Below are 57671 nucleotides of genomic sequence, written 5' to 3'. Positions count from 1 at the left end.
ATGCTACCTTCCTGAAAGGAAACCTTATGTTCCATATGGTAGAACACCATCATCTCCTGCGTTCCCTGTTCCTTCTCTTCCTGTTTTACATCCAGTCTCCCTTGTCCCGTTCGATGGATGAGCGCCTCCTGTAACACATGCCGATTCACAACTGGCTTTTCATTAAACAGGAACTCCACCATGTACACGGGGTGAAATCCTGATGACATTTCATCGCTTTCCCGCTTCCCTTGATCTGTCCCTTTCGAATCTTTCTCCATACAACTTCCCTCATTCCTTACTCTCTCACTTGGCCTTCATTTCCCTGAAAAGGTCCAAGTTCTTTTTCCACATAAGTGCTTACCTGGCCGGAGAACTGTTCAAGCACATCCGGCAAGGCTGCACTAAGTGGATTTAACACGGTTCGCTGCCAGCTGTAATAATCTTGCACAAGCGGTTTACGCAACGTAACGAGTTGACGCAAAACCCCGTATGTTGATTCATCAAATACGTTCTCTTCATAATTAATCTGAATAATATCATCGTAACTGCTTGCATCTCTCATAATGAAACCATCAATGAGATAACTGCCCACATCAGTCACAATCTCAACGGCAAGATGCAAACATCGTTCTTGCACCATCCCCAATACCAGACCACCATCCCAAGCCTGTACAACCTGCCGAAGCCCTTCAGCAACTTCCGGTATCGCGTCAAGCCGGCGAGCGATCTGCTCCCTATTCACATAATACATTCATTCACTTCCCGTTCAGTGAGTTATCGGTTTCGTTTCCCTCTGCGCTTAAGCCAGAAGATCATAACAGGGCAAGCGATCAGAAACACAACAAAAATATATAGAAATTCCATAACGTCTCTTAAATCGCTCATGCAGATTCCCCTTCAAATCCAGAATAGAATGTGTAAAACCTTAGATCACATAGTCAACAGCAATGGATTGTTCTCTCACTTCGTTCATGTACTTGATGACGTCCTGATGGAGTGGGTGAACCTGATACGCCTGAAGATCTTCCAGCGAAGCAAACTCCGCTGTCAGTGAAATGTCGAATGATCTGTCCGAACGCAGTACATCGATACCCACCTCAAGGGACATGAGAACATCGATTTTGCCTTCCAGATTACGCAGAACCTGGGCAGCCGCCTCAACGCTTTCTGCAGAGCGATCTTTCATTTTGAACAGGACAATATGCTTAATCATCTTGGTAAACACCTCGTTTGGATTAATAACTAGAACTATTAGCTATGTTTCGTGTATCCAAAATATATCATATCACCGTCTATTACGAAAGGATGCTTTGTATGCGTTTCCCGAACAACAATAATATTCCCCCAGGCTAATCCTTCGTTGAATCCAACTGCCGATCAGAAGACACTCCCCCATTCTCAACCCTTTTCTCCTGACCTTGAACAGTTTGAACATCTTCTTTTGATTGAACCTCTTCTTTTACTGGGGAAGGGATAGCGGAATTGGGCTTAGGCATGTTCCATTCCCGGTCAGGCAGACTGCTCTGTTCCTCCTGTTTCTTAAGTACCGCGATAGCCTGTCTGAGCTTGGCAGGCAAAGGCAATCCAATTTTGGCATAATTCTCTGTGATTGAGATCAATTCATTGACCAAGTAAAAATAAATTGCTCCTCCCTTAATAATATCGGTCCCCATAATCAGATCAATACGGTGAGCAAGCAGAACAACGGTCAGCATTAGCCCTTTTCGTGCAAGTCCCCAGAAGCCAATATTACTGTTCAATCCCGTTCCCGTTCTCACAGCTGCCGCCAGACCTGTAACATAATCAATAGCCATAGCGATCGCAAGCAGACTAAGTAGCTGATCCCACCCGCCAAAAGCGAACGTCACAACCGCTCCCGAAATAGCAGTAACCGAACTCACCGCTGGGCTCACGTTCCTCACCTCTCCCTTGTTCTTTCTTGTTTGAACACCCTACAATATATGTGAGAATGAGAGATTGTGACCGTTCATCTGTCTTGCTGAACAGCGGATTTATCATTTCAGATTTGTGCACTTTTTTTGGTTTGAACACCAAAAGTAGATTTACAAATGTAGTAGGAGTTCAGGGGAAAAACAGCATGAAATCAACAAAAATAACACAAAAGTTCTAAAGACCTATGAGTGGGTAAATGGAACTAATTAATTTGTAATCTCGTACAATTCATTCCATCTTTTTTAGTGAATCATTGTAATCTAGGAATATACTAGGATGTGTTTCGCAAGAGGTCTAGTTCGTAGTTCCCTCTTTCATGTAGAATGACGCACAAGCGGTTTTCAAACCAGTAATTGCGGCACTTGAAAGTACCCCTTTATTTATTGTAGTATTTGGTTAAAAAAATCGGAGGAAATATGCCTAATCAACCAGAACAACATTCCATCCAGGCGTGGTCTCTGATCAACCGTAAATATTTGGGAAAAGGTGTCCGTGTTAAACGGTTCCGCAAACCGACACGCTGTCAAATCCGCAATCGTGTTCTTCTTGCCGTGCTGATGGCCAACGATATTAAATTGTCTCAGCTCGCTGAAGACCTCTCGATCTCCTCACGCAGTGTAAGCGCGTGGGTGTATGAAGGGCGAATACCCGGCAGTACCAATCTGGACAAAACTTGTCAGTTGCTTGGCTACCCGCGACATATTCTTTTTAATGAAGAGGTCGTGCGCAACAGTCCTGTCATCTGTCAACCCGAGCCTTCCCGCTTTATGAAGCGGACGGTAACCCGCTCTCCAGTGAGTAACCGTATATTGACAGGCCTGTGTATGGTCCATGATTTGTCGGTGACAGATGTCAGCCACTGGATCGGGGTTCATCCCGGCACTTTCCGCAAATGGCTGCATCAGGGAACGCTGCCTTCTGCCGCGTTTCAGGAACAAGCGGAACAATTTTTCCGCATCCCGAAAACTATTCTGTTCGCAGATGTCATTCTTAAGGATCGTCGTAATCAATAAAACAGCGAACAGCCAAAAGGCTCTGCGCCCTCTCCCGAGGGCCAGAGCCTATTTTAGTTGGATACGCCAAGACGATGAACGATGCATAATTTACCTGAAAAGACCACAAAATGAAACTGTGAAAGCGAGCGGATTATTGCATTACAAAAATGGACCACTCCATACTCTATTTTAGAAGCAGGTGAATACAATGAAGTCATTCAAACATCTGGGGGTCGCCTTGGGTTTTCTCGCTGGAACCACCTTTGGTAGTGGAATTGCGTTTTTGTTTCGTTTCTCGCCCGTTCAATTAATGCTCAGTGTTGCTCTATTCGGTATAGCTGGTATCCTTTCAGGATTGCTGACCAGTAAAATTTGGTATAACCAGATTCAGGAGCATTAAGGAAAAAGCAAACGAAAAAAGGTTTGTACATTGCCCAATCGGGCAACATACAAACCTTTTTGTTATGCGGTCGAGAGGACTCGAACCTCCACGGGGGGTTAGCCCACACGGACCTGAACCGTGCGCGTCTGCCAATTCCGCCACGACCGCATATTATGTATCTCTTCATCATCGATGAAAAGTATATCCGGTGAAACAATTCCTTGTTTTACCGTAATTCAGAGTATACATGTTACATTTTTATATTGCAACAACTTTTTTAATCCCTTAGAGGGACATATGTCCTTTTCTCACTAATTCAAACCACATATGTTTATCAATAGTAATCTTATAATGACATAAAGCACATATACCAATGAAGGGGACTTTCATTTGCTGAATTCAAAACTTTGTTTTATCGGAGCCGGATTCCATGCCTCCACGAATATTTACCCTGCAGCGATCGAAGCGGGTGCAACCATTCAGGCTGTGGCTACAAGGAATCTTGAACGATCTAGGGCGGCCCTGCTTCGCTTTGGCAGTTCAGGTCAAGCCTATGATCATGCCGGCCAGATGCTGGAGCAGGAAACCTGTGACGGAGTCGTCGTCGTTGCTCAGCCAGTGGATCAAACCAAACTTGTGCTGGAATGCATTGAGGCAGGTAAACATGTCTATGTGGACAAACCACTTGGCTGGACTGCAGAAGAAGCCGCTAAGGTGGCCCAAGCAGCAGATCAGGGTGATGTTGTGGTCATGGTCGGTTTTATGAAACGTTATGCCCCCATCTATCAGAAACTCAAGGCACTCATTGATGAGAGAACGCTCGGTAAAGTGCGCTCGTTCCAGATGAAATTTGCCGTAGATAGCACGCCTTTTTGTGAAAATGAAGAACAGTTTATGAAACTGGCTGCCATACATATGGTGGATCTCATGCGTTATTTGTTTGGCGAAGCTACGCAAGTAACAGGAACGACTGTAAGAGATGGAAAACATATTAACCAGAGTATTTCCTTGATTTTTGATGAAGGTGTCACGGGCAGTGCCTATTTTACAGGGATGAGTGCATGGTCACGTGAAAGCGAAAGTGTGCTGGTTACTTTTGAGCATGGATTCGCTCTAGCCGATGAGATCACCAAACTTACAATACATGAATCTCATAAAGGGGATCTTCTTCCATGGAAGTCTCTTGAAGAACACGATTCGTTATATACTCCTTCCGGCACCCCAATGTCCGGAGCTTATAGGGATCTTTATCTGCGTGGCTTTGTAGGTGAAATGAGACACTTTATGTCCTGTTGCCAGACGGGGGCCGTTCCACTCTCAAGCGCTCGCGATAATATTAGTACAATGGCTTTATGTGACCGAATCCTGTCATCTTTCATATAGAAACAAACAGAAACAGACCCTGTTCGTAAGGGTCTGTTCGCATTCTTCCGTTTCTCTGTTCTTCTGTGCTATTATTTTGCTTTTTCCACCGTCTGAATGATGACGGTTCGATTGCGTCCCTCTTCTTTGGCCAGATAGAGCGCATTATCTGCCAGATGAAACAATTCTGTTTCCGAGCGGGAATGCATCGGGAACTCAGCAATGCCTGCAGATATCGTAACGGTACGGTCAACAGCAAGTACGCTTTCTTCAACTGAAATCCGAATGCGCTCTGCTATCTCATAAGCCTTCTTGGAATCGTAATCCCTTAACAGTACAACAAACTCTTCACCGCCAAACCGAAAACAAACATCCTCAGGCCTTACAGACATTTGAATCAACTTCGCGATTTGTTTTAGAACCTCATCTCCAGTCGAATGACCATAGGTATCATTAATTAACTTAAAGCGGTCTATATCGAGAACAATGATTGCAAATGGATTCTCATCATGAGTCCATGCCTGAATCACTTCCTCAAAGGTTCTGCGATTATTCAAACCAGTTAATACGTCTGTTCTTGCATCATACACCAACTGATCCGTCTTATTTCTGAAACTTGTCATCGCTCCAAGCACCGCTCGAGTAAGCAGGTCGGCTTCCCTGTTCCAATGCGGCTTCACGACAGGTAACTCCACCTGCCCTTTGTCCACTTGCTGCACGAGATCAGCCAAGAATACAAACGGATGTACCAGCTTCCGGGCAACTCTTAACACAATTAGAGTCAACAATATAAAGGGTACCGCTATGTATAGCAACAACAGTCCGATCTGACGGTTTAACTGATCATATACGATTTGAGTTGGAGATACGACAACCACTCCCCAGTTGGTTGCTGGAACTTTGTAATATCCGGCAAGCGTATTAACCCCATCCAAATTCGTATATTGCTCTTGTCCCGTCTGATTTTTGATCAGTTTCTGCACCACTGTATTGGCTCTAATATCTCTGCCAATTCGGCTGACGTTGGGATGAAAAAGCAACGTTCCCTTATGGTCAACTATAAAAAAGTATGTTCCATTGTCGGTTTTAAGTTGACTCCCAAACGACAAATCGAGTATATTATTTTCCTGCAAATAGATACTCCCACTAATCATGCCTTTGTATTTTCCCATTGGATCAACAATTGGTTCACTGAGAAAAACAATTCTACGATTCGTTCGCGGTGTCACGTAAGCATCTGATATGTATGAGGCTTTGGATTTGATCGCCGCTTTGGCCGCCTCGGAGCTCACATGTGTACCAATACTGGCCTGAGAATACGGTGACCTCGACAGCACAAGGCCCATCTGGTCTGCCAAGACTACAGCGTTAAAATAATCACTGCTATTATGGATGAGATCCAGCGTAGTGTTCAGTTTCTCCTTATCATTGAAATCGACATTTTTAAAATGTGCGGCTCCATACTTTAAGCTTTTTCTCATGGATTCAAATAAGGAGTTTAACGTTTGACTCATCTGTACAGCACTCGCATAGTTAACAGAAAGAGTATTGTTAATAAGAGACTGTTTCTGCGTGGTATACGAGGTAATCACCATAATGGTTAGCGTCATCAATACGGAGATTGTAACGAATCCACCAAGTAATGCGGTCAGACTGACTTTTTTGAACTTCTTTACTTTTCTGCGTAATCTGGATTTTTTTTTATTTGCAATCATTTTGCTTCCCCCGGATTTTCATAAAAAAGCATACCTACATCATCATATAATAAAGTTGTTAAGAAACAATGAAGAAATGACGTATATTAACTTTGAATTTATAGGATTGACGAATTTATGACAAAATAACGCATCCGGGGAATAAGCGAATCCTCTTCATCTATTTACCCTTCAATGACATAACCCTCTTCCAGGTTTTGCTCCACAAAGCCCGCCATATACCGCATCTGAACATCAATTGGGCGAAGACTCCCCATCAATATGCGATTCTGAACGTCAATGGGCTCAGCCGGAAGTGCAAAGGCACGTACATAAGGGAATTCTATTCCAAGCGTTGTGTAGATTGCGTTGACAAGCTGATCGTTACCACAACGTCCAAACACATTAAGCAGCACAGCACCACCTGCATACAGTTTGTCTTTTGCCATGTTAAAAAAAGAACGGTTCGTAAACTGCTCTGGTGTGCCCGTTGCCGTAAATGCGTCTATAACGATATAATCATACGTCCCAGCCTGTTCCCGTTCCAGCAGTTCCCGACCATCCCCCACCAGGACAGGGGACCCTTTGTATCCAAAAAAGTGCTGACTGATTTCCACAACCTCCGCATCCAACTCCGCTACCTTAACTTGTCGATCAGACAAATAAGAAGGGATTGTGCCAATACCCTGCCCCACGACGAATACGCGATTGTAATGCGGGTTATTTCGCTCCATCAGATGTAGCATAGCCCTCGGGTACTCTAGAACAATCCTGGAAGGTTGCTCTACATCGATCGCCCCCTGCACGGCATCATTAGAGAACTGCAATACACGAAAATGTCCTTTTTCCCCGTAAAGCCTTTTCGTCTCGTACACCGTCAGTTCATGTTGCTCACTTTTATTCCGGTATAATACTCTCAACTTCCTGCTCCCTTCAGATGAACCTTTGAACCTATAAAATCCATATTACAAAGACCCTGTGACTCAATCTTGCAAACCAATTGCTTCGTGTAATGCCTGCACATAAGCCACGCCAAGATTGGAAAGTGACGTGCTTTTATGAGAAATCCATCCAACATTTATGGACTCTTCACATTCGAGGGGAACCGGAATGATCTCGTTGCCGTTCAGATCGGCGCTAAGCACTCCAGTCGAGATCGTATACCCATTTAGACCGATAAGCAGATTAAATAAAGTCGCCCGGTCGTTGACCTGAATGCTTTTGGGATGAGATAACGTACTCAGAATTTCTTCGGAAAAATGAAAAGAATTATACTCCCCCTGGTCAAAGGACAGGTAAGGATAATCCTGAAGCTGTTCAATGGCCACAGACTCTTGCTTCGCAAGCGGATTGTTCACACTGATGAAAATATGCGGTTTCGCTGTAAACAGGCTTGTAAACACAAGTCCTGCATCTTTCAACAATTTATTGATAACTTTGGCGTTGAATTCGTTCAGATAAAGGATGCCAATCTCACTCCGAAGACTTTTTACATCCTGAATGATCTCATACGTTTTAGTCTCGCGCAGTGCGAGTTCATACTCATCATGACCGTGCTGCTGAACAAGCTTTACAAATGCATTCACCGCAAAAGCGTAGTGCTGGGTGGATACCGAAAAGTGTTGCGGAGACGGCTTCGCATTCAGATAACGATTCTCCAGCAGTTCGGCCTGTTCGACGACCTGACGAGCATAACTTAGAAACTCCACCCCTTCTTTGGAAAGAGTAATGCCTTTATTGGTCCGTTCAAAAATGGTAATACGAAGCTCCTGTTCCAGATCGCGAATCGCGTTTGATAAGCTCGGCTGGGAGATAAACAACCGTTTGGCTGCTTCGTTCATCGATCCGTGTGTGGCAACCTCGATTACATATTTAAGTTGTTGTAATGTCATGACTTGACTCCTTTTCCGATATCCCTCGTATATCTTATATTCCATCAAGAGAAAGTTTTCTTTTTGGCGATCCCTGTCACTAGATTCTCTGCTTCCAGCGAACAACGTTCAGGAAACATACTACGTTGCTCCAGCTTATCCTGAATAAAATCAACGACCTGTTGCAGCGAGGCGATCTGATCTTCTACTTTTTTCTGATAATTGACCAGCATCTCCCGTTCCTCCGGAAAATCGTTCAAATCCGACTCCAGCGACATCTGCAGAAATGGCTTCATATCCTCAAGCGACATGCCTGTTTTCTTCAGACAAGTAATTAGACTCATCGTCTGGATGTCCTGTTCCGAATAGACCCTGTGGCTACTTGCTTTACGCTCCGCACGGGGGAGCAGACCAATCTTCTCATAATAACGAATGGTATCTTTGGATAACCCCGACCGCTCTGATGTTTCATGAATGGAGAACGTACTTTGCTCACTCATCATTAGCCCTCCCATACCCATACTTCTCTCTATCATATAACTTGGAGCTAGCTCCAAGTCAAGCCTCAAACCTACTCTTGACTTGGAGTCAGCTCCAAATTGTAGAATGACTCGAATACATGAGGAGGTCATTTTAATGAACCCAGTAAATCCGCTTCGCACAGCCGTAATAACCGGCTCATCTTCAGGAATTGGCCTGGAACTAACAAGACAGCTTCTAAAGGATCAGTGGAAGATTATCGCTCTTAACCGCTCCGCGTTCCCGGCAGATGATCGTGTAATTCAGTCCGCATTAAGCTCAGGTCAATTACGATCCATTCAAGCCAAGTTCACGAATTATGCCAGCCTTCGCTCAGCGCTGGACCAGATTCGATCACAGACGGATTCCATTGACGTCCTGTTCAACAATGCAGGCGGAAGCACCTCTACCCTCCAATACTCCGACCAAGGGCGTGAGTTGCATTTTGAGCTTCAGACGGTGGTTCCTTATATCATTTATCGGGAGCTGTATGAGTTGCTACGCCAAGGGAAGATGAAAACCGTAGTAAACACCTCCTCAACTGCTTTTCGCATGATGAAGGCGTTCGACCTTGATACACTGGAGCGGCCAGCCTCGTTCAAAAAGCTGTTTGGTCCTTACGCTGCGTCCAAGCTCGCACTCTCATTGTGGACAGCCGAGGCTGCATCCAAAGCTATGGCGGATGGCATTCGACTTCTTAGTGTTGATCCGGGTGGAAACAACACGCTAAGAAGCAACAAAACATCCGGTTTGCCCTTCTATATCAAACCTCTAATGAAGTTATTCTTCTCTCATCCAAGTCGAGGGGCATCCCTGCTTCATGACGCTGTACTCGGGAGCGTGAAGCATGATTCTGGTGCGTTTCTGGTTAATAATAAGGCAGCACGCCTTCGTTTTCATGAGCAAGGATCTACCATACTTCAACGTGTGCATGAAATCTATGAGCAAAATTATCTGAATACCTAATTCATGCTTGAAATTTACCGCTCTCGCCCTGAAGAAGTCTGATTCCAGACTTGACCGAATAAGGTCAGGTCTTTTTATCTTTGTCCTTCATATTTTCCAAGCCTTCGTTCATAGGTGTAAGCATGGTGAGTAAACCACATGACGCGGTTTGCAGCGGATATCGGAAGGAGACATCAGAATGAGTAAAGAAAAACAACCCAGTGCTCAGCCGTATATTATCCCCCAACCTATTCGAAGCGACGGTGCAGGCGGCCCGGATTATGGACCAAGAGATGTGTTAAGAGACAAGCAAAATCCCGATATGCTTGTCCCCCCTAAGACAGATAATGGCTTGTTACCTAACCTCAGGATGTCCTTCTCCGACACCCATATGCAGCTCAATCACGGCGGCTGGTCACGTGAAATTACGGTACGTGACCTGCCTGTTGCCACTACGCTCGCCGGCGTTAATATGAGCCTGACTCCAGGCGGCGTCCGCGAACTGCACTGGCATCAACAATCTGAATGGGCTTATATGATCTGGGGTACAGCCCGGATCACTTCTGTGGATCAGAACGGGCGAAACTTTATTGCTGATGTGGGTCCCGGTGATCTTTGGTTTTTCCCAAAAGGACTTCCTCATTCGATTCAAGGGTTGGAGAACGGGTGTGAATTTTTATTGGTATTCGATGATGGCAGCTTCTCTGATCTGAATACATTGTCCATCTCAGACTGGTTTGCCCATACGCCACCAGAGGTACTATCCTTGAATTTTGGCGTTCCTGAATCAGCCTTCCAATCGATGCCCAAGGAACAGGTTTATATTTTTCAAGATGATGTACCTGGTTCACTTGAAAGCCAGCGCGTTCAATCCCCCTACGGAACCGTTCCTCTTCAGTTTACCTATCGTTTGCTTGCACAGGAACCTTTGATCACACCTGGAGGAAGTGTGCGCATCGTTGATTCCACCAACTTTCCGATCTCCACTACAGTCGCTGCGGCACTAGTCGAGATCAAACCTGGAGCGATGCGTGAGCTACACTGGCACCCTAATGCCGATGAATGGCAGTACTATTTGACGGGTGAAGGCAGAATGACCGTCTTTGGTGGCAATGGGATCGCACGCACCTTTGATTACCGGGCCGGAGATGTAGGGTATGTTCCCGTTGCCATGGGGCACTATATACAAAATACCGGAAAAGACACATTATGGTTTTTGGAAATATTCCGAAGTGACCGTTTTGAGGATGTCTCTCTCAATCAATGGATGGCTCTAACACCGCGTGATCTGGTTCGAGACAACCTGAATGCTCCTCCAGAACTGCTGGATGCATTACGGAAAGTGAAGTGGCCTGTCGTATAAAATAGTATAAACCTATATCATATGCACGAAAATGGGGTAAAAGGAAGAGAACCCCACATAGACCAAGGAGGAATATGAAGATGAAAGCCGTTACGTTTCAGGGCATCAAGGACATTCAAGTGAAACAGGTCGAAGATCCGGCACTGCAACAGCAGGATGACATTATCGTTCGTATTACTTCAACGGCGATCTGTGGATCGGATTTGCATATCTATCAAGGCGCGCTACCTGCTGCAAAAGACTATGTGATCGGTCATGAACCGATGGGCATTGTGGAAGAGGTCGGACCTGAGGTTACGCGAGTCAAAAAAGGGGATCGAGTCGTCCTGCCTTTTAACATCGCTTGCGGTCAATGCTTCTACTGTAACCACGATATGGAGAGTCAATGTGACAAATCCAATGGAAATCCTGATATTCATACCGGGGGGTACTTCGGGTTCACCGAGCGATATGGTGGTCATCCGGGCGGTCAGGCTGAACTGCTACGAGTGCCTTACGGCAACTTCACTCCATTTGTCATTCCCGAATCCTGTGAGCTGGAAGACGAGGCATTATTGTTCCTTTCCGACGTGTTGCCGACGGCATACTGGAGTGTTGAAAATGCTGGCGTCAAGCCTGGGGATACCGTCACTGTACTCGGCAGTGGCCCTATTGGGCTAATGACGCAAAAGTTTGCCTGGATGAAAGGAGCCAAACGGGTTATTGCCGTGGATCGTCTGCCTTATCGACTAGATAAGGCTAAACGTATGAATGACGTAGAGGTTTTTAATTTTGAAGAGCATGATGATATGGGTGAGCATATCCGCGAGATCACTCAGGGTGGAACAGATGTTGTTATTGACTGTGTTGGCATGGATGGCAAAAAGTCCATGCTGGAAGAGATCGGTCAGAAGCTAAAACTCCATGGTGGGGCGCTGAGTGCCATCGAAATCGGCATGAAAGCCGTGCGCAAGTTTGGAACACTACAGCTTACAGGCGTATATGGCTCCTCCTATAATATGTTTCCTTTGGGAAACCTGTTTGAGCGTAACATCAACATTAAAATGGGACAAGCTCCTGTTATTCATTATATGCCCGAACTATTCCGTAAAATTACAGCCGGTGAATTTGATCCAACTGAGATTATCTCACACCGTGTATCACTGGATAACGCGAGCGAGGCTTACCGGATATTTAATGACCACGAAGATGAATGCACCAAGGTCATTTTAAAACCCTGAATGAACGAAAGAAAGCTTCGGTAATGGATACTACATTACAGGCTCATTCTTTTGGCAACACAATGAAGGCGACAAGACCAGGAATAAAAATAAAAGCAGGCTTCTCTTACAAGAGAGGTCTGCTTTTTGCTTTTGAAGTTTCTTTATTCTTTAGGATATGAACCGTGCCTCTTCCCCTCTCACACTCCACGCTTAATTGCCTGGATATACACACTTTCTCCTTCAAAGCTGAGAAGTCCACTCTGCTCTTTCTCCACAACATTAAAATAATGTCGGATCTCCTCTGTCGCATGCAGCAATCTCGCTTCAAGTTCCAGGCGTTCTTCTCCTAAGAGGGAGGCTCGCGTGCACCAATCATCAAAATGAAATTTTTTTGCAAAAGAAACCATCGTTTCGACCCGATACCCCATACGTTCCAAAAGTCCAATCCATTCTGTTTTCCGCCATGCCCGAACATGACTTGGGTCACGCCTTTTCTCTATGTCGTTGTAGAAACGATCTAGTTCATCCTGCTCGGGAGCCACATTGTCAATAAACAATAATCGGCCACCAGGTTTGGTCACCCGGTAAGCCTCAGAAGCAAACGAGGATACATCCGGAAAATGATGTGCTGCAATCCGGCAGGTCACCAGATCAAAGCTATTGTCCGGAAAAGGAATATGCTCTGCATCTCCTGTTACAAAATCAACATTTTCATGACCATTGCCCTGGATAAAACGTGCAGCCACCTCTAACATCCCTTCAGTCAGATCGAGGGCTGTCACGCGACTTACCAGCGGAGCAAGCGCATTCGCGACATGTCCTCCACCCGTTGCTATATCCAGCACACTCATATGTTCTGCCACCTGAGATGATGCAACGAGTAGCGCGAGGTCCTCACCTTGTGCATGAATTGCACTTGTGACATAATGCTCGGCATTCTTAGAAAATTGCTTCCGCATCTGATTTTTGATCTGATCTTTCTCCATGATCGTTCCTCCTCTTCTTTTGCATATCTCCTTCAGATAAATATTGAATTTTACTTTTCGCCACTCTTATCGTTCCATCTAGTGAAACTAAGTTTCGTTTAATCTAGAATCATCATATCATACCCCATATCCAAACGAAACAAGAAACACAAAAAAGCATCCCTTCAATGAAAATTTCACTGGAGAGATGCCTAGAGTTGATAATCGTTTCACCATTGGTGCAGCAAGTTCACCTGAACTTGCATTAACCTATTTTATTATTTAACAAGTGTAGGTGATTTTTTCCACAATCCCAGAATGAGACCCGAGATGACAGAACCAATAACAACCGCGAGCAGGAACAATATGGTGTGGTTAGCCAAGAGAGCTACAAAGACACCACCGTGCGGAGCGGGAACATTAATGCTCCACAGCTGAGTAAGTCCACCTGCTACCGCAGAACCAATAATACAGGAGGTCAGTACACGAAGTGGGTCAGCCGCTGCAAATGGAATTGCACCTTCTGTAATAAAAGAAAGACCGAGTACATAGTTTGTTAGACCGGATTTACGCTCTTGCTCCGTGAATTTGGATTTGAAGAACGTTGTTGCAAGGGCAATCGCCAGTGGAGGAGCCATACCACCTGCCATAACCGCTGCCATCCATGCCCCGTCTGTATTTCCGCTGGATGTAAATACGCCAATCGCAAAGGTATAAGCCGCTTTGTTAAACGGACCACCCATATCAATCGCCATCATACCGCCGAGCAACAAACCAAGCAATACTTTGTTACCTGTTCCCAGGTTACCCAGTGCATCTACAAGCCAGGTGTTCAAAGCTCCGAAAACCGGATCAAAAATGTAATAAGCAATCGTACCAACGATCAGCAAACCAAGGACCGGATAGAGCAGGATCGGTTTCAAGCCGTCAATCGCTTTTGGAAGACCTTTCAGCGCTTTACGCAATCCAATAACAACATAACCCGCAAGGAAACCGGCAGCTAGACCACCAAGGAAACCTGCATTGGAGTTTACAGCCATCAAACCACCGACCATACCAGGCATCAGGGCTGGACGATCACCAATACTCATCGCAATAAATCCGGCAAGTATAGGAATCAGGAAATGGAACGCGCCTGTTCCTCCACCAATCGTTTGCAGCAATTGCACGATCGGATTGTCAGGACTTGCAAGTTGTTCAAACAAGAAGGAGATCGCAAGCAGGATACCACCGCCGACAACGAATGGCAGCATGTGTGAAATCCCGTTCATCAAATCTTTATAAATTTTGCTTCCCACGCTTGTCTTGCTATCGCCTGCACCTTCATCGCTCGCTTTTCCACCTTGGCTACGATAGATTGGTGCATCGCCGTTAACCGCCTTGCGGATCAGTTCTTCGGATTTACGAATACCGTCACTTACCGGTCTTTGCAACACAGGTTTACCGTCAAAACGAGCCATCTCGACGTTTTTGTCAGCTGCAATGATAACCCCTTTGGCACGAGCGATCTCATCAGCTGTCAATACATTTTGTGCGCCTTCGGAACCGTTGGTCTCAACACGAATGTTGATGCCCATCTCTTGAGCTTTTTTCTTCAAAGCATCCTCAGCCATAAATGTATGGGCAATCCCCGTTGGACATGCTGTAACAGCAACAACAAATTCTTCTGTATTGGCATTTCCAACAATGACACCGGAGTTGTTTTTCACGTTGTTAGCACCACTTTCAGTCGAAGATGCTTGTGCTACTCTCTCTGCTTTAGCCTTCTCTTTCGCAGCTTCCTTCTCCGCAGCTTCAGCTTGTTTCGCATCAAACAAAGCGCTAACTTCTTGCGGCGTATTCGTGTTCATCAGCTCAGCGATGAAATCGCTATCAACCAACAGCCTTGAAAGAGCCGCTAGTGTGCGGAGATGTGTATTGCCTGCGCCTTCTGGTGCTGCAATCATGAAGAAGATATGAGCAGGCTCGTCATCCAATGCTTCAAAGTCCAAACCCTGTTTACTTTTTGCAAAAACGACCGTTGGTTCATTGACCGCTTTGGTTTTTGCGTGTGGCATAGCAATACCGCCGCCGATGCCAGTGCTGGACTCGGCTTCTCTTTTGTAGATCATTTCTTTAAACAATGCTGGATCATTAATACGTCCACTCTGGTTAAGACTTGCAATCAGTTCGTCGATCGCCTCGTCTTTGGTTGTTGCTTGCAGATCCATAATCATCGTTTCCTGGATCATTAAGTCAGTGATTTTCATCTTGGAACACTCCCTTAAGTTCGGTCGGCCTGCACATGGCAGGCCTTATATCAGTTATTCAAGGTAATTAAAGCGTTGTAATCGTCACCTGATTACGCAATTCGTCAATAAACTCACGTGTAGCGAGGTCATCTGAGAAAGCTGTCGCACTGCCGGAAGCTACTCCTGTACGGAATGCTTCAAGCAAGTCTCCTTGCAGCACATAGGTACCAACAAATCCGCCAATCATCGAATCACCGGCACCAACGGAATTTTTCACAGTCCCTTTAGGTACAGTTGCGTGATAGACATTCGTCTCGGTGATGAACAATGCTCCTTCTCCAGCCATGGAGATCAACACATGTTTGGCACCTGCTTCGAGCAATTTACGTCCGTAAGCAACCAATTCCTCACGTGTTTCGATGGTTACGCCAAACAATTCAGCTAATTCATGATGGTTCGGCTTCACCAGCAGCGGCTGATGAACGAGTGCTTCCATCAGAGCAGGCCCTGTTGTATCAATAACAAACTCGGCTTCTGTCTGCTTGCATACATGAATGAGCCGATCATAGAAATCTGAACCAAGTGATGGCGGAACGCTACCAGAGAGAATGACGATATCTCCTTTTTGCAAGGAAGATAGTTTATTCAGTAATTGCTCTGCCTCTTCTGTACGAATCGCTGGTCCAAGACCATTAATTTCTGTCTCATCCCCGTGCTTCAGCTTAATGTTGATGCGAGTATCATCTGCAATGGTGACAAAATCCGTTTGAATTGCATCCTCCTGCAACTTGTCATTGATGAAACGTCCCGTGAACCCACCCAAAAATCCGATAGCTGTGTTCGCAGCACCGAGTTGATTCAGAATTCTGGAAACGTTAATGCCTTTCCCGCCAGGTAATTTCAAATCCCGATTCATGCGGTTAAGTCCGCCGAGCTTCAAATCGTGCACTTCGACGATGTAATCAATGGACGGGTTGAGTGTTATCGTATATATCATCGCTATCCCTCAATTATTTTAGTTTTCTGGGTGATTACTGCACGCCAATGTTCAGGCATTCGCTCCGTAATCAAATCTGCCTCCTCCAAATCAAACAATTTGGCAAAAGTAATATCCCCGATTTTGCTGGAATCAGCCAGCACATAAGATTTCCCTGACAATTGATGTGCACGCCTCTTAATCAAGGCTTCCTCTGGATCAGGAGTTGTATACCCCATTTCCGGATCTACTCCGTTACTTCCTAGAAAACACTTGTCAAATCGGAAATTGTCCATGTTCTGTAGCGCGATACTGCCGATCACCGCTTTGGTATGAATTTTCATCATGCCACCCAGCAAGTAACTGCGAATTCGTTTGCTTACCAGCGCCTCCACATGGGATAGTCCATTGGTGACCACGGTTACATCCCTGGCTTCTATAAAAGGGATCATAGCGAGTGTTGTTGTACCGGCATCTAGATAAATGCACTCCCCGTTCTGGATTTCCTGCGCTGCCAGGCGGGCAATCACTGTCTTCTGTTGAATGTTTTTGAACGTTTTCTCCTCCATGCCTGGTTCTAATGACTTTTCATTCACCAGTGAAGCACCACCATGAATACGTTTGAGCATCTGACGACTTTCCAGATCAATCAAATCTCTTCTAATCGTGGATTCAGAAACACCCAACACATCAACAAGCTCTTGCAACTTCACAATTCCCTGTAAATGTAAGCGCTCTACAATTGCAGCATATCGTTCTTCAGTCAGCATATGCATTCCTCCAACTGCTTCTATAGTATCATAAATCCCGTAAAAAACAATCATTTTCATTCAAAATAATTCGAAAACCTTCAAAAACTTTCACCGTTCGACTTATTTTCTTGTCCAAGTGTCCCTATCCAATAGTCCATAGTACGCATCTGATAACCTAGTCCCTACAACGGAGAGGTGATGACTTCAATGTCAGATCGTACGATCAAACGACGGAAACCCTGTGTGTTACATCCAACCAAAGAATCTTCACGCCCGCGTTCGGGCTGGATTTCCTTCAATTGGAGCGGTTACGCAAAAAGAAAAACAACTCATCCCTATAGGCGGATTTCTGCTGATTGGACTGTACCTTATGTTCTGCCTTCCTCCCGCAATTCGTATTCCTCTGCATGGATCGGCATTGACGGCTTCGCAAACACAGATCTGATTCAGACGGGAACAGCCCACGATTGGATACAAGGCAAACCCGTCTATTATGCCTGGTGGGAGATTCTTCCGGCAACCGAAACCATGATTCCCAACCCAGTAAGCCCAGGTGACTGCATGCGCGGTATCATTACGAAGTTAACTCGCCATTCCTGGTGTATTAGCTTGATCAACCTCACTAAAGGCTGGACTTTCCGAACCATTCAACGATATAGAGGCCCTCAAATCTCTGCCGAATGGATCGTTGAGGCTCCCTCCGTAGGTGGTTCCATTGCCTCCATGTCTCGTCTTAGTCCAGTTGCTTTCAGAAACTGTCGTCTGAACGGCCGCCCTCCTGCCTTCTATACTAGAGATAAAGGAATCCTGATTCAGGGGCAGCGTATCTTATCGATACCTGGATCTCCCAATTGTTGCAGAGATGGATTTGTAGTTCGTCGTGCTCATTAAGACTTGTCATTAAAAATCCTGCAACAATCGCCCTTCTGGTGGCAGTGCTGCAGGATTTTGACGTTTTTGTATAATACGGCTTATTTCTACAATAACTCCGCGCTTTCCACTTCCGGTTTGGATTTGAGCCATTTTCCTTCTTCGTTAATAAAAGCACCCTTGAATCTTCCCATCTCCAGTTGCTCGATTAGCTTCTCCTCATCCGTTGCCAGGATCTCAATTAACTGTTCCAGGGTGTAATATTCATCAGGGTCATAATCCATCAAAATGGGGACAGCGGTATCATATAATTCACGGATCAGATTCTCGAAAGAAAGCCGCCCAAGATTGGGCATCTGCCGATAGACCTGTAATGGCTGGGACACCATATTACGGAATGATTTGTTCTCAAGGTTCATCCACAGCGTATTACAGGCTTGCACACTCATATAATTTTGCTCCACATCATAGAACTGTACTTCCTCAATTTTCATAAATTTCTCTTGAAATGCCACAATTTTAATTAGAGGTACATTGCGTATACGTGATGCCTTTTTCACATGAGCCCTGAATTGCTCATAATTCATTTGTTTTATTTGTTTCTTTTGTTCCATTTTTTATCCCTGCCTTTAACATGATCCAAACGACATTTTACAATAAATCGACACCGAGTGTAAGTCACAATGTAAAAAAACAAAAAAAACGTACAGCATCCCCTCGCTGCACGAAATATATCATATGATTGCCTCAGCCAAGAACCCGGAGTTTCACCCACGTCTCCGTAAATTCCAGCTCATTGTAATCATAAAACCCACGAAGTGTCTCCTCCCGGTCATCGAGGAACAATTGATCAGCTATACCTGCAACCAGTTTGGGGATGGCACTTCTGGTGCCGGATATCGCTGAAGCAGACAACCCACAACTGGCCAGTGCAGAATAATTGAATATAAACAAGCCATGCAGTAGCGTTTTTCCCTGTTCACTTTTACTGGTCATTGCAAATCCAGGGCTTAAAAAGGGGTGTGCATCAAGTAGCACATTTCGAACTTCCAGCGGTGCTTCGTAACAATCTTGCCAGCGAGCAATGTGCTGTTCCACGAGTTGCAGTTCGGGACGAAGAGCGGGATCGCTTAGCAGACCTGTGCTTACAATAAGAAAATCAAACGTATAAATTCCATGTGCCGTTTCAACCTTTGCTCCTTGATTCGTAGCTTGCACGCTTAACCATGGTGAGTCCAGATGCAACTCGAATCCAGGCCAAGATGCGGCCCGGTTGAACGTATCATTGGTAGGTGGCTGATTATATTTGAAAAAGTGAGATATCACCTGATACTTATCAGCTATAGGTAAAGCGTGAAACCGCTCGATCATGCCGGATTGTTCCATTTGGCGAATCGGATTGACTCGTGGTAATTGTTCACGTCTGACAAAAACATGAGCTTCAGCCACACCTGAGGATAGCGCATGGTTTGCATTATCAAAAGCTGAGGCTCCACCGCCGAGCACTGCTACCTTTTTTCCTTTTAACTGTTCAAAATCAATTTTTTCAGAGGTATGGGCATACAACTCTCGCGGCAGATGATCTGAGATCAGTGAGGGTACATGCCACTCGCCGCCTCCTTGAATACCGGTTGCAAGCACAACTTTCCGAGCCAAAATGTGCTTTTCACGAATTCCTTGTTCGGTTACATGTAGACGATGGATTCCATCCTGCCCAGGTTCAATGAGGTTCAACTTAACTTCGTTCTGTACTGGAAGGTCCAGGATTTCCCGATACCAACGCAAATAATTCATCCAGTCTCTGCGAGGAATTTTATCGATCTTCTGCCATCCCTCAACACCCTCCTGAGCCTCCCACCATGCACGAAACGTCAGAGAAGGAATACCCAAATCAATAGAAGTTAGATGTTTCGGCGTCCGCAACGTTACCATCCGTGCATAAGTTTCCCATGGCCCTTCTTGCCCTGTCACATTTTCGTCGATGATCAGAATATTCGAGATCCGTTCGCGCAAAAGTCCAAATGCAGCCCCAAGGCCACTCTGTCCACCGCCTACAATAACAACATCATAGATATGCCCCTCTCCATGCTCTCTTGTACGAACCCAGCTGGTACCTCCAAAACATAAATACGCTAAATCATGCTTCACACGTTCATTCAAAGCTTCGAGGCCCATACTTCACCAACCCTTTCATGATCTATCTAGAACAGGCTCCGTTGCATTCATACATACTTATGTCTAGGTTGCATTGCAATATCCGAATAGAATTAGCGTTATTATATGAGTTGAAATCCAGTAGGGGAAGCTAACAGAAATGTAATTGTCATTCAACCTAAAAAAGTTAGGTATACTTGTTTCCTCATACTAAAGAAGATCACTATCTTTAAAATTTGCGTGCCTAAGTCATCTGATGAACAGACCAGAAAATCCCGTTCGTTGCACCACTACCTAAGTTGAGTGAAATAGTCAGGCCGTTCGCAGCATAAAACAGCCCGATGACGTCACCTGCATTTAAAGTCACTTCCACCGCCAATGTAACAGAACTGCTACCAAGCACAGCTCTAAGGGTGAGCAACGTAACAGCTACATTCAGAACGGGCAACAGTCCACTCACTAATGTTGTGACGGTTGGCGATGTTCTCTGAACCAGAAAAGCCGGATTTACTCCTGCACCCAGAGAAAGAGCAATGGCTGCGGTTGTTGCATAGTTAATTGTGGCTTCAATTGAATATCTCCCAGTCGTTGGAATCGTATAGTTCCCTGTTGTTGCATTAAAGTTAGGACTAGTATAGAACGGACTGGCTGTAGACCAGTTTGTTAATTGTGTACTTGTAGACGTAGTCAGATTGGCGAGAAAAGCCGAAAATCCTTCGGTTGCAAAATTAGGACCAGTCGCTCCTGTTACTCCTGCCGTGCCTGTTGCACCGGTTGCTCCAGTTGCTCCTGCTGTACCTGTCGCACCGGTTGCTCCTGTTACTCCTGCTGTGCCCGTTGCACCTGTACCTCCGGTAACTCCCGTTGATCCAGTTTCTCCTGTGACTCCAGTCGGTCCGGTCGCACCCGTGGCTCCGACCAACCCAGTAACCCCGGTTGCACCTGTTGCACCCGTTTCTCCCATGACTCCGGTCGGGCCCGTCGCACCCGCAACTCCGGCCAACCCAGTGACCCCGGTTGCACCTGTTGCACCTGTCTCTCCTGTGACTCCAGTCGGTCCGATCGCACCCGTGGCTCCGGCCTCTCCAGTTACCCCGGTTGCTCCTGTTGTACCCGTTTCTCCTGTGACTCCAGTTGTTCCCGTCGCACCTGTTTCTCCCGTGAATCCTGTCGATCCCGTCGCACCCGTTACTCCGGCCAACCCAGTAGCTCCAGTTGCACCTGTTGCGCCAGTTTCTCCTGTGACTCCAGTCGGCCCCGTCGCACCCGTGGCCCCGGCTAGCCCAGTAACCCCAGTTGCTCCTGTTGCCCCAATTTCTCCCGTGACTCCAGTCGTTCCGGTCGCACCCGTGACTCCGACCTCTCCAGTTACCCCGGTTACACCTGTCGCCCCAGTCTCTCCCGTGATCCCAGTAGTTCCGGTCACTCCCGTGGCTCCGGTCAACCCAGTAACCCCGGTTGCTCCTGTTACTCCAGTTTCTCCCGTGACTCCAGTCGATCCGGTCGCACCCGTGGCTCCGGTCACTCCAGTAACCCCGGTTGCACCTGTTGCACCAGTCTCTCCCGTGAATCCTGTCGATCCCGTCGCACCCGTTACCCCGGCCACTCCAGTCGCGCCTGTTACCCCTGTCTCTCCTGTGACTCCGGTCGGTCCCGTCGCACCCATGGCTCCGACCAACCCAGTAACCCCGGTTACACCTGTGACTCCAGTCTCTCCTGTGACTCCAGTCGATCCGGTCGCACCCGTGGCCCCGGCTAACCCAGTTACCCCAGTAGTGCCTGTTGCCCCAGTCTCTCCCGTGACTCCAGTCGTTCCGGTCGCACCCGTCACCCCGGCCACTCCAGTTATCCCAGTTGCACCTGTTGCGCCAGTTTCTCCTGTAACTCCAGTTGTTCCAGTCGCACCCGTGACTCCGGCCACTCCAGTAACCCCCGTTGCTCCTGTTGCACCAGCTTCTCCTGTAACTCCAGTTGTTCCGGTCGCACCCGTGGCTCCGGCTAACCCAGTTACCCCGGTTGCTCCTGTTTCTCCCGTAACTCCAATCGGCCCCGTAGCTCCAGTCGTTCCGGTCGCACCCGTCACCCCGGCCACTCCAGTTACCCCAGTTGCACCTGTTGCGCCAGTTTCACCTGTAACTCCAGTTGTTCCAGTCGCACCCGTGACTCCGGCCACTCCAGTAACCCCGGTTGCTCCTGTTATTCCAGTTTCCCCCGTTACTCCAGTAGATCCGGTTGGGCCTATTGCCCCTGTTTCTCCTGTAACTCCAGTCGTTCCGGTCGTACCCGTGGCTCCAGCTAACCCAGTTACCCCGGTTGCACCTGTTGCTCCAGTTTCTCCCGTGACCCCAGTTGTTCCGGTCACACCCGTGGCTCCGTCTAACCCAGTAACTCCGGTTGCACCTGTTGCACCCGTTTCTCCAGTGATCCCAGTAGTTCCGGTCACACCCGTGGCTCCGACCTCTCCAGTAGCCCCGGTTACTCCTGCTACTCCGGTTTCTCCTGTGACTCCAGTCGGTCCGGTCACTCCCGTGGCTCCAGTCGGTCCCGTCGTACCCGTTACCCCGGCCACTCCAGTCGTTCCGGTCGCACCCGTAACTCCGGTCAACCCAGTGACCCCGGTAGCACCTGTTGCACCAATTTCTCCTCTGACTCCAGTTGGTCCGGTCGCACCCATGGCCCCGGCCAACCCAGTAACTCCGGTTGCTCCTGTTATTCCAGTCGCACCCGTGGCTCCGGCAAAACCAGTAGATCCGGTTGGGCCTATTGCCCCTGTTTCTCCTGTGACTCCAGTCGTTCCGGTCGCACCCGTGGCTCCGACCAACCCAGTTACCCCGGTTGCTCCTGTCACCCCAGTTTCTCCCGTGACTCCAGTTGTTCCCGTCGCACCCGTGACTCCGGCCACTCCAGTAACTCCGGTCGCACCTGTTGCACCAGTCTCTCCCGTGAATCCTGTCGATCCCGTCGCACACGTGGCTCCGGCCAACCCAGTGACTCCGGTTGCACCTACTGCACCCGTTTCTCCCGTGACTCCAGTCGCACCCGTAGCTCCGGACAACCCAGTAACTCCGGTTTCTCCTGTGACTCCAGTCGGTCCGGTCACTCCCGTGGCTCCGGACACCCCACTAACCCCGGTTGCTCCTGTTGCTCCCGTTTCTCCTGTGAATCCAGTTGTTCCCGTCGGACCCGTAGCCCCGGCCAACCCAGTAACTCCGGTTGCACCTGTTGCACCCGTTTCTCCCGTGACTCCAGTCGGTCCGGTCGCACCCGTGGCCCCGGCCAATCCAGTAACTCCGGTTGCACCTGTTTCTCCCGTGACTCCAGTCGGGCCCGTCGCACCCGTCACCCCAGCCAACCCAGTAACTCCGGTTGCTCCTCTTGCCCCAGTCTCTCCTGTTACACCTGTCGGTCCCGTCGCACCCGCTACTCCGGCCAACCCAGTGACTCCGGTTGCACCTGTTGCACCCGTTTCTCCCGTGAATCCTGGCGGTCCAGTTATACCCGTTACTCCGACCTCTCCAGTTACCCCAGTTGCTCCTGTTGCACCAATTTCTCCTGTGACTCCAGTTGGTCCGGTCGCACCCGTGGCTCCGACCTCTCCAGTTACCCCGGTTGCTCCTGTTGCACCTGTTTCTCCCGTAACTCCTGTCGTTCCGGTCACACCCGTAGCTCCAATCACTCCAGTAGCTCCAGTCACACCTGTCGCCCCAGCCACTCCAGTTAACCCGGTTGCTCCTGTTGCCCCAGTCTCTCCTGTAACTCCAGTCTGTCCGGTTAAACCAGTGGCTCCATTATCTCCTTTTAGTCCCATCTTTCCTCGAAAGCCTCTCGGCCCCCTAAGATAAAGAGGGACACATCTTTTCTTCTTTTTAACTTTATGTTTATTTTTTCTATGAGATTTTCTTTTTTTTACTAACATCAACCTTAGTTTTGACTTCTTTTGACCTTTTCGTCGTGCTCTGCTAGTTAAAGATAACTTACGTTCTTGTTTGGATGTACCACTCACAAAACAACCCTCCCTTACATAAAAGTACTTATCCGCTGTTCTATTCATATACTTTATGTCTAAGACTAGCTATGTGAGCCGCCTAATTCACAGGAATTCCTTGATTTTGGAGTGCCTTTCCCCTAACGCAAAAAAAACAGCTACCTTCGGAGAATAAAATACACCGACTGTAACTGTATTTTTATAAAACAAGTTCTTTAATCATCCGATTTCAAAAGCATGCGACATCGCAATTCTGAATCTAGTTTTGGACAAGTGTTACAATAGCCATGGGCAGAACTGCCGCTACCCACTTGATACGCCAGACAGCAATACCTGCGGATCAGAAGCTGAGGGCCCTGCCATTCCGGATGTTCAAAGCGTTGTAACCGAGTGAAAAATGTATTATCGGTTGACTCCTTTAACCATACATGTGCATCATACTTAATAAGCTCAAGCCTCTTATCCGTCTTCCATATCGCGTGATCTTCGATCGCTCGTGTAAATAATTGTTGTACATTATGCGCCACCAGTTCATTCATAACCCTTATGCTTGCTCCTGTTGCCGCAGCAACGGATTGGAAAATACGTCCCAAGTGTAGCTGTAAACGATCCCGTAGCATACTAATTTCTGTCCTGCGCTGAGCCAAAACCTCATTAGTTGGAGCTACATTTTCCCCAATCCCCAGTCCTGAACCATTATCTAGACTTCTTTCCATCCGGGTCTCATAGCGCATGCCGCCCGTGCCATTCAATTCGATTCGTACAACATCATCCTCGATATTTAGAACAGTATCGTATAAACTGCAAGCTGAGATTACAGCCATAACCCATACCGAATATCGTTTGGCAAAAAGGGTACCCACCGCTACACTTCCTGTGCCGCCTTGATCGAGTCCTTGTTGTATGGCTTGTTGGTGTAATATCAAGTCTCTCTTCTCATCATGCAGCAAGTCACTGGCAGCAAAAGCATAGGTGGAAGAATCATCGGCCCCACGGATACTCGTCACAAAAGACGATTCCAAAAGAGCCACCATCTCTTCACGGTCATTCCCTGAATAAAGTACCATCTATTGAATCATATCTTTAATTTCATTTAATATTTCGATTCGTCCTATAGCTCCCCATCCTTTAAACAACCAGAAGGAATCGGTTTGATAGACCTGACCAGTTACAACAGCCGGGACGTTTTTCCAAAGTGAGCTTTCTTTCATCTTACTTAAATAATCCTGGGCATTAGGATCTGCTTCAAGCACAACATAATTGGCATCGATATCTGCTATCTTCTCCATAGACAGATCCTCACGTTGTTCTGCAGGTGTCACTGCAGAAGGTTCAAACCCAAGATCATGATACAAGAGCGTGTTGGTTGGGTGACCTGTTGCCGCATAAATCTGCAGGTTCTTCTCCCTTACTCTTAGGTAAGCCAGTTTCTTCTGATCCAATTGCTCTATTTTAGCTTTAAGTTGATCCGCTTGTTGCTCTACTTCCGCGATTTTTTCTTTAGCCAGATCAACCTTGTTGTACATTCCAGCAATAGTCAGTAAATCTTGAGTCCAATACTCTGTATCGCCGTTGTAATCCATCCAATCGTCACCTAATACAATCGTAGGAGCAATTTTCTCCAACTGATCATATGAATTTTCAGCTGTTCGACTCTCAATTACAATCACATCCGGATCAATCTGAACAATGGCTTCAAGATTGGGACTATCTGCCGAACCTACCGTTGGAACCCCTTGAAGCTGATCTGCCAGATAAGGCAAGTAATCTCCACCGTAGCGTATTTCTACATTAACACCAGCAGGTTTCTCACCAATGGTAAGCATGTGATCAATATAAGCAGCAGATAACACAACCATACGCTCTATTTTTTTGGGTACAACCGAAGTACCCTTTAGGTGTTTAATTGTTTGTGTGCTCTTCTCTTCCACCGTGGTTGCCTGTTTTGAAGATGTTGCATCTGTTGCTTCCGTTGTCGACTTACCACATGCTACTAGAACGAGCATGAGCAGGGACAACAAGATCATATAGGCTCTTCTCTGTCTTAGCATTTCGTTTTAATTCCCCTTCTCTACTTAATAATAATAATCATTATCATTATGGTAGAAAAAAGCAAACAAGCTTTCCATGGATTATTCCACTCTCTTTACGTGTAATATATCACCCTACGATAACACCAAGCTGCTTGGCCACATACTTCATAGCCCTTACACGCCCGGTTGGACCCAGCGTTTGGAAGAACATATCCCCTGCATCATACACACGACCTTCCTGTACAGCCTTGGATGTTATCCATCCATCAGATTTCATCAAACGTTGAAATTGAGTTCTCGCTTCTGCTGTAGGATCCACCATAACAAATAGATGATCCGCGTTGTATAGCTGTACATCATTGATGTTCATCTCCACAGCCCACTGTTCGCTTGGGTAATTCTCTGGCATATGTAATCCCATATCATCATACAGCAAGGAACCGGTCTGATTATGCAATCCATACATCCGATAGAATTCGGAGGAAACGCGAATAAACATGGCCGACTGCTTTCCCCATTCGGAGTGAATACGATTTTGAAGAACATGGCTTAAATCCGCATGCTGTTCAATCCAACGAATAGCATATTCATTTCGTCCCATGATATCCGCCATATAAAGCAAACTTTTGCCTACTTGATTCGTGTGTTTAAGGATAGCCGTAGGAGCAATATGATGCAGAGATTCATTCGGTTCCATACGGTCACTCGTAATGATTAAATCTGGCTGCAATCCCTTCAATTTATTATAGTTCTGACCGGAACTGTCCAGAATAAGTCCTTGAGGAGAATCGGCTTGATGTGCAGGCATAAGGGTAGGATGAGTCACTCTCTGAACATAAGATAAAGCCGACACAGGTTTCAACCCGAGTGTTAGAACAACATCATCCAGTCCATAGTACAATGTTGCAATACGGTTAACTTTATTTTTCATATAAAATGTTGGAGCAACACCTTCATTTTTTTTAAACACCCGGCTGAAATAGTGTTCGTCCTTGTATCCGACCTGCTCCGCGATCATCTTGATTTTATCCGTAGAAAACAATAGCTGTTTGGCCCGATTCATCCGTTGTTTCTGAATATAATCCATCGGTGTTATCCCAAACTGACGTTTGAATGTTCTTATAAAATGATTCACACTAAGCCCTGCCAGGCGGGCCATGTCATGCATTCGAATGTCCTTCGTATAGTGATGTGTCATATAATCTATGGCTAAGTCCATTGCAACATGAGGTTGAACAAACGATTTAACATTAGTCATCAACTGAATTAGTAGCTGGTGCAAAAGATATTTCTTGCCTATGTTATCCGATTCGGCTGCAGCAAAGTTTGTATAGATGAATTGATCCATCATTTCTTGAATTTCTCGTCTATTGGTTGGAAGTTGAAGCTTACCCGTAATAGGAAAATCAAGCGGCTTCGTGTGCCAAACATTGTTTGTTCGGACAAGTTCAACACCGGAAAATAAGATTAGTTGCACTCGGACAGGGGCTTCAATATCTGTCTGTAACTCCACGTGCATGCCTGGACTAAGCACAAACCAATCGTCACGGGACAACGTATGCATTACGTTATCAATTGTCAAAGTCCCTTTGCCATCCATTACTCTGCATACGGCGAATCTTTTCCATACCCTGTGCTGGGCTTCTCCTGAAATACCGACATATTGGCAGATATGAACAGATGAAAGATATAATTGTTCCAGTCGTTTAATCCAGTCATTTCTCTCCATGATAACTCCCTTTCCATATGGTAAGCCGCTACTTCTCACCAATTAATTATCTAATTTACTCTTCATCAGCAAAATCCGACACTTTTTTATTTTCATTATAGTTTGAATGATAATCAATTCTCAATAAAACTCATACCGAGTTAAATTATTCTTTTAGGGACAACCTATATTATTAACCTCTCCTTTTTATGAATATCTACGTTAAGATAGGTTTTGAGAAAATCTATTTTTTCTTTTTTTCAACCTGTTGCATTCTCATCTATGACATGTTATATTAATTGAGCCATCAATGATTGACGTATCAACTATTGATCCATCAACGATTGAGAGAGCTACAGAATCATGAAGCAATGGCATTGTATACTGGCAACTTTAATTATTTGTTAACATACGCCGTTGTTGATTGGATTCACCCGGGAGGTCTAGTCATGACACGTATGGTTTCCAAAGAAGAGCAGATCATTAATCTGCTGAATGTACTGGGGAACAAAATCAGTCCCAAGTTTGAACGCTGTACCGGGATCAGTTCCTCTCGCTTTGAAATTCTGCACGAGCTGGATCAGGTAGATGAGATCAACCAATCTATGCTCCAGAAAATCATTAACATCGATAGTGCTGCCATTACTCGTCACTTGAAACAACTTGAAGCTGACCTCATGGTTACAAGACGCAAAAATCCTGAGGATAATCGGGTGACTTTTGTTCGTCTCACGGATCATGGGCGCAAACAGATTGAAGGATATAAAGCAGAGAAAACCAACTATATTCATCAGATTCTGGATGGTTTCAGTGAAGATGAGATTCAGGCACTGGCCGATTTCTTGGAACGTATGCAAAACAATTTTTAAACCATATATAGAGGAGAGATTTCCATGTCTACAACACAAAGCAAATTCCAAAAAACAAATGATTTTAACGAAATTACGTACGGTCGTCGTTCCGTCAAATTGTATGATCCAGAAGTGAAAATCAGCCGTGAAGAAATGACTGAAATTTTGGCAGAAGCTTCTCGCGCTCCATCTTCCGTAAACATGCAACCTTGGCGTTTCCTTGTTGTTGATACACCTGAAGGCAAAGAAAAGCTCGCACCACTTGCAAAATTCAACCAAAATCAAGTGCTGACTTCTGCTGCTGTTATCGGTGTGTTTATTGATATGAAAAACGGCGAGTACTTGGAAGAGATTTTTGGTAAAGCTGTAGAGCATGGATTTATGCCAAAAGAAATCGCTGAACAACAAGTTAAAGTGGTTAAACCTTATTACGACAATATGCCTGCTTCCGATCTGCGTGACGTTAACCTGATCGATGCTGGTCTGGCTTCCATGCAATTGATGTTGGCTGCACGTGCTCACGGTTACGATACAAACCCAATTGGCGGATACGAAAAAGCTCAAATCGCTGAGACATTCGGCATGGATAAAGACCGTTATCAACCGGTTATGCTGATCTCGATTGGTAAATCTGCCAAAGAAGGTCACCCGTCTTACCGTCTGCCTGTAGATACGATCACAACTTGGGCTTAAGCGAGTACCACCGCGTTTATTATAAATTGCTCAATCTGCTTCTTAAGATGAAACACATAACGTTATTGTCTTGTATTGATTAAATCTATTTGTAAACATACAACTATCTGGAGGTCACAACTATGATTATCATTCATGCACATTTGCAAGTACAAGCCGCTCAAGAGCAAGCTTTCCTGGCTGCTGCCAAAGAACTGATCGCTGCGACACGTCAAGAAGAAGGCAACATCAGCTATGATCTGGTGAAAAGCACAGAACGTGAGCAAAGCTACACGATGATCGAGCTGTGGAAAGATGAGCCAGCAACCGCTGCTCACAACTCTAGTGCTCACTTCCTGGCCTTTGTTCAACAAGCTGCGGCATTCATGGCTGCACCAATGAACGTTGAAGTGTTTGCCGGCGAAGCTGTTAAACAATAATACAACTATAAGGAACCGTTTGGATCTCACCTAGAGGTGATTTTCAAGCGGTTCTTTTGCATGTTAAACAGCAGGAAATGGTGCGATATTTCCCATGTTCCTCCTGAAATGGTACAATGATAAAGTCGACATACATAATATATTCGGAGGTATATGCTGATGAAGATGAAAAAAGGACTGCTTTCAGGTTTCCTGGCTCTGGCTTTAACTTCCACTCTCCTTGTATCCACAAATGTAAGCGCAAACAATTCTACCGAGTCACGCTCTCCTTTCTCTTACTCCCTCGTAACCAAAGGTTATGACTGGGGTCCCGGTGTTTACAAGATTATTCTGGATACAGGCGTAGCCATTCAAGGAAATACACTGACCAAAGACACCTTCAAGGTTCTTGCGGAACGTAATTATCCAATGATTAATTTTCAAACGCAGCAAAAGTATGATGGCTCAGACAGCGGTAGCAGAACGATCGAGAGAGCTTACCTTTCGGACAAAGATGGCAATAAAACCTCCCTCTCCGCAGGACAATATATTACGATTGAGATGAAAGTCCATCCCGATCTAATGACCGCAAGTCCGTTTATGTTTGATCTGCAATCGTTTACCAATAAGTATGTTGAGCTTCAATATACCATTGTTCAGCAAAAATCCCTTCAAGATACCATGGGCAATGCCGTTGAGCATTTGACCACAAGACCAGACACCCCGCATACCATGATCGAACAAGGTGTCGACGTGTTTGATACATCCGGCAAATTCAGTTACAAGGACTCCAAGTTCGGTCAGATTAATATAACGTACGCTTCCTATATGCCGGAAACCAACAAGAAAAAACCACTGATCATCTGGCTTCATGGTGCCGGTGAAGGAGGTACGGATCCGCGAATTGCCCTGCTGGGTAATAAGGTGACCTCTTTAGCCGATGAATCGATCCAAAAGTATTTTGGAGATGCCGCTGTGTTGGTGCCCCAGACTCCAACCTTCTGGATGAATGACGGAACCGGGCAATATACCAAAGACGGAAAGAGTATGTATACGAAATCGTTAACCGCGTTGATCAAACAATATGTGAAACAGCATGCTACGGATATTGATACAGACCGAATCTACATTGGCGGGTGCTCCAATGGCGGATTTATGACTTTGAACATGTTGCTTGCGAACCCGGATTATTTTGCAGCTGCTTATCCTTCCGCAGAAGCGTACGAGGATCTCTTGTTGAGCAAACAGGATATCGCCAAACTTAAAAATATTCCGATCTGGTTCACGGCGGCAGGAGCGGATCAGACGGTGGATACGTCCAAAACGTCAACAGCTACCTACAAACGCCTGATTGCTGCGGGAGCCAAAAATGCTCATTACTCCTATTTTGATAAGGTGCTGGATTTGAGTGGAGTATACACCAAAGGAAATGGCGATAACACGCCATACGAGTATAATGGACACTGGTCCTGGATTGCTGTTCTAAACAATGACATTTCCAAAGACTTCAATGGCAAGCCTGTGAAAATCAAAGGTAAAAGCGTAACGCTTATGGAGTGGCTGGCTAACCAGAAAAAGTAACAGCCCATAGCATGTCTACTTCGCAGGAGCCGCACCAAGCGGCTCCTTTTCTATTACATCCTTTTTTTCAATTCGACCAATTCGATTGATCCCGCTTCCTTTGATCTAACTACAGGCTACGAGCCGGAGGAATGCTTTGCGGGTTGTTGAACACATTTTGGGGATCGTATTTGGCTTTGACTCTGCGTAATCTCGCGTAGTTCGCCCCGTAGTATACCGGACCTGAGCGTTTGATGCCTTGATCCGGTACATTAATGTAGGAACCGACGATGTAAGGCTGTAATTTTTGGCGTGTGTTACGCACAATGGCAATATTTTTGGCTGCCTGGGACGGTTTCGTCCAGGAGCTGTTCCATTCCACATAGAACTTGGCTTTACGCCAGTAGAATGCTGTAGATGTAGGTGATTTACGACTGACAGCTCCGCCCCAGTTGAGGAAAAAGAAACCGGCGAATTCGCCTTCCACATTTTCCAGAAACGCTCGCATCGATTTGATTGCCCGATCCGGGAACGGCTTTCGTCCAAATCCGGAAGAAAATTGATTGCTGTATCTCTGAGTAAGCACAGGATCTGGAGGTAGAAGAAAAGTAACCGCCTCTGTATAAGGCACTGAACGTATGATCGTCTGGGATGGTGTGCCCGTGCTGGTCATCGGCTTTAACAAACGCAGTGCCTCGGATTTAGAACCCAGAAACAAACCTTCCATACTGACATTGCCGCCTTTTTTGGGACCGATAGACAGCTCACTCCCGAGCCGGGTGTCAACGGAAGGCGCCCACTTTTGCCACACTTTGAGTACCTTCTCGAACTGAGCCCAAGGCCAGGTGATCCGATATACTGTCGCTCTGGCTGGTGCCCGGCGTACTTTGAATTTGTAACGGGTATAGACTCCAAAGTTTCCTCCGCCACCACCTTGCGATGCCCAGAACAGATCAGCGTTACATTTTTTGTTCGCACGAATGATTTTCCCGTTTGCATCCACCATCTCGAATTCCAGCAGATTATCACTGATCAGACCGATCGTTCGTTGAAGAGGCCCGATCCCTCCCCCAAGCGTAATACCACCTATACCAACGGTTGGGCTATCCCCGAATGGAGCAATGAATCCCTGACGTGCGAGTGTATGTGCAATTCTGCCAACTCGGTTTCCCGCTCCCACAACGGCTGTTCCTGTTGTTTTGTTCAGCTTGATGGTGTTCAGATCACTGACATCAATGACAATCCCGCCATTCACCTGTGACAGATTAACCTCAAGCGCATGTCTTCCACTTCGCGGCCGAATCGGTACGTTGTTCTCACGAGCCCATTTGATGGCATTGGAGACATCTTTCGTTTTTTGAGCAAAAACAAAGACTTTAGGATACCTGTCGGTATGCGGGTCCCAGTTTTTACGTGCTGCCTCATACCCTGGGTCGCCCTTGAATATGACACGTCCGGTTAGTTTTGTTTTACTGTTGGTTTTCACATATCCCACTCCCTGCGTTTAGCATCGTTATACAGCATTTCTGCATTAGGCATTTTATACTGTATGAACGACATTCGCGGAGGGAATGGGCTGTGGAATGTCCTATACGCAAAAAAATCCCCTTAAAGCGTATAGACCGCTGTAAGGGAATTAATTTTCATTTCGTAATTTTCATCAACTATCCGGTTCGATTTTGATGAGTTTCCGCGGCTCTTGTTCTTTTTCACCATACCAGACAAGCACATCAGCGAACAGATCCATGATACGAATAAAGCTTTTTTTGTCGGCTTCCGTAATCTGATCTGCGAGCTTAAATATGTCATCAAAACAAAGCTCACGAACAAATGCGGTGTACTTCGTGTATACCTCTCGACCTTTGGCTGACGGTTTGACGTAAATATCTTTGCGGTTACCACTCAGATGATATTTTTCAAGTAGTCCTTTTTCAGTCAAATTCTTCACATTTTTAGAAAAGGTACTGCGGCTAACGCCCAAACGAGCAGCCATCTCGGACATCTTCTCTTCCTGATCCTCTGCTTCCAGAATATATTCAAGTGTCTGAATCTGGGCTGCAGAGAATGTCATATCTGTTCCGTAGCTTCGTTGCAGCTTGTAGGTGTTCGAGTAAGCATTGCCGTATTTGATGATCTTCTCAACAAGCTCCCGATGGTCACCCATCCAATCTAATTTCATGCGTAATCCCTTTCGTCTTCGAATTCTCTCTCTATTACTCTACTGAAATCAGATTCGTTTTTCAATCCATGAGATCGCTTCTTCAATCACTTCATCCCGTGCTGTCTCATTAAATATTTCATGCATGAGATGTGCATAGATTTTCAGTGTTTTATCTGCCGAAGCGATATCTCCGTAAAAGTCACGGGAATCCTTTTCGCTAACCAGCCCATCATTCGCACCATGTAACACAAGCACCGGATCAACGAATTGCTTCGCATGTTCTTTCAGCCATTCTACTCCATACCCCAGACTGTTAAACAAATCTACAGAAATCTGCTTTTCTACCAGCGGGTCATTAGCGTAAGCGGATACAACCTCAGGAACACTGCATACTCCGCTTCCAAGTTCATTCGGGAAATACGTGCCTGCTGGCAGAGCCATCGGCAGTTCTCCAGCCACTTTCGTATTAAATCGAGTAAGCGCTCCTGATAATACGATACCTTTCACTTTTCCCGGATATTTCGTACCAAATGATGAAGAAGCAAAACCGCCCATACTATGTCCAATAATATACAGTGGCGTATCGCCGCTCTCCTCCAGTGCAACCTCCACTACAGCGTTGACATCATCAATCAGATGATGAAAATCACTATAAAATGTTCGTTGTCCTTCCGATCTTGCATGACCCCGATGGTCAAAACGGTATACGTTGAATCCACGGCCGTTCAATTTCTCTGTCAAATAATCATAGCGGCTGGCATGCTCTGCCAATCCGTGTACAATGACTATGGCGGCCTTCGCATTTTCAACTAAATTTTTGCTGAAATAAAGCTGTGTTCCGTCAAAGGATTTAAGTGTTGTTTCGATGCTGTTCATCGTGTATCCCATCCTTTTATTCATTTTTATATTCGTTATAAATAATATTGTTTCTTACAGAAACAATATATCACCCTTATGAATCGTTTGTCCACGAATTTTTAAAGCGTTTACAATTAAATTTTTACGGAAGCACATCTTCTTAAGGCATGTCATACTTTGTGCTCCTAAACGGTCAAAAAAGTCTAGTTCTTCTTCTTTTCCGCTTATAATTTCTGATGAACGTAACAACAATAAAAAAAGGACAGGCACTGTTTAACAGTACCTGTCTTCTCTCTCTGTATTACTGCTTGTATTACTGCTCTGTATTTGTGCTGGTTCTATTACTACTCTATATCCAGTGTAAATCCAAGACTCGCATTTAACATGCGCAAAATCATAAGCAGTGATTCCGATCTTGTAGCATTGGCATTGGGTTTAAATAAACTAACTCTAGATAAATTCTATCTTAACAACGTTTGTTGGATGATAAGCCTGCATCTTATGTTTGTTCGACGAATTCCAAAATTCTACTCACGCCCTCCACCATACCTCCCGTTTCAAAAAAACTGCTCCCCAATCTCACCGCTTCAGCTCTCATCTTCTCACTTCTCATCGTTTCAAACGTCATGTCCTTTAGATCTGAAGCAGGCATGTTCATATCACGGCCATACACACCGACCCCCAGTTCTTCCAATCTCGATGCGATTGCAAATTGATCAGCCCCTTGAGGGAACAGAATCATCGGCACGCCAAATGCAAGTGCTTCGGACACACTGTTATAACCGGCGTGAGAGATAAAAACATCTGCCTTGCTTAAAATCTCCAACTGAGGAACAAATGCAGATACCGTCATATTTTCCGGAATGTCTCCCAAGGATGAAATATCAATGCTTTTTCCTACGGACATCATAATTTGGGCTTCGCTATATCTGAAAGCTTCGATACATTTCAGGTAGAAATCCGGGCGATCTGTGTAGATGGAGCCAAACGAAATATAAATCAGGGGGAGCTCATGCTGCTGTTTTGTTCTTTCCCTCATGGATTGAAGCATTTCAGAGCTAACATTAGGGAACTGTGGACCTATAAACACAAAACGGTCATCAAACACATCCGAATGTGGCTGGAATACTTTTGACGTATATACTAGATTCAATTCTTCATTCCCACTAAACGCATCCACCAGGCCAAAGTCTTGAATATGATGTCTTTCAGCCAGTTCTCCCGCCAAACGGTTTAGTTCGCTAGCCGTCGTGTCTGCAAATGCATAGCCTTCTTGGATTCTGAATACCTTGTGTATGAGAAAATGATGGTCTTTCTCCAAAAGCGCCTGATTGATCGCAAACGTTAGGACATAACAGGCCACTGGAACCTCAAGCAGTTCTGCAATCAGTTTGCCCCAATGAGCGTCACTGTCCCTGACAATGTAGTCCGGTTGCTCAGCTATAACTTCTGCCAAAATCGCATGAAGAACGGCTCTGCTTTTCTGGATCACTCCAGGGACTAGATGCTCCAGCATCGTCTGCGGGTTGCTCAGAAACAGGCCCGGATCATTGTCGTCCACAAACAACTCTCTCATATTCCCATAGCTTCGAAAGTCCACTTCATAATCGACAAGCAATCCTCTATATTGTTCATCCGAATAATAAATTACGGTCTCTCCACGTGCCAGCAACTCTGCAACAAGGGGTAAGGTTGGTTTAACATGGCTGAAAAATGGAAGGCTAAATATCATTACCGTAGCCATAGCGAACTCCCTTCGTCATACAATTCACAAGTATTACTCATTTGTATTACCTATCAGAACTCCTTCGTTAAGATACGCAAAAATACTGTCAACGCCCAGCTTCACTCCGCCTTCATTACGGATCTCTTCTCCTACCCTCTTGCAGGACTCAGCATAAGCCTTATCATGGAGGATACGTTCCGTCATAAACGAAATGTCCGAAGGTGTACAGTGTTGGCTATCGCCAATGCTTCCTGCCCCCAATGCCTCAATCCGGCTGGACACAGCGAACTGATCCGCTGCTTGCGGGAACACCAGCATAGGCACTCCGTGGTAGAGTGCTTCATTGGTACTGTTATGACCTCCATGTGTAATGAACACATCCACATATTTGAGCAGTCTTCGCTGAGGAACATGGGATCGAACAGTAAAATGCTCGGGAAACTCCCCCAATTCTTCAAGAGAGATTCGCTGTCCGACAGACATGATTACGTTCCACCGATGTTCCTGGAATGCTTCGATGCATTTTCGATAAAAAAGAAGACAGTCATTATACACGGTTCCCATCGATATGTAGATTACAGGCAGATCGGGTTCAACATGCGGCAGGTCTCCGCCCTCTTGTTTCTCCTCACGAATCATCGGACCCAGAAACAGATAATCCGAACCAAACGACTCTATAAATGGCTGGAAAACCCGTGAAGTAAAAACAAGATTAAGGTCGTCCGCCCCGGAAAAGGCATCGATCGCCCTATATTCTACAGAATATGGAAGAGAGAGTTGCCTTGTATATTCATTCAAATATTCGCTGAAACTGCCCGACTCGGGAAGCCACGCCATACGTCCTGTCGTATTTCCGAATACATTGGCAACAAAATAGTCATGATGAAGATCCATCATCGTTTCATTCAAAGCAATGGTAGTGATATAACAAATCACCGGAATATCAAGCATAGTGCCAATCATTTTCCCCCAATAAGATTCGCAGTCCCGAATAATGTAGTCTGGATCATCCTCCATCACCTGTTCAAGGAGTAAACGGACCATCTTCTGATGTTTATTCAGTTTATGTGGAACAAGCTGGTCCAACACTTTCAACGGATCTGTCGTAAGAATAGGGATCTCTTCGTCCAACAGTGAAAGCACATCCCCGTAACTTCGACATATCACGCCTTCCATTTGTACATATTTCATATACGCATCTGTTGTATAGTAATAGACCTGTTCCCCTCGGTTGGCCAGTTCTTGAACCAACCTCACGGTAGGATTAACATGACCAAAATACGGAAAACTGAACACAACGGTTGTGCCCATTGCTGCACCGCCCTTTCGTACATCAAGTCTGAAATCTCCGAACATCGCAACATGCCCGGAGATTTCAAGAAAGTTTTAGTGATTTGAGCTACTGCACCGTAATCATTCCTGCTGTCAGTTTCTTCTCCAGTTCTGCGGCACTCGTCTCGAATGGAAGAGCGATATGCACTTGCATGTTGCAACCGACATGTCTGACGTAGAAATAGATCCCATAATGATCAGCCGCTTCTGCAAAAGAAGGTCCCCCATCAGGTATGACGTTATCTTCTGGTTCCGCTTGTATAGCTCCAAAATAATTGAGCAGAATCCCCTTGCCTCTGCCTTGATCTTCCATATCAGTGAACCGGATCTGGTGAGCGGAAGTCGTTTGATTCAATGCTTGAATTTGCTGCAAGAGTTGCTCCGCTGGGGAATGGGTATCCAGCACCAATGGAATATAGTCCGTAAAATTACCGACAAGATGATAATAGGTATGCTCCCCATATCGTCTTCCACTGCTGACCAATTGTACAGGCAAATGCTGTAGTTCAAGATATTCCCGTCCAAAAACCGCTAGCAAACCGAGCACCTTCAGCCAGCCTTCCTCCGGGTTTCCTTCTGCAAGTTCCCATTTCAACGTGATCGATGTACTCTTCTGGGCCGAGAACTCCGCGAGCTTGTTACTCATGCCTAGAAGAAGCTGACGATACGTTCCCAGTTCGAAGCGACGCTCCAGTTCCATAAAGCTGATTCCGATCGGCCCCTCCTCGATCCGTCGAAGGTAATCACGATATCGGACAGGATGTTTTTCCCCGTGCAACGTGGATGTCGCCCCTGTTAATACCTCAGCAATTAAACTGCAACTTAACCCGTCGGATAAAGCATGATGAGAAGAGTACACAAAAACTTTGGCTCCGGTTCTGCTGTTCTCAATGACTACCATTCGGTACAACAAACGGTCTGGTCCATCCTCTTCAAATCTGTCATAGTACAATTCCGAAACCAATTGTTCCATTACTGCTTCGGAGCAGGTTGACTCAAGTTTGACGTGTGGTACTTTATATCCGGCAGGATGCTCCCGCAAGCTCCAACTTTTGGCCTTAGTGCCATTGTACAAACACCTCATCATTTCCTGCTCCTGCACCAATCCATGAATGGCTTGATGGATATCCTCATATGTCTTGTCGGCATGGAAATGCAGAACAACACCAACGTTTTCTGCGCGTCCGAGATGTGTGGACTGGGAAGCGGTAAGAGGCAATATGGCCAATTCCACCTCTGCGGCCAATTGTCTTCTGTACACCTCTTGTTGATCTGCAATGGTTGCACGGGCAGCCATCAGTTGCTTCTGTTCCGTATCACCCAAAACCTGTTGCAATTGCTTCTGTTGTGAACCGAATGTCTTCGCTCGACCTGATATTCGTTCTGGTAAACCTTCCGATTGAAGCTGCTGATCATCTTCAGATGTAGTTTGAAGTAACCGTTTCCCTAGAGCAACAGGAGATTGATGAACTAACAAGTCTCTCACATCCAGAGCCAACCCCTGCTCTTTCAACAAAAAGCTGGCTTTCATTGCCGAGATAGAATCGCCACCCAGTTCGTGAAACAAGTCATCAGTTCCGATTCCATGAACATTCAAGACTTGTTCAAACACACGAACGATCGTTGCCTCCAGTTCATTCTCCGGCATACGGGATAGCTCCCCCGCCTCTTGCAACAGTTCCAAACGTTGAAGTACACCATGATCTACCTTGCCATTTGACGTCACAGGGAGCCCGTCCAACTTCACCAAGAATGATGGAAGCATATAATGAGGAAGAACAGTCGTAAGCTCGATCTTCAGTTCGCGCGATGCTGGTGCATGGTCACCCGTGTAATAGGCTACTAGTGAATTTTCATTTTCCCACATTCTAGGCAATACAACGGCTTCACGAACACCTGTTATTTGTAGCAGTCGTGCCTCAATCTCACTTGGTTCAACACGGTATCCTCTAATCTTAAGCTGATTGTCCATTCTACCTTGGTATATCATCCTGCCATCTGGTAGCAGTTTGGCTAGATCTCCCGTGCGATACATCCGTTCAAACCCTGGCAGGTCTGAGGAGATGAACTGTCTCGCAGTTATTTCCGGCAGATTCAAATAACTCCGGGCAAGTCCAGTACCTGCGATGCATAGTTCTCCAGAAACCCCGACAGGCAGTGGGTTCAGTTCTGCATCTACAACGCACAGTCTGCTATGAGGGATGGAGTATCCAATAGGCACAGATAACATATCGGCCTCTTGTTGATATTCCCATATCGCTGCACATACAGATGCTTCGGTTGGTCCATAAGCATTCACACAGCGCATATGCTGGCTCCATGTCGACAGCATGGCCGATGACGGCTCTGAACCAGCTGTGATCATGAGGCGAAGACCAGGTAAATGCTCAGGATGCAAACGTGCCATGTAAGGAGGCGGAAGCGTCATAACTGTAACATTCGCCTTTTCCACGTACCGTTCAAAGTAAACCGGATCAGCAATGGTCTCTGCTGATACTAAACACAGTGTTCCTCCGGTAGTAAATGCCATGGTAAACTCCCATATTGAAGCATCAAAAGAGCAAGAAGCAAATTGAAGAATGCGATCTTCGGACTGTATTCCGAGCGTAGAGATAAAGAGTGTCGAAAGATTAGCTAGTCCTGCATGTTCTAGCGCCACACCTTTAGGTCTGCCTGTAGTCCCTGAAGTATAGATAATATAAGCCAGATTGTTTCTTTGTGGTCTGTGCAATGCGTTGTTTGTGTTCACATCGGTAAATTGCATATCATGAGGCAGATAAACAGGCATATGATATGCGGTATGCTGTGTATCTGCCTGATCCGTAATCATTAGCACTGCTCCGCTGTCCTGAAGCATGTATGATGTGCGATCCGCCGGAAATTCCGGATCGATTGGCAGATATACCGCTCCTGCCTTAAGTACCGCCAGAAACGCAATGACAAGTTCAAAGGAACGCTCCATTCTGACCGCTATGACATCTTCCAGGCCCACGTCCTTTGAGCGCAACCAGTTAGCCCATAGTTCTGACTGTGTGTCCAGCTGTTCGTACGTCATATGTGAATCCCCAAACAACAAAGCTTCCTTGTAGGGAGATCGTTTGGCATGCAAGGCAAACTGCTCCAGTAGAGTCAGGTCAGGTGCATCATATCGATTCTTATTGTTAAGCCCCTTCCATTGTTCATGCAAAAGAGCTTGGGGTAGCAGCGTCATCTGCGATACCAGTATCTGAGGATGTTCTATAACGGTCTGCATAATATGCATAAAATAGTCCACATAACGCAGTACGCTGTCCCTCTGGAAAAGACGGGTGCAGTACTCCAAATCGAAATACAACACACCATCCCCGCCCTCAAACCCGGCTAAAGTAAGATCAAATTTGGACACCGTTTGCTCGAAGCCAACATGTGAGAAATGCAGTCCTCTAAAATCAAAACGATTCTCAGCCATATTTTGAAGGACAAACATCGTGTCGAACATCGGATTACGGCTGGGATCTGGCGTGTATCCCAAGTTCCGTGCCAAATCCTGATATTGTATCGCCTGATGCTCAAACGCACCAAGCGCCGTATGTTTTACCTGAGTCAGGAGCTCCGTGAAACGTAATTGCGGTGACACCTCGGCGCGGATGGGAACCACATTTACAAACATGCCCATCGTGTGTTCCAGATCAGCCTGTGTTCTGCCAGAGACTGGCGAACCAACGACCAGTTCCTTCTGTCCGGACAGCTTGGAGAGCATGATCTGGTAGATTGTCAAGAGCAACATGAATAACGTAACGCCATTTGCGGCAGCGAGCCTCTTCAGAGACGACGTGCGAGCCGCATCAACGGTGAAGTTAATTCTGCTACCCTCCAAACCTTTAAGCTTCGGCCTAGGGTGATCATACGGCAGACTCAACACGGGAACTCCGTTTTTGAACTGATCTGTCCAATACTGCCCCTGAGCCTGAAATGCACGATCCTCTTTCTGTTTATGCTGCCATACCGAGAAATCCTTGTAGTGAAGTTTAATCTCAGGTAATGAATCTCCATTGTAGATGCTCGCCAGTTCTGAGATGAATATGCCAATGGAGGCTCCGTCAGCTACGATATGATGAAGATCAATCAGAAGCAGATGTTTTCTCGGCCCCATCTTCGTTATTCCTGCTCGAAATAACGGCAGTCTTGCCAGATCAAATGGACGGATAAATTGTCTTATCGTTTCTTCAAGATCAGTTGAAGCCTGCTCAGAATACTCCAGTGAGACGACGTTCTCATCGTGTACTTCCTGAACAGGATCACCATTGATTGCATAAAAAGTCGTTCGAAGAATTTCGTGTCTCTTCGTCAGTTCCTCAAGCGCATACCGAAGTCGCTGATCGTCGAAATCCCCTTCGATAACAAGAGCCTCCGGCATGTTATAAGCGGTTGAATGCGGATCATTACAGAACATTCTGTACATCTGCTCTTGCGTAAAAGATAAAGGATAATGCACCCCCTGATTTGCAGGCGAAATGGCCGGACAAGTACTGATTTCTTTTAAAGTAATCACTTCCGCTAACGCCTTGACGGTCTGCTTTTCGAAAATATGATCTACACTGATCTCCACACGGAATTCTTTCTGAATTCTGGACATCAGCATCGTCGCTTTAAGGGAGTGTCCTCCTGCAGTAAAAAAATTCTCATCTGCGGATACCCTCTTCAATCCAAGAACATCAGCAAATATCTCACATAACTTCTGTTCCGTTTCATTTTCCGGCTCTCGGAATTCAACATCCAGGTTGATACAATCCATGGAAGAGATCACCTTCTTGTCCAACTTTCCGTTTTCCGACAGCGGAAGCTGATGAAGTCGATAATAGCGCGCCGGAAGCATATAGAAAGGCAACTCTCTTGCCATGTAATCTCGTAATTCCACAGCCTTGATGTCGTCGGTTTGAAGATAAGCAATCAATCGCACGGGAATGCCTTCTTCTTCCTCACATACAACCGCTGCCGCTTGAACACCTGGGTAGCTCTGAAGACACTGTTCAATCTCGGGAAGCTCAATCCGATATCCTCTTAACTTCACCTGAGCATCCTTGCGCCCGAGACAACAGATCTCCCCCTCTTCCGTCCATTTGGCCAGATCTCCAGTCCGATATAGTCGCTCACCCGCAATAAACGGATTGGGTACAAAAGCTTGATCAGTAAGCTCAGGCTGGTTAAGATAACCGCGAGCCAGACCCGGACCCGACAAACAAAGTTCCCCAACGATTCCCGGCGAAACAGGCTCGTTCCAATGATCGAGAATATATGCACGCATGTTCGATATCGGACGACCAATCGTCACCTTCTCTCCCTGTTCCACATCTCTTTTACAGAGAGCGACGATACTGGATTCAGTAGGACCATACTCGTTGTATATCTTCACATCCGGAAGCCGTTCTCTGCTTTCCTGAATCAGTGCAGGAGAGACACTCTCCCCTGCAAGCGTAATAAGGTGCACACACAGTTTGTCTTCTGGTTTAATCTGTTGCAAAAGCAGGCGGTACAACGAAGGCACACATATAAAATGAGTGATCTGATATACGATAAGCAATTGCTTCAGGCGTAGTGGATCTTTAACCTGAATTTCAGTAGCCATAAAGAGACTTGCTCCCGATACAAGCGGGGTCAAGAATCCCGTCATGAAGCCATCAAATGAATAGGAAAAGAGCTGGATCGTGTTGTCCTCTACTCCCAATGCGTACTCTTCTTTTCTCCATGCGATTGAATTGACCAGTCCGCCATGAGATACGACTACTCCTTTTGGATTCCCGGTTGTTCCCGAAGTATATATAATATAAGCGGGCAGTTCAGCCGTGATGGGAGCAAGGATCTCACCATCATTACTTGCTGCATCCAGGTCTTCACACGAAAGTAATCGTTCCACGTCTTGGAACAAAGAAAGACTAACATAAAGGGCCTGTGTGAGCAGACGATTTACCCCGGCATCTTTCAGTATGAATCGAACTCGCTCTGCGGGCGTCTGCACATCTATTGGCAAAATACACGCCCCCGCCCTCCACACGGCTAAGATTGCAATGGCCGTCTCCAGGCTTCGGTCAAGGTAAAGTCCTACGATATCCCCTTGCTTTGTTCCGTCTTTAATCAATGCAGTAGCCCAGTGGTTTACTTTTTCCTCCAGCTCTGCATAACGTATCGAAGCATCCGATGTCACGATGGCTGTAGCCTCTGGTGTCTGCTGGACTTGCTCCGCAAACAAACCCATTACACTGGAACCATAGGTCCGGCGCGGCCCTGTTGCATATTCGTTCAACAATCGGTCGCGTTCTAGTCCAGCAAGCACACCACTGGCCTCCACCGGACGATCCGGGTTCTCTATTAATTGTTCAATGATAACCCCGTACTGTTTCGCAAAACGCTCCAAATCAGCGGTGTTAAAGAAGCGGGTATTGCCGGCTAACACACCGCACAGCTTGTCCTGACTCCAATACATATGAAGCCGCATGCCCAGCGTCTCACTCTCTACATCTGTTACGTTGTACATCCCCTGAATGGAAAAACGAATATGTTGAAGAAAGGCGTAATCCCGGTCATGGACAACCTTCATATCGTCTACAAGGCGGTCCATCGAATAATCACTGTGTTTGACTGTCTCGATATATGTCGATTTAAGTTCATTTAGCCATTCCCGGAAAGTACAGCCTTTCGGGGAATGGTCGATGAGTGGAATCCAGTTTGGCTCCGGCGAACGTTCGCTTGTGTCTTGTATTCTGTTCACCGGGTAAGCAACGGTAAGCGAATCACTGCTGGTATGCTTGTGAAGAAGAGTCTTTAAAGCTGTCAGTAAAATCAAAAACAGAGCTTCTTTGGATTCCCCGCTCATGGTGCGCAACCGTTCGCTTACATTCTGTGCCAACTCAAACGGGTAGGATTGAACAGCGGACTTCTCATGCTGAGGTGTAAAGGATGACGTGAACAACGTTTCCTCCGTTTTGAGTGCCAGCATTTTTTTTACCCAGTGCTTCTTTTGCAATCTTAGTTCCTGTGCGGAAACAGCCTCTTTTTGCGACGTTCGATCCATGTCACTTCATCCCCCTGGTTGTCTAGAAATGGAATTTAATTAGACTTTCTCCTTCATCTGAACTCGTTACAATTTCATCCGGGAAAAGATCTTTCAACAACACGTTCGGATTTTCACTGATTTGACTGAGAACAATGAGCAGACAGTTCATCCAATCTTCCAGCTCTTCTACTCTATGTGCGGCATTGTTATATACAAATCGAATGAGGAAGTTCTCATGCGGCTCAATGATCAGGTTAAAATCATAGCTTGTATACTCATGTAAATCGTAATCTACCATCTCCAGTCCGGAAGGAAGCTGCAGTTCCAGCGGATAATTTTCAAAAACAAGGATATGATCCAGAACTGCCCCGCCGCCAGACTTTTGGATCGAAGATAGTGGAATATGGGAATAGGGTTCTTTCTCCATCTGTTCCCACTGAAGTTGTGATGCGAGTTCCAAAAAGGTACCCGATGCTGACTTTACCCGAACAGGAATCGTATTAATGAATAGCCCCATCATGTTCTCGATATCTTGCACCTCGACACTCCTGCCCGATACAACTGCGCCAAAGATCATATCTTCAGTTTCGTTGAGATTCTGCAATACCGTCGCCCAAGCAGCCTGAAACAAAATATTTAGCGTCAAACCGTATTCGGCGGATAATTGCTTAAGTGCTTCCTGGAGCGTTTCTGGCAAGTTACGGGTAAGTTCCTCCCGTACATACTCACCACTTGATCCATGTAACCGTGGTAGCACATTTTTACTTCGGTATTCCGTTAAATACGTCGCCCAGTACGATTCAGCCACAGAAGGATCTCGCCCTTCAAGCCACCCGATGTATTCCCCATAGTGCGGCGCTGAGACAAGTGATCGTACATCAGGCAGATCGGCATATAGATCGAAGATGCTACTAAGAAGAAGGCCCACACTCCACCCATCAAGCAAAATATGATGAAAGCTCCAAACCAGACTATACGCGTTATCGTCTGATCGAATAAGTGTTACTCTCAGAGGGACCTCACCAAATAGATTAAAGCGCCGTTCACGATTTTGTTGAAGATATTGTTGAAACTTCTCGGGCTCACATCCGCCATGTTCCGCCGTCCAATCCATAAACTCAAAGGGAAGATTCCATGACTTCGCCACTGCCTGAAGCGGCCGTTCGAGCCCACGCAAGGCAAAAAATGTACGAAGAATGTCATGTTGATTAACCACCTGCTGAAAGCAGTCTCTAAGCCGTTCTGGGTCAAGGTCACCTTGCAAATGAATGACACATTGCTCTTCGTAAGCCGTGGAATCCGGAAACCGAAGGTAATGGAACAACATACTTTCCTGCATAGGTGACAGCGGATAAGCTTTGAGCATTGGAAAAGGCGCTACCTGCTCAAGGACCTCCCTTTCTGCAGAAGGTACCAGCTGAAATCCATCGTGTTCCTCTTCTGTAACTATCTCTCCCTCACCGGCATACATCATGTCTTGCAAACCATTAAGGAAACCTTGCAACATTCTCTGGATGGTTTCTGCTTGGAACTGATGTTTATTGTAATCAAACTCCACCAGCATCCGCCCGTCCGATAAGAGCACATTGCAAGTGATTGCAAATGGGCGGTCTGCATCTGGACTCTCTGTTCCGTGCATCGGAAGCTGCGAAAGCCGAAACAGATTTTGATAACGACGGTCATCCATTTCACCAAGGTAGTTGAAGCAAATCTGTGGCTCAATCTCAAATCCATGGAATGATCTGGTCACTGCTTCGGGCAGCATGTACTTCATTACGTTATATCCAGCACCCCTGTGAGGGATAAGCTGCAACTCACGATGAAGCTGTGCAACATAAAGGTGTGGCATTTGGGCTACTGAAGTATCCAAATAAATCGGGTAATGCGATGTAAACCAGCCGACTGTTCGTGAATAATCTAAGGCTTCACCGAAACTTTCCCGGCCGTGTCCCTCCATGTTGACCCATAGACCATCTCGAACACCCATTGCCTCCATTGCAGTACCTAAGGCAGCAAGCAACAAAGACGCGGTATCCGCCTCGTATCGCTCGGTCGCCGATTGTACGAGGGTTGTAGTGACTTTTTGTGTAAAATAAAGACTTGCCACTTCACTATCTCGAACCTGACCCTTCGTGTGTATCCCGTCCCCAATGAGTGACGAAACTGGTCGCGCCATTTCATTCTTCCAATATTGCGCTTCATGTTTCCATTCACCAGTAGCAGCATACGTATGCATTCTCTGTGCGTAATCCTTATAAGAATCGGATATAGAAGGCAGAACTGGCTGGATATTCTGTTCGAGAGCAATGTAGATATCATAAAAATCATCCAGTAAAATGCGCCAGGAAATGGCGTCGATGACTAAATGGTGAATCGTAAAGATTAGTTCGTCCCGATCTGACCCCTGAATGAGGCCCGCCTGTACTAATGGCCCATGCTCCAGATCCATTGCCCGGTGCATTTCTTCCATCATTCGTTCCTTGACAGCCTTGAATTGCTCGCTATTCGTCTCCTCTATTGACTCGGCTACTTGGAATGCAAAAGCCTGCCGGTCTGAATGTTGACAAGATTGCTGAATGTGGTTGCCATTTCGCTTAAATGTCATTCGCAGGGCGGCATGATGAACCGTGAGTAATCGGAGTGATTCTCTGACAAATAGTTCGCTAAACCTCGTAACACTAATCAGCGTCACGCTGTTATTCCAATAATTCATTTCGGTAAAATTTTGCTTGAAAAACCAGTGTTGAATAGGCGACAGAGGTACATCACCCTCTACAGGCCCTGAAATTTTACGGGGGGATGTCTCTTCCAACGCTATAAGCATTGGGGCGATGTTGCTCACCGTTTTCAAACGTAAAATTTCAGCCGATTCAAGCCGGTATCCACACTTTTTCATGCGAGCCGCAATCTGTATCGCCTTGATCGAATCCCCGCCAAGTCGCATAAAGTGATCATCTCTGCTGGCATCAGGCGCTCTGAGTATTTCACGCCATGCCTGCAACAACTCCGCCTCACCATGGATTTCAACCAGGGATGGATGCTCGAACGGAGTCGGTTCTGCCAACGTAACAGGCAGTTTCTTGATATCCACCTTTCCATTGGCAGAAAGCGGGAGTCGATCCAAACGAATATATTCGGACGGCAACATATATGGAGGCAGATACGTCGAGAGGTACCTTTCCAGCTCCGCAATCTCCAACTTTTCTGTCGAGACATAGAAAGCGCACAAACGCTTTCCGTTACTTTCCGTCTCTTTGACAATCACTGCCGCTTCTCGAATAGATGAATATGCGAGAAGCAAATTGCGAATCTCTCCCATTTCAATGCGGTGACCCCGAATTTTAACTTGTTCATCGATTCTGCCTAGATACTCCATTCCACCTGCTGGCAACCAACGCACCAGATCTCCGGTACGGTAAACTTTGCCCGGTTCATGGAATCTGTCCGATACAAACTTCTCCTCGGTCAGCTCAGGCTGGTTCACATATCCTCTGGCTACGGCAACACCGGCAATGCACAGTTCTCCGGGAAGATGTTTCGCCTGCAAATTCCCTTGTTCATCGGAAACATATAACCGCATATTGTCAATCGGCCAGCCAATAGGCACCTCGCTATATGGTTCAGCAGGGTCGTATTGATGGATCATACAGCCAACGACCGTCTCAGTAGGGCCATACTCGTTGTAAATTTCAACATGCGGACCGAACATAGAGATAATATCCGCTGCCGCAGAGCTCTCAAATGCTTCACCACCTACAATAAAACGCTTCAAGCTTGATCCTTTTGTGTTATACAGAGACAGGAGTTTTAGATGGGAAGGCGTTAATTTAATGAGATCCGCTTCACCATCTTCACAAATCCGTTCAAGCGCAAACTCCACATCTTCCGAATAAATAATAATTTGGTTCCCTGACAATAGGGGTGTAAACATCGATGTTACCGTCAAGTCAAATGAAATGGATGAATACAACGAAAAACAAATCTTTTCCCCTCGTACATAGGTCTGATCTGCCCAACGAATGTAGTTGGTCAAACCTCGATGTTCTACCATAACGCCCTTGGGCTTGCCCGTAGAACCTGATGTATAGATGATGTAGGCCAGGTCGTCAGGCCCGGCAATCTGTTCGAGGTTCACTGGTGTTAAAGGTACGTTTCCGTGCACTTCCTCCGTCAATATTACTGAACCCGAAAAATTGCACAATTCCTCATAGGCTGCATCAGCAATGACCCACTGTGCCTTACAGTCGTCTAATATATAACGGATACGTTCTTTCGGGTACGATGGATCGATCGGCACATAACAGGCACCTGCTTTCCATATACCGAAGATGGCTGCCAGCAGATCGGGAGATCGCCTCATAACCAGGCCAACGGCCATCTCCCTCAGCACTCCCTGCTCCTTCAACACCTGAGCAAATTGATTGGCTCTCATGTTAAGCTCAAGGTAGGTGAATTGCACGCCTGCACAAGATACTGCTATTGCATCTGGTGTACGTTGAACTTGTTCTTCAAATAAAACGAATATCGGCTGATCAAGGAGCCGCTGGTTATCCGTTTCATTAAATTCATGGAGCAACTGCTTGGTTTCCGAAGCATGGAGCATGCTGATTTCCGAGATAGAAACGTCGGGTTGATGGGACACAGCTTCCAAAATGGCAATCAAGTGTCCAGCCATTGCTTCTATAGCTTCAGGGTGAAATACTGCCGTACAATATTCAAGATCGAGATGCAGTTCATTTTGTTTCTCTACAACTTCCAGTGTCAGGTCAAACTTGGCCATTCTGTTTTTGTACTCGGAAGCCGTGAACTTGACACCACCACTTATTTGCGGATCGATAGAAAGAGCCTGATGTTGGTAAACATAGACCGCATCAAACAAAGGATTCCGACCCGAATCCCGCTCCTCGTTCTCGATAGCAATCCATTTTTCCAGCGGATATTCCTGATGCTCCAATGCATGCAACGCATTTACCTGCACTTCATGGACCAGCTTGGAGAACCACTGGTTGCTGGCGAGATCGCTTCGCAACGGAATGGTGTTGACGAACATACCGGGAGTTCGTTCGATATCCGAATACAACCGTCCCGATGCCGTTGTGCCGACCATGATGTGCTCCTGAACAGAATATTTAGACAACATCACCTTATATGCAGCTAGAAAATAGCTGTATAACGTGACTTTCTCAGCCGCGGCATATGCCTTGATACGTGCCAGGATTTCGTCAGGTAGCTTGAACCCGTATCTTTCTCCTTCATAACTGCGTATAGAAGGTCGCTGATGATGAATTCCCCAATCCAGCCGCGGTATTCCGTCCTTGAACTGCTGAGCCCAGTATTTCTTGCTTTCCCTCATATCTCCTGCGCCGAAGCGGCCCAACTGCCATTGGGTGAAGTCCTTCATGTGCAACGTGACTGTCGGCAAACTTTGACCGTCATACAACTGGATTAACTCTTCCAGCAGCAGATTCGCTGAAAATCCATCTGCGATCAGATGGTGCATATCCATCAGCAAATACTGCCGTCCAGATTCCTTTTGCTCAGTCCAGTACTCCATCCGCATCAGCGGTGCTTGTTCGAGGTCAAACGGCCGAATCGTGCGAAGGATCATCTCCTCCGTCGTATCACTGCCCAGCAAATGCATGGGAATTTCCATGAATGACTCACTGACCACACGCTGTACCGGCTCGTCTTCATCCAGATCAAAAATGGTTCGCAAACATTCATGCCTTTTCACCAGCAAGTTGACCGCCACTTTCAAGCGCTGTAGGTCAAGCGAGCCCTCCACAGTGATCAGTCCGGTGACGTTGTAGGCCGTACCTGCTCTACCCAGTTTCTCTACAGCAAAGATCGAACGCTGAGAAGCGGACTGTGGGTAGCAATCGGCTGAACGCGCCTTCGGAATCCGAAGGGATTCAGCCGTGGAAACATCGTCCAACACCTGTGCTAACTCGGCGATCGTTGGATGGCGGAACAACAGACTTAGCGGAACGTTGATCCCTAACTCTTCCTGAAGTCGAACCGTAATGACTGTCGCTGCAAGTGAATTACCACCCACTTCCAGGAAATGATCATGAATGCTGGCTTTTTCCAGCTTCATCATTTCAAGCCATATCCGATGAATCCTGATCTGCATTTCCGTAACCGGAGGGGTATACCCTGCAGCTCTATCGTTTACGTTTTTCCGAGCTTGCTCGGCAGTGAGATCATTTCTGTACGGATTAAGGGAAGCAGCAAGCTTCTCGGATGAAACAAACGATGGTGTCGATAACAAAGTATGTATTTTACTACACCGAAACTTTGGTTCTGCCTCTCCTTCCTTCCATACTTTGGACTCAAGCGTATCCAGTAATAAGGTGTATGTTTCAAGCCAGCCTTCGGCCTCTTCCCGTCCACATACTCCATCCCCCACATCTAATTCCAGCACCAATTCTTGATCCACCTCAAGAACATTCATGCTGATCGGGTATTTGAAGGACGATGGCGGAAACGACTCAAGCTGTACTCTCAGGTCTTCGAAGTGAAATTCAGGCGTTTTGTCAAAATTAAAAATGGTGTTGATGACTGGAGGATAAACAGACTCTCCTTCCGTGACTAGCGCTGTAACGATATCTACGTAAGAGCAACGTTGGTGCTCCAGTAGCTCAAGCATTTCGCCCCTTACTTGTGTCGCGTATTCGGATAGTTCTACCTTAGCTGGCAAATGGCTTGAAAAGGGCAGTAAGTTGACACATTGACCCACCAATTGTGGCAGCCCCATCTGGAGCTGACCAGCCACGGGAATACCAACCGTGATCTGCTGGAGACCTGAAATTCGAGATAACAGCATGTTGTATGCCGCAAGCATAAGCATAAATAAGGAGACACCCTTTTTTTTGCCAAATGCCCTCAACTCTGCCGTGAATTCAGTATTTAAGTTCCTGTACAGACGCATTCCCGGATAGAGTGAGACAGACTCCGAAGCGAGTCTAGCAGATACAACCAACTCCGGCTTCGGAGCGGAGAGTCGTTTAGTCCAAAACGCCCTAGCATGTTGCTTCTCCTCCAGCGGCAGATTATGTTGCCACTGTGCAAATGCAGAAAACAATACAGGGTCAGGAGACTGCAACCGATTTTGCATCGTGTAATATCCGGCAATCTCTTTCAATATGTGAACAATGGACCAGCCATCTGCTACTAAATGATGCACTTGCATGATGAGTCTATACTGATGCTGTCCATGATGTAACAGACAAAAGCGGATCAAAGGACTGTTGGACAGATCAAATCCATGGGTCCATTTTTGTTGAATGGATCTGGGCAAACCCTTTGACTCTTCTATATCTTCCGCTTCTTCAAACATAATTTTCGAAGCTACATTCTCAAACAGCTCCGTGTAATACAACCCTTCATCGTTAGAAAAATGGGTTCGCAACATCCCGTGTCTTTGGACCACATAACGAACGGCTTCCCGTAACCTTTCGCTATCCACTGCTCCTTCCAAACGAAGTACAACAGATTCCACGTAAGCATCGCTCATATGGTCATTGGCCAGAGATGCAAACCAGAGTTGCGTCTGTTCCGATGTAAGCGGATGGGGCTCGGCTTGTCTCCCCACTTCTACGGTCAATGCTTTACCGGCTTGCTTTCTCCCGCCTCCCGGCGAGGTCGGTGAACTCGGAGGCAGGAATCCGGCACTTCGCAATTCCTCTACGCTTGATTGCACGGCATCTACAATACGATCGATATCCGCTTCCGAATGAGCTGTGGATAAAAAGCAGTTTCGGCCTTCCCAAATATAAATTCCTTTCTCGATTAACAAGTAGTACAGAAGCTCCAGATCAGACTTTTGCACAAAACGGAACAAGGAACCAAAATGCACAATCTCAAGCGGCACCAGTTCTTCTGCAAAATAATGATTCAATCTGTCTGCCAAAGCCGCCGTTTTCCTGTTCAATTGCTCCTGAAGGGCCGGACCTTCCTCCTGCAACCGCTGCAGGACTGCCAGAGCAGCATTCATAGCCAACGGATGCTGGCAGAACGTTCCGGCTACAAATGTTCTCCGTTCTTCATGCGGAGGGAACGAGGAATCCCCAAAAGACCACATCCCTCCGTCTATGCCGTCCAAATATCGTTCTTTTCCAGCGACGATGCCAATCGGCAAACCTCCACCGACCACCTTGCCATAGACCACCATATCGGCTTCAATGCCGAACCATGCCTGTGCACCTCCAGGATGAATCCGAAATCCAGTGATGACTTCATCAAAAATCAAAGCGATGCCCTCTGTGGCGGTCAACGAACGCAGCTTTTTGAGAAAAGCGGTTGGCTGAATGTCTGGCCTACGGCTTTGTACCGGTTCTACAAGTATTGCTGCCAGCTCTCCAGCACGCTGTTCGATGATCCGCAGTGATTCGGGATGATCGTAATTCAGGACAATCAGATCATCCACCATACCTTGCAAAATCCCTGGAGCGATTGGTGTGCTACTGCCTCCAAGTCCTGCACTCATAGCCAAAACACCATCGAAAGTACCGTGATAAGAACCTGAAAAGATCACTATTTTTCTTCGGTTTGTAGCCGCTCGAGCCAAACGCATGGCAACCATGATCGCTTCTGTCCCGGAATTAAAAAACGCAGCACGTTCTACGCCAGTCAATTGATGCAAAGCAGACGCAACCTGACCAGCCGCTGCATTGATCGGGCCAACACACATTCCTTTTTGCATAGCCTCTTGCATTGCTTCGTTAATAAAAGACACCTGATGGCCGAACAGGTTCACACCGAAGCCCATCGTCAAGTCAATATAGCGATTCCCATCGATATCCGTAATGCCAGATCCTTCGGCCTGATCAACAACGATCTGATAGACGATATCCTTCCAGTAGGGGCGATAACCTGCCACATTGCGATTATTGGCCACCACTTTACGGAATGCTTGTGTATGAAGCTGTGATCGAACTGTTTTGGCAGTATATCTGGAGATAAATTCGTCTATAAAATGCTCTTGCACAGGGCTCAATCCTGTCTTCGAATGCGTTTCAAGCTTCTGGAACGGGACGTAGGGCCGATTGGTCTGTACACGTTCTTTTGTAAGATTAGAGGGCACGCTCTGGCTATCCGTCGAATTGTCGAAATAGTCTTTTTCCACCGATTTATTCGCCTGTACCGCTGTCGCCGCCGACAAACGAATTGCAGAAGCTTCCGATCCTGCAGAACCTGCCTGTAGCATGGAAAGTTGGAGAGTCATCAAGTCCAGTTGCTTCTGTACAATGCCCTCCAGACCTGAACCTGCTACGGATAGATTACTCGATTCGCGCTCTTCCTCTGATGACGCTGCATACGGATGTACATATACATTTTGCAAAAGTACGGCATCCTGAGGCACTCCCTTATCCTCTGTTTGCCCGTTTAGAATCGGAGACTCTGGCAATTGCTGAGATTGACTGGCAATATATTTCCCTACTTCAGCGACGGTAGACATTTCTTCGAAAAACAGATGCATCGGAATATCTACGCCAAATTCATTTTTGATTGCATGTTTGACATTGACCAGCAAAATAGAATCCATGCCAAGCTCCATGAAGTTTCGATTTATCCCGATGTTTTCTGGGGAGTACCCTGAAATATTCGATATCATTTCCTGTACCGCGCTTGTGAAAAAATGAATATTTGCGCTCTGGACAACCCGATGTTCCATCGTTGAATTCTCCTTTTTATCCTCCGGTTTGTGGGGTACTCCCCCACTGCTCTCTTCCACCATCACAGGAACAATCCAGTGGCGATGTCGATCGAATGCGTATGTCGGAACTGAAACTACACGCTTGTTGCTTCCAGCATGGAGACCTTTCCAATCGATGGGTTGACCACAAACATACTGGGTAGCGATCTGATTCAAGACATGAACATTTACCAGACTTGGCTTGGCAACGTTCAAGTTCAGGTCGGAGGAAGTTGAAGAGCCATCCTGTTCAGGTCCACCGAACCAGATTCCCTCCGCCAATTCACCGTATTGCCCGGTGAAAGTCTCGTACTGCAAAAATGCCAGCTTGTCCCGTAACTCTTGATGGTGATGTGCTATTACTGCAAGTTTGTACTCATACACGCCTCTACCAATATTCGAGGTATAACAAATGTCTGTAAAAGATTGTGGGTCAGATGTAAGAAGAAAAAGACGATATTTATCAATCAGAGACCGCAAAGAGGTTAGCGTTCTGGCAGATAAAGTAAACAAGGAAGGTCCGTTCTCTGTATTCGGCGAAAGAACAACCTTTCTTTCGCTTGCCTCTTCCAGCACAACGTGACAATTGGTGCCACTCATACCGAAAGAGCTTACTCCGCATCGGCGTACATCCGTACCTCTCTTCCAATCCGATAAGTGAGCGTTGACATATGCAGGAGAATTCGCAAATTCGATTTGCGGGTTGGGCTTTTCAAAATAGAGCGAAGGCGGAAGCTGTTCATGATGAAGCGCCAACGCTGATTTAATAAAACTAACAATGCCAGCGGCATGATACAAATGTCCGATATTGGGCTTAAGTGAGCCGATCGCACAGAACTGGACTTTATCGGTATACAGACGGAACGCATTATGGATAGCACGAACCTCAATCGGGTCGCCTATAGGTGTTCCCGTACCATGCGTTTCGATATAGGATAATGAAGCTGGGTGAATACCCGCACGCTCCCAAGCACGAATAAGAAGCTGTTCTTGAGCCGCCCGGTTAGGTGATGTAATGCCTATGGATTTACCATCCTGATTGGAGACACTTGCTTTAATTACGGCGTATACAAGATCATTGTCCGCAATGGCCCTGGACAAAGGTTTAAGCAGAATAGCGCCCATGCCCTCTCCTCTTACCGTCCCGTCAGCTTCTTCATCGAACGCCCTGACTTTAGACGAAGGGGATTCAATGCCGATCTGAGGCTGTTCGGCTTGTGGATCTAGAATTAATTGAATGCCTCCAGCAATAGCCATGTCACACTCTCTCGAGAGCAGTGCCTGACAAGCTAGATGAACAGCCATTAACGATGAAGAGCAGGCCGTATCAATGACCAAACTTGGACCTTTAAGATCAAGCAAATAACTGATTCTGCTCGCTATAGCAGAGGACATGTTTCCTACTGCAGCTGCCGACAACAGATCTGTATTGTAAGAAGAGATCATTTGTTTATATTCATTTTCATGTCCTGATCCGACATAAACACCAGTCCGACTTCCTTTTATGCGATCCCCGCCATAGCCTGCATCCTCAATCGCACTCCATGCAATTTCAAGAAACAACCTTTGATACGGGTCCATTAACGTTGCCTCTTTAGGCGGGATACGAAAGAAAAAATCATCAAACGTGTCAATCTCGGTCAAATAACCACGTCGTGGTGCCTTTATTCCCCCCTCTGACATTCTGACCTTTGGAGCTTCACGAATCCAATCTTCACCGCGACACAGATTGCTCCAGAATTGATCCAGTGAATCCGCACCAGGGACTTTGAGCGACATGCCGATCACCGCAATATCCTTACCTGACTGCTCCTCAATAACTGCAGCTGGAATATGATCTTCCTTCGTACGGCGAGGCAACAAACTTTTTTTCATCGACTCTCCCCTTCTCACTTACTGTGATACCGAAATGTTGGTAACCCTATCAACACTCAGTAGAGACTCAATGGAGTCCGCGACTGTCTGGAACAACTCTTTCATAAGAACCCCGTTCATTCTGGAAGGGTTGTAGCGAAAAAAGAGCTCTGATGTATCTTTTAAGTCCTCCCACTCCATGATCATGTCAAATACGTTATGAAGGGCATCTTCTGTATGCAACCACCCTTTTTGTGCGAACAGGCAGCGGACATACCCAGGTTCAATGCGAGTCACATGTCTTTCAATATCTCTCGTGTGGTATACTTCTGCTTCGCCCACTTTTTTCTTCGCACCAGCCAGGACGAGCAAATCTTCTATACTTTCAACTTGTGCAAAATCCACGTGAAAAGGCACAATCCAGCCTTTGCCGTCCATCATGGTATGCACAGTCACTTTAGATCCGGTCGATATTTCATAAATAGCGTTCGAAAAAAGGGCGAGCCATACCGCTTCGTCTGCAACTTGCAACTCGTGACAAAATGTTTGGAATCGATCTCGTTGCGACGAGGACATTACCATACGGTACTGATTCTCTGCTCCGCTCCACTCCGCTTCGAAGTACGGCGCTTCCAACTGGACTGCTTGGAGCTGTATCTCCTTTTTTGACAATCCATCTGAACTGGAAATCAGCTGTGCGAGCTGTTCCACAGAAGGATAGGCAAAAATATCAGTTAGTGTGATGACATCTGGATATAAAAGGTCTACTTCCTCAAGCATCTGAATAACGAGAATCGAAGTCCCACCTATCTCGAAAAAGCTGTCATGGACTCCGAAATATTTCTTGCCAAGCAGCTTGCTCCATATTTCAAACAGCGCTTGTTGCGTCGCATCTTTAGGTCTATGCACCAGCGCTTTCTGTTCCCGCATTTCCTGCCACTTGCTTAGTTCGTCTTCGACTTTCTGAAATGCTCCTTCTTTATATTTTTCAATATATTTATAACGCTGTAACTTGCCGCTGGTCGTTTGATGTATCTTGGAAATCGGTAGAATAACACTTAGATGAATACCCATCACATGGTTTACATGTCTGCGAATCTGATCCGCGTGACGTCCGAACTCTTCCAGCTTGTCTCTGTACAAGACAAACAATACAACCTCTTCCGTGCCTGTAGCTTCGTTATATACTCCACAAGCAATCATTCGTTTGATCTTCAGATCCGTACATTCCTCTGCAATGCGTTCAATATCATAGGGATAATAGTTGGAGCCGTTAATGATGATGATGTCCTTGGTTCTCCCCGTAAACACCAGATGGTTATGGATTAGAAAGCCCAGATCACCTGTATGAGCCCATTCGTCCGGCGTAAAAAGTTTGTTGGTCGCTTCTTCATTGTTATAGTATCCGTCTGTAATATTCGCACCCTTAATCTGAATATATCCGATATATCCCTTGGGGAGCGTACGACCAGAATCATCACAAATTCTCACCTGACTATTTCGTAAGGGGGTTCCCGTTCCAGAGAGTGCCAGCCCTGCTTCATCCTCACTTGATAGAAAAACAGCCTG

36 protein-coding genes, 1 tRNA gene and 1 pseudogene (2 of these 38 running past the window's edge) are annotated in these 57671 nt (G+C 46.3%); 11 read left to right on the top strand and 27 right to left on the bottom strand.

Annotated features, from left to right (window positions below; genetic code table 11):
• The 4 genes and pseudogenes from BLQ13_RS13345 to BLQ13_RS13330 form a co-directional block, all read right to left on the bottom strand.
• Positions 1 to 260, bottom strand: partial view of a DUF4261 domain-containing protein gene (locus BLQ13_RS13345; RefSeq protein WP_090920452.1) — the 5' end (the start) only. The gene continues 643 nt to the left of window position 1, outside the view; 260 of the gene's 903 nt are visible here — the first part of the coding sequence; the start codon lies at positions 258 to 260; the stop codon falls past the left edge of the window.
• Between the two features lie 17 nt (positions 261 to 277).
• Positions 278 to 733 (bottom strand): DUF86 domain-containing protein, encoded by a 456-nt coding sequence (locus tag BLQ13_RS13340; protein ID WP_090920449.1) that lies wholly within the window; start codon positions 731 to 733, stop codon positions 278 to 280.
• A gap of 174 nt (positions 734 to 907) precedes the next feature.
• Entirely contained in the window at positions 908 to 1195 is a 288-nt protein-coding gene (locus BLQ13_RS13335) for a Dabb family protein (RefSeq protein ID WP_090920446.1), read from the bottom strand.
• 316 nt (positions 1196 to 1511) lie between these two features.
• Positions 1512 to 1904 (bottom strand): annotated as a pseudogene (locus BLQ13_RS13330) (phage holin family protein); the annotation flags it as partial.
• Positions 1905 to 2351: 447 nt separating this feature from the next.
• Between BLQ13_RS13330 and BLQ13_RS13325 the strand changes: the two are divergent.
• Together BLQ13_RS13325 and BLQ13_RS13320 are read left to right on the top strand one after the other, a co-directional pair.
• Positions 2352 to 2948 carry a helix-turn-helix domain-containing protein gene (locus BLQ13_RS13325; RefSeq protein WP_090920440.1) on the top strand — a complete coding sequence of 199 codons (597 nt, stop codon included), beginning with the start codon at positions 2352 to 2354 and terminating at the stop codon, positions 2946 to 2948.
• A 190-nt stretch (positions 2949 to 3138) separates the two neighbouring features.
• Positions 3139 to 3330 carry a hypothetical protein gene (locus BLQ13_RS13320; RefSeq protein ID WP_090920438.1) on the top strand — a complete coding sequence of 64 codons (192 nt, stop codon included), beginning with the start codon at positions 3139 to 3141 and terminating at the stop codon, positions 3328 to 3330.
• Positions 3331 to 3395: 65 nt separating this feature from the next.
• On the opposite strand, the gene BLQ13_RS13315 is transcribed toward BLQ13_RS13320, so the two are convergent.
• Positions 3396 to 3480 (bottom strand) — tRNA-Leu (locus tag BLQ13_RS13315).
• A 222-nt stretch (positions 3481 to 3702) separates the two neighbouring features.
• Between BLQ13_RS13315 and BLQ13_RS13310 the strand changes: the two genes are divergently transcribed.
• The gene (locus tag BLQ13_RS13310) at positions 3703 to 4695 is read left to right on the top strand and encodes a Gfo/Idh/MocA family protein (RefSeq protein WP_090920436.1); all 993 of its coding nucleotides are present in this window, start codon (positions 3703 to 3705) and stop codon (positions 4693 to 4695) included.
• 71 nt (positions 4696 to 4766) lie between these two features.
• Here BLQ13_RS13310 and BLQ13_RS13305 read toward each other — a convergent pair whose 3' ends face one another.
• The 4 genes from BLQ13_RS13305 to BLQ13_RS13290 all read right to left on the bottom strand — a co-directional run bounded on the left by BLQ13_RS13305 (position 4767) and on the right by BLQ13_RS13290 (position 8739).
• Positions 4767 to 6389: a sensor domain-containing diguanylate cyclase gene (locus tag BLQ13_RS13305; RefSeq protein ID WP_090920434.1), complete on the bottom strand. Its 1623-nt coding sequence runs from the start codon at positions 6387 to 6389 to the stop codon at positions 4767 to 4769.
• Positions 6390 to 6553: 164 nt separating this feature from the next.
• Complete coding sequence (locus BLQ13_RS13300; RefSeq protein ID WP_090920431.1) at positions 6554 to 7288, bottom strand: spermidine synthase; 735 nt, start codon at positions 7286 to 7288, stop codon at positions 6554 to 6556.
• A gap of 63 nt (positions 7289 to 7351) precedes the next feature.
• Positions 7352 to 8260 carry a LysR family transcriptional regulator gene (locus tag BLQ13_RS13295; RefSeq protein WP_090920428.1) on the bottom strand — a complete coding sequence of 303 codons (909 nt, stop codon included), beginning with the start codon at positions 8258 to 8260 and terminating at the stop codon, positions 7352 to 7354.
• A 44-nt stretch (positions 8261 to 8304) separates the two neighbouring features.
• The gene (locus tag BLQ13_RS13290) at positions 8305 to 8739 is read right to left on the bottom strand and encodes a MerR family transcriptional regulator (RefSeq protein WP_244159310.1); all 435 of its coding nucleotides are present in this window, start codon (positions 8737 to 8739) and stop codon (positions 8305 to 8307) included.
• Positions 8740 to 8875: 136 nt separating this feature from the next.
• On the opposite strand from BLQ13_RS13290, the gene BLQ13_RS13285 reads away from it, so the two are divergent.
• The 3 genes from BLQ13_RS13285 to BLQ13_RS13275 all read left to right on the top strand — a co-directional run bounded on the left by BLQ13_RS13285 (position 8876) and on the right by BLQ13_RS13275 (position 12286).
• A complete protein-coding gene (locus BLQ13_RS13285) occupies positions 8876 to 9724 on the top strand; it encodes an SDR family NAD(P)-dependent oxidoreductase (RefSeq protein WP_090920422.1) in 849 nt (282 codons plus the stop codon).
• Between the two features lie 178 nt (positions 9725 to 9902).
• The gene (locus BLQ13_RS13280; protein WP_090920420.1) at positions 9903 to 11066 is read left to right on the top strand and encodes an oxalate decarboxylase family bicupin; all 1164 of its coding nucleotides are present in this window, start codon (positions 9903 to 9905) and stop codon (positions 11064 to 11066) included.
• An 80-nt stretch (positions 11067 to 11146) separates the two neighbouring features.
• Entirely contained in the window at positions 11147 to 12286 is a 1140-nt protein-coding gene (locus BLQ13_RS13275; protein WP_090920417.1) for a zinc-dependent alcohol dehydrogenase, read from the top strand.
• Between the two features lie 179 nt (positions 12287 to 12465).
• On the opposite strand, the gene BLQ13_RS13270 is transcribed toward BLQ13_RS13275, so the two are convergent.
• The 4 genes from BLQ13_RS13270 to BLQ13_RS13255 form a co-directional block, all read right to left on the bottom strand.
• Positions 12466 to 13254, bottom strand: coding sequence for a class I SAM-dependent methyltransferase (locus tag BLQ13_RS13270; protein ID WP_090920415.1), 789 nt, complete (start codon positions 13252 to 13254; stop codon positions 12466 to 12468).
• A 257-nt stretch (positions 13255 to 13511) separates the two neighbouring features.
• Positions 13512 to 15482, bottom strand: coding sequence for a PTS fructose transporter subunit IIABC (locus tag BLQ13_RS13265; protein WP_090920412.1), 1971 nt, complete (start codon positions 15480 to 15482; stop codon positions 13512 to 13514).
• A 67-nt stretch (positions 15483 to 15549) separates the two neighbouring features.
• Positions 15550 to 16461 carry a 1-phosphofructokinase gene (pfkB, locus tag BLQ13_RS13260; protein WP_090920409.1) on the bottom strand — a complete coding sequence of 304 codons (912 nt, stop codon included), beginning with the start codon at positions 16459 to 16461 and terminating at the stop codon, positions 15550 to 15552.
• A gap of 2 nt (positions 16462 to 16463) precedes the next feature.
• The gene (locus tag BLQ13_RS13255; RefSeq protein WP_090920406.1) at positions 16464 to 17210 is read right to left on the bottom strand and encodes a DeoR/GlpR family DNA-binding transcription regulator; all 747 of its coding nucleotides are present in this window, start codon (positions 17208 to 17210) and stop codon (positions 16464 to 16466) included.
• A gap of 189 nt (positions 17211 to 17399) precedes the next feature.
• Here BLQ13_RS13255 and BLQ13_RS13250 point away from each other — a divergent pair, with 189 nt between their 5' ends.
• Positions 17400 to 18083, top strand: coding sequence for a G1 family glutamic endopeptidase (locus BLQ13_RS13250; protein WP_090920403.1), 684 nt, complete (start codon positions 17400 to 17402; stop codon positions 18081 to 18083).
• Positions 18084 to 18169: 86 nt separating this feature from the next.
• On the opposite strand, the gene BLQ13_RS13245 is transcribed toward BLQ13_RS13250, so the two are convergent.
• From BLQ13_RS13245 to BLQ13_RS13220, 6 genes are all read right to left on the bottom strand, one after another.
• Positions 18170 to 18676 (bottom strand): hypothetical protein, encoded by a 507-nt coding sequence (locus BLQ13_RS13245; RefSeq protein ID WP_090920400.1) that lies wholly within the window; start codon positions 18674 to 18676, stop codon positions 18170 to 18172.
• A 133-nt stretch (positions 18677 to 18809) separates the two neighbouring features.
• On the bottom strand, positions 18810 to 20237 hold the full coding sequence (locus tag BLQ13_RS13240; RefSeq protein WP_090920397.1) for an NAD(P)-binding domain-containing protein: 1428 nt from the start codon (positions 20235 to 20237) through the stop codon (positions 18810 to 18812).
• 223 nt (positions 20238 to 20460) lie between these two features.
• Positions 20461 to 23874: a collagen-like domain-containing protein gene (locus BLQ13_RS13235; RefSeq protein ID WP_276326741.1), complete on the bottom strand. Its 3414-nt coding sequence runs from the start codon at positions 23872 to 23874 to the stop codon at positions 20461 to 20463.
• A gap of 542 nt (positions 23875 to 24416) precedes the next feature.
• Positions 24417 to 25268 carry a (2Fe-2S)-binding protein gene (locus BLQ13_RS13230; RefSeq protein ID WP_090920390.1) on the bottom strand — a complete coding sequence of 284 codons (852 nt, stop codon included), beginning with the start codon at positions 25266 to 25268 and terminating at the stop codon, positions 24417 to 24419.
• Positions 25269 to 26252 carry an ABC transporter substrate-binding protein gene (locus tag BLQ13_RS13225; protein WP_090920388.1) on the bottom strand — a complete coding sequence of 328 codons (984 nt, stop codon included), beginning with the start codon at positions 26250 to 26252 and terminating at the stop codon, positions 25269 to 25271.
• A 109-nt stretch (positions 26253 to 26361) separates the two neighbouring features.
• Entirely contained in the window at positions 26362 to 27963 is a 1602-nt protein-coding gene (locus BLQ13_RS13220) for a helix-turn-helix domain-containing protein (RefSeq protein WP_090920385.1), read from the bottom strand.
• A gap of 428 nt (positions 27964 to 28391) precedes the next feature.
• Here BLQ13_RS13220 and BLQ13_RS13215 point away from each other — a divergent pair, with 428 nt between their 5' ends.
• The 4 genes from BLQ13_RS13215 (at position 28392) to BLQ13_RS13200 (ending at position 31465) form a co-directional block, all read left to right on the top strand.
• A complete protein-coding gene (locus tag BLQ13_RS13215) occupies positions 28392 to 28811 on the top strand; it encodes a MarR family winged helix-turn-helix transcriptional regulator (RefSeq protein WP_090920382.1) in 420 nt (139 codons plus the stop codon).
• A 24-nt stretch (positions 28812 to 28835) separates the two neighbouring features.
• Entirely contained in the window at positions 28836 to 29486 is a 651-nt protein-coding gene (locus BLQ13_RS13210) for a nitroreductase family protein (protein WP_090920378.1), read from the top strand.
• Between the two features lie 122 nt (positions 29487 to 29608).
• Positions 29609 to 29905, top strand: coding sequence for a putative quinol monooxygenase (locus BLQ13_RS13205; protein WP_090920375.1), 297 nt, complete (start codon positions 29609 to 29611; stop codon positions 29903 to 29905).
• Positions 29906 to 30064: 159 nt separating this feature from the next.
• Positions 30065 to 31465, top strand: a complete 1401-nt coding sequence (locus BLQ13_RS13200) for a prolyl oligopeptidase family serine peptidase (protein WP_167375726.1) — start codon at positions 30065 to 30067, stop codon at positions 31463 to 31465.
• Between the two features lie 109 nt (positions 31466 to 31574).
• Here the strand turns inward: BLQ13_RS13200 and BLQ13_RS13195 are convergent, their stop codons facing one another.
• The 8 genes from BLQ13_RS13195 to BLQ13_RS13160 all read right to left on the bottom strand — a co-directional run.
• Entirely contained in the window at positions 31575 to 32930 is a 1356-nt protein-coding gene (locus BLQ13_RS13195) for an FAD-binding oxidoreductase (protein WP_090920369.1), read from the bottom strand.
• 174 nt (positions 32931 to 33104) lie between these two features.
• Positions 33105 to 33623, bottom strand: coding sequence for a MarR family winged helix-turn-helix transcriptional regulator (locus BLQ13_RS13190; RefSeq protein WP_090920366.1), 519 nt, complete (start codon positions 33621 to 33623; stop codon positions 33105 to 33107).
• Positions 33624 to 33671: 48 nt separating this feature from the next.
• A complete protein-coding gene (locus BLQ13_RS13185; protein WP_090920360.1) occupies positions 33672 to 34481 on the bottom strand; it encodes an alpha/beta hydrolase in 810 nt (269 codons plus the stop codon).
• A gap of 481 nt (positions 34482 to 34962) precedes the next feature.
• The gene (locus tag BLQ13_RS13180; RefSeq protein WP_090920356.1) at positions 34963 to 36207 is read right to left on the bottom strand and encodes a macrolide family glycosyltransferase; all 1245 of its coding nucleotides are present in this window, start codon (positions 36205 to 36207) and stop codon (positions 34963 to 34965) included.
• Between the two features lie 33 nt (positions 36208 to 36240).
• Positions 36241 to 37500: a macrolide family glycosyltransferase gene (locus BLQ13_RS13175; RefSeq protein ID WP_167375725.1), complete on the bottom strand. Its 1260-nt coding sequence runs from the start codon at positions 37498 to 37500 to the stop codon at positions 36241 to 36243.
• Between the two features lie 88 nt (positions 37501 to 37588).
• Positions 37589 to 44569, bottom strand: coding sequence for a non-ribosomal peptide synthetase (locus BLQ13_RS13170; protein WP_090920350.1), 6981 nt, complete (start codon positions 44567 to 44569; stop codon positions 37589 to 37591).
• Between the two features lie 22 nt (positions 44570 to 44591).
• Positions 44592 to 56123 (bottom strand): non-ribosomal peptide synthetase, encoded by an 11532-nt coding sequence (locus BLQ13_RS13165; protein ID WP_090920345.1) that lies wholly within the window; start codon positions 56121 to 56123, stop codon positions 44592 to 44594.
• 18 nt (positions 56124 to 56141) lie between these two features.
• Positions 56142 to 57671: the 3' portion of an AMP-binding protein gene (locus BLQ13_RS13160; protein ID WP_090920342.1), read on the bottom strand. Its footprint extends 1056 nt past the window's final position; 1530 of the gene's 2586 nt are visible here — the last part of the coding sequence; its start codon lies beyond the right edge, outside the window; its stop codon occupies positions 56142 to 56144.

The organism is Paenibacillus polysaccharolyticus, assembly GCF_900102085.1.
Lineage (GTDB): Bacteria > Bacillota > Bacilli > Paenibacillales > Paenibacillaceae > Paenibacillus > Paenibacillus polysaccharolyticus.
This window is presented reverse-complemented; position numbering and strand designations above follow the sequence as displayed.

Excerpts from the sequence above, each read along its gene's own strand:
- BLQ13_RS13340 (WP_090920449.1), bottom strand. The coding sequence starts at position 733 with ATGTATTATGTGAATAGGGAGCAGATCGCTCGCCGGCTTGACGCGATA.
- BLQ13_RS13335 (WP_090920446.1), bottom strand. The coding sequence starts at position 1,195 with ATGATTAAGCATATTGTCCTGTTCAAAATGAAAGATCGCTCTGCAGAA.
- BLQ13_RS13325 (WP_090920440.1), top strand. The coding sequence starts at position 2,352 with ATGCCTAATCAACCAGAACAACATTCCATCCAGGCGTGGTCTCTGATC.
- BLQ13_RS13320 (WP_090920438.1), top strand. The coding sequence starts at position 3,139 with ATGAAGTCATTCAAACATCTGGGGGTCGCCTTGGGTTTTCTCGCTGGA.
- BLQ13_RS13305 (WP_090920434.1), bottom strand. The coding sequence starts at position 6,389 with ATGATTGCAAATAAAAAAAAATCCAGATTACGCAGAAAAGTAAAGAAG.
- BLQ13_RS13295 (WP_090920428.1), bottom strand. The coding sequence starts at position 8,260 with ATGACATTACAACAACTTAAATATGTAATCGAGGTTGCCACACACGGA.
- BLQ13_RS13290 (WP_244159310.1), bottom strand. The coding sequence starts at position 8,739 with ATGAGTGAGCAAAGTACGTTCTCCATTCATGAAACATCAGAGCGGTCG.
- BLQ13_RS13285 (WP_090920422.1), top strand. The coding sequence starts at position 8,876 with ATGAACCCAGTAAATCCGCTTCGCACAGCCGTAATAACCGGCTCATCT.
- BLQ13_RS13280 (WP_090920420.1), top strand. The coding sequence starts at position 9,903 with ATGAGTAAAGAAAAACAACCCAGTGCTCAGCCGTATATTATCCCCCAA.
- BLQ13_RS13275 (WP_090920417.1), top strand. The coding sequence starts at position 11,147 with ATGAAAGCCGTTACGTTTCAGGGCATCAAGGACATTCAAGTGAAACAG.
- BLQ13_RS13270 (WP_090920415.1), bottom strand. The coding sequence starts at position 13,254 with ATGGAGAAAGATCAGATCAAAAATCAGATGCGGAAGCAATTTTCTAAG.
- BLQ13_RS13265 (WP_090920412.1), bottom strand. The coding sequence starts at position 15,482 with ATGAAAATCACTGACTTAATGATCCAGGAAACGATGATTATGGATCTG.
- pfkB (WP_090920409.1), bottom strand. The coding sequence starts at position 16,461 with ATGATATATACGATAACACTCAACCCGTCCATTGATTACATCGTCGAA.
- BLQ13_RS13255 (WP_090920406.1), bottom strand. The coding sequence starts at position 17,210 with ATGCTGACTGAAGAACGATATGCTGCAATTGTAGAGCGCTTACATTTA.
- BLQ13_RS13250 (WP_090920403.1), top strand. The coding sequence starts at position 17,400 with ATGTCAGATCGTACGATCAAACGACGGAAACCCTGTGTGTTACATCCA.
- BLQ13_RS13245 (WP_090920400.1), bottom strand. The coding sequence starts at position 18,676 with ATGGAACAAAAGAAACAAATAAAACAAATGAATTATGAGCAATTCAGG.
- BLQ13_RS13240 (WP_090920397.1), bottom strand. The coding sequence starts at position 20,237 with ATGGGCCTCGAAGCTTTGAATGAACGTGTGAAGCATGATTTAGCGTAT.
- BLQ13_RS13230 (WP_090920390.1), bottom strand. The coding sequence starts at position 25,268 with ATGGTACTTTATTCAGGGAATGACCGTGAAGAGATGGTGGCTCTTTTG.
- BLQ13_RS13225 (WP_090920388.1), bottom strand. The coding sequence starts at position 26,252 with ATGCTAAGACAGAGAAGAGCCTATATGATCTTGTTGTCCCTGCTCATG.
- BLQ13_RS13220 (WP_090920385.1), bottom strand. The coding sequence starts at position 27,963 with ATGGAGAGAAATGACTGGATTAAACGACTGGAACAATTATATCTTTCA.
- BLQ13_RS13215 (WP_090920382.1), top strand. The coding sequence starts at position 28,392 with ATGACACGTATGGTTTCCAAAGAAGAGCAGATCATTAATCTGCTGAAT.
- BLQ13_RS13210 (WP_090920378.1), top strand. The coding sequence starts at position 28,836 with ATGTCTACAACACAAAGCAAATTCCAAAAAACAAATGATTTTAACGAA.
- BLQ13_RS13205 (WP_090920375.1), top strand. The coding sequence starts at position 29,609 with ATGATTATCATTCATGCACATTTGCAAGTACAAGCCGCTCAAGAGCAA.
- BLQ13_RS13200 (WP_167375726.1), top strand. The coding sequence starts at position 30,065 with ATGAAGATGAAAAAAGGACTGCTTTCAGGTTTCCTGGCTCTGGCTTTA.
- BLQ13_RS13190 (WP_090920366.1), bottom strand. The coding sequence starts at position 33,623 with ATGAAATTAGATTGGATGGGTGACCATCGGGAGCTTGTTGAGAAGATC.
- BLQ13_RS13185 (WP_090920360.1), bottom strand. The coding sequence starts at position 34,481 with ATGAACAGCATCGAAACAACACTTAAATCCTTTGACGGAACACAGCTT.
- BLQ13_RS13180 (WP_090920356.1), bottom strand. The coding sequence starts at position 36,207 with ATGGCTACGGTAATGATATTTAGCCTTCCATTTTTCAGCCATGTTAAA.
- BLQ13_RS13175 (WP_167375725.1), bottom strand. The coding sequence starts at position 37,500 with ATGGGCACAACCGTTGTGTTCAGTTTTCCGTATTTTGGTCATGTTAAT.
- BLQ13_RS13170 (WP_090920350.1), bottom strand. The coding sequence starts at position 44,569 with ATGGATCGAACGTCGCAAAAAGAGGCTGTTTCCGCACAGGAACTAAGA.
- BLQ13_RS13165 (WP_090920345.1), bottom strand. The coding sequence starts at position 56,123 with ATGAAAAAAAGTTTGTTGCCTCGCCGTACGAAGGAAGATCATATTCCA.